The organism is Frateuria sp., assembly GCF_035943815.1.
In the GTDB taxonomy this organism is placed as follows: domain Bacteria; phylum Pseudomonadota; class Gammaproteobacteria; order Xanthomonadales; family Rhodanobacteraceae; genus Frateuria_A.
Window position 1 is genome coordinate 167,454 of the sequence record NZ_DASZBU010000015.1, and the last position, 56,707, is coordinate 224,160.

A 56,707-nucleotide genomic window follows, 5' to 3' on the forward strand; every position below is an offset into this window, starting at 1 on the left:
GCTGGGCGACGATCGAGCGCCATGCCGAGCGCATCCGCGTGAAGGGCGCGCCCGACCGCGTGCTGGAGGTGGAGGACACGCTCTGGGGTCCGATCCTGGCCAGGGACACCGACGGCACGCCGCTGGCACTGGCCTGGATCGCCCACTACCCGCGCGCCTACAACCTGGGCCTGATGCAGCTCGAGCGCGCACCCAGCGTGGCCGCCGCGCTGGACCTGGCGCCGACCATGGGCATGCCTCCGCAGAACCTGCTGGTGGCAGACCGCGAGGGCCACATCGGCTGGACGCTCGCCGGCAACGCCATTCCGCTGCGCGCGCCCGACAGCGAACCGCAGCGGCCGGCGGACTGGTCGCAACCGGGCAGCGGCTGGCAGGGCTGGGCCGCGCCCGCGCACTACCCGCGCGTGGTCGACCCGCCCAACGGCCGGCTGTGGACGGCCAACAACCGGATCGTCGACGGTTCGGCCCGGGAGCTGCTCGGCGACGGCGGCCACGATCTGGGCGCACGCGCGCAGCAGATCCGCGACGACCTGGCTGCGTACGGCATATTCACCACCGGCAACCTGCTCGACATCCAGCTGGACGACCGCGCGGTGTTCCTGACGACGTGGCAGCGCCTGCTGCAGGACACCCTGGCCGGCTCGCGCGATCCTGCGCTCGAGCCGCTGCGCAAGCTCACCGCCACCTGGCGCAACCACGCGTCGCCGGACAGCGTGGACTACCGGCTGGTGCGCGCCTTCCGCGAGCAGGTGCACGCCCTGGCGCTGGCGCCGTTCGTGGCGCGCGTGCAGGCACGCTACCCGGATTTCTCCTGGCCCCTGGGCGGCGGCAACGGCGAGGCGGCAGTGTGGTCGCTGCTGCGCAACCAGCCCGCGTGGCTGCTCGACCCGCGCTACGGTAGCTGGAAGGCGCTGCTGCTGGATGCCGCGCACCGCGTGGTGATCGAACTGGGCGCGCAACCCGGCGGGCTGGCCGCACGCCGCTGGGGCGAGGTCAACCGCGCCGGCATCCGCCACACGCTGTCGCCCGCGCTGCCGGCCTTCCTCGCGCACTTCCTGGACATGCCCGACGACCCGCTACCCGGCGACGCCAACATGCCGCGCGTGGCCACGCCGGATTTCGGCGCTTCCGAGCGGCTGGCGGTTTCGCCCGGGCACGAGGCGCAAGGCATACTGGAAATGCCCGGTGGGCAGGCGGACAACCCGCTGTCGCCCTACTACGGCGCAGGGCATGCCGATTGGGTCAAGGGGCGCGCCACGCCACTGCTGCCGGGGCCGGTGAAATGGACGCTGGTGCTTGGGCCGGGCGAGTAGGCGCTTCCGGCGCAAGGATCTGCGGACTTGGCGCGTCATTGAGGCTTCCCCGGTTTAGGAGAAGGCTCCGACGGGCGGATGGCGCCGCTGCTCAAGCCAGGCTGTAATCGAACGTGTACTCGTGCCGCCCCTGCTCCATGCGGATCACCAGCTCGCCGCGGATCCCGGCCAGCTCGCCCGTGCCCGAATCGGGCACCACCGTCACGCGCAGGCTCGGCGCGCCGCGCTCCATAAGCCCGCAATGCATCAACACGAAGCTGCCCTGCCGGCCGTGCAACGCGCCGCTCACCCGCTCGATAGCCACGTAGCCGGCCGATCCGGGCACCTCGGTGCCGGCCGACAGCATCTCGCCCAGACTGCTCGCCTGCAGGTCGCCATGGAACTGCTTGTCGAGGGTCATGCGCCCGAGCCGGGCGGCCTCGATGCCGGGCGCGGCCGGCTGTGGGGCGAGTTTCACGTCGAAGGTTCCGAGGGCTTGCATGGGTTCTCCTGGCATGGTCGATGGCCGCGATGATGGCGCAGCTTGCCCTACCATCGCGTGCCTCACATTGCAGCTCAGGAGCGCGTCCGGTGATTGGAAAAAGGCGACAGCCGTGACGGCGGACCTGGGCAAGCCCCGCGGTGTGCTGCATCCGCGCCTGGAAGGTGACCTCGAACACCGGCGCCAGGCCCCGGGTCCCGCGCTCGCGCCCTTCGTCGAGCACTACTGGCGCGTGCGCTGGGACCTGCGAGGGCGGCCGCCACAGACCCAGGAAACCCTGCCGCATCCGAACGTGCAACTGGTGCTCGAGCGGGGGCGGTCGGGCATCCATGGCGTGCACGAAGGGCGTTTCGAGCGGGTCCTGGAAGAGCGCGGCTGCGTATTCGGCATCAAGTTCCGCGCGGGCGGGTTCTACCCTTTCCTGCGCCGTCCGGTGGCCACATTGGCCAATCGCTCGCTGCCGATAGTCGCCGTGCTGCCAGGCGCCGCCACGCTGGAAGCGGACGTGCTCGCCTGCGATGGGATGGAAGCGATGGCGGCCGCCGCCGAGCGCCAACTGCTAGCCCACCTGCCGCCGCCGGATCCGCAGGCGGCGCGGCTGGCGGCGCTGGTGGCCGAGGTCGCCGCCGATCCGGCGCTGCGCTCGGTGCAGGCCTTGGCGAGCCGGGCGGAGCTGGGCGTGCGCAGCCTGCAGCGCCTGTTCGGCCGCTACGTGGGCGTGGCGCCCAAGTGGGTGATCAGCCGCTACCGCCTGCACGAGGCGATCGCGCAGGTGCAGGATGGGCGCGCCGTCGACTGGGTCGGGCTCGCGCTCTCGCTGGGCTATTTCGACCAGGCGCATTTCATCCGCGACTTCACGCGTCTGGTCGGCCGCCCCCCGGGCGAGTATGCCCGGCGCGAAGGGCCGCGCTGAGGACATGTCGAATTCCCGCCCGGTGGAGCGTCGTATCAACGCAAGCCGGCCCTTGCCGGCATGGGAGCGGGAGAAACGTATGCGATGCATGGTGATGGTCCGCGCGACGGCCGAATCGGAGGCTGGCGTGATGCCCAGCCAGAAGCTGCTGGCGCAGATGACGGCGTTCAACGAGGAACTGGTGAAGGCCGGCGTGATGCTGGCCGGCGAAGGGCTCAAGCCCAGCTCGCAGGGCAAGCGGATGGTCTTCGCCGGCGGCCGCCGCAGCGTGGTCGACGGGCCCTTCGCCGAGGCCAAGGAACTCATCGCCGGCTTCTGGCTGTGGCAGGTGCGCTCGATGGACGAGGCGCTGGAATGGGCGCGCCGCTGCCCGGCACCGTTCGAGGGCGATTGCGCCATCGAGATCCGCCCGCTGCTGGAGGCCGACGACTTCGGCGAGGCCTTGACCCCGGAGCTGCGCGCAGCGGAAGAACGCATGCGCGGAGAGCTGGCCGGAAAGATCTGATGCCTGCCTAGAATCCACGGCGGGCGAGGCCGGGTTCGCGCCATCGACACGCACACCGCCGGCGGGCGTCCACTTGCCGCCTCCCGCCGGCGATGGTCTGATCGTGGGATGAGCCAAGCCGACACCCACCGTGCCATCGAAACCGTCTGGCGCCTCGAGGCGCCCAAGCTGGTCGCCGCGCTGATCCGCGTGGTGCGCGACATCGACCTCGCCGAGGAGCTGGCACAGGACGCGCTGGTCGCCGCACTGGAGCGCTGGCCGACCGCCGGTGTGCCGGACAACCCCGGCGCCTGGCTGATGACCGCGGCCAAGCGGCGCGGCATCGACGTGCTGCGGCACCGCCAGCTGGTCGAGCGCAAGCACGCGGCACTGGACGGCGATCCGGAGCACGAGGCGTTCACCATGCCCAACCTGGAAGCGCTCGACGACGACATCGGCGACGACCTGCTCAGGCTGATCTTCACCGCCTGCCATCCGGCGCTGTCGACCGAGGCCCAGGTCGCGCTCACCCTGCGCCTGCTCGGCGGCCTCACCACCGAGGAGATCGCGCGCGCCTTCCTCGCTGCCGAACCGACCATCGCCCAGCGCATCGTGCGCGCCAAGCGCACGCTGGCCGACAAGCGCGTGCCCTTCGAGGTGCCGCGCGGCGAGGAGCTTTCCGGTCGGCTGGCCGCTGTGCTGGGCGTGATCTACCTGATCTTCAACGAGGGCTATACCGCCACCACGGGCGAGGACTGGATGCGCCCGGCATTGTGCGAGGAGGCGCTGCGACTGGGCCGCACGCTGGCCGGGCTGATGCCACGCGAGAGCGAGGTGCTGGGCCTGCTGGCGCTGATGGAGATCCAGGCCTCGCGCGCGCGCGCGCGCACCGATGCGCAGGGCCGCCCGGTGCTGCTGATGGACCAGAACCGCGCGCTGTGGGACCAGTTGCTGATCCACCGCGGCCTGGATGCGCTCGAGCGTTCGCGCAGGCTCGGCGGCGCCGATGGTCCCTACGCGCTGCAAGCCGCGATCGCCGCCTGCCACGCCCGCGCCGCCACCGCCGATGCCACCGACTGGCCGCGCATCGCCGCGCTCTACGCCCGGCTCGCGCAGGTGGCGCCTTCGCCGGTGGTGGAACTCAACCGCGCCGTCGCCGTGGCGATGGCCGAGGGGCCGGCCGCGGGGCTGGCGCTGGTCGATGCGCTGCGCGCGGAGCCTTCGCTCGCCAGCTACCACCTGCTTCCGGCCGTGCGCGGCGATCTGCTCGCCAGGCTCGATCGGCCGAGCGAGGCTCGCGCCGAATTCGAGCGCGCCGCCGGGCTCACCCGCAATGCGCAGGAACGCAGCGTAATGCTGGCGCGCGCGGCGGCTTGCGGATGAAAGGGGGCGGCTGAGCGGCCTCTCGCTAAGAGCCCCCATCCACCCTTTCGGGCACCTTCCGCGTAAACGGGGGAAGGATCGGTGGAATGCTCGAAGACGCACCTTCCCCCGTAAACGGGGGAAGGTGCCGACAGGCGGATGGGGGCGCCTTTGGGCGCGACCCCAAGCTACCCGAGCAACCGCTCGCAGATCGCCTGGTAAAGCCCCGGCAACCGCTCCAGTTCCTCCACTGCCACGCACTCGTCCACCTTGTGGATGGTCGCGTTGACCGGCCCCAGCTCCACCACCTCGGCGCCCAGCGGCGCGATGAAGCGCCCGTCCGAGGTGCCGCCGCCGGTGCTCTGCTCCGGCTCCACGCCGCACAGGTCCAGGCACAGGGCGCGCACGGTTTCGCGCAGGCGTCCGCCGGCGCGGCTCAGGAACGGCTCGCCGGAAAGGTTCCAATCCAACTGCCAGTCCAGGCCATGGCGATCCAGGATCGCCTCGGCGCGCGCGCGCAGGTCGGCGGCCGTGCTGGCGGTCGAGTAGCGGAAGTTGATCTGCGCCGCCAGCGTGCCGGGGATCACGTTGGTGGCGCCTGTGCCGGCGTTGAGGTTGGACACCTGGAACGAGGTCGGCGGGAAATCGGCATTGCCCTCGTCCCAGCGCGTGGCGGCCAACTCGGCCAGCGCGGGCGCGAAGGCGTGGATCGGGTTGCTGGCCTTTTCCGGATAGGCCACGTGGCCCTGCACGCCACGCACGACGAGCGTGCCCGAGAGCGAACCGCGCCGGCCCACGCGGACGAGGTCGCCCAGCCGCTCCTTGGACGAGGGTTCGCCCACCACGCACCAGTCCAGCCGCTCGCCGCGCGCACGGAAGGCCTCGGCCACGCGGCGCACGCCGTCGAGGTTGGCCGGGCCCTCCTCGTCGCTGGTCAGCAGCAGCGCGACCCGTCCCCGATGCCGGGGGTGCGCGGCGACGAAGCGCTCCAGCGCCACCACCATGGCGGCGACCGAGCCCTTCATGTCCGCCGCGCCGCGGCCGTACAGGCGCCCGCCACGCAGCGTCGGATCGAAAGGAGGCGAACTCCAGGCCTCTTCCGGTCCGCTGGGTACCACATCGGTATGGCCGAGGAAGACCAGCGTTGGGCCATCGCCGCCATGCGTGGCCCAGAGGTTGTCCACTTCGCCGTAGCGCAGTTGCTCGATGGCGAAGCCGGCGGCGACGAGGCGTCCGGCGACCAGCGCCTGGCAGCCGGCATCCTCGGGGGTGACCGAGCGGCGGGCGATCAGGTCGCAGGCAAGGTCGAGCACGTCGCTCATCGGCGCCTCATCGGTGGCTTGGGCGCTCACCGGCCGAACAGCTTCTTGAAGCCGTTGTCGGTGAAGCCCACGCTCACCGCACCGTCTTCCTGCACCACGACCGGCCGGCGCACCAGCGCGGGATATTCCTTCAACAGCAGGGTCCATTCCGGATCGCTGCCCGGGTTCTTGCGCTGCGGCAGCAGGTTGCGCCAGGTGGTGCCGGCCTTGTTGACCAGCTTCTCCCAGCCGCCCAGCTGCTGCGCCCAGGCCTTGAGCGTGGCCGCCGGCACGGGGTTGGCGCGGTAGTCGACAAACGCGTGCGGCACCTCGAAGCGCGCCAGCCAGTTGCGCGCCTTCTTGCAGGTGTCGCAGTTGGGCAGGCCGTATAGCGTGACGCTCATTGAGCGCTCCTCAGCAGTTCGTTGATGCCGGTCTTCGCCCGCGTCTTCTCGTCCACCCGCTTGACGATGATCGCCGCGTACAGGCTGTGGCTGCCGTCCTTGGCCGGCAGGCTGCCGGCCACCACCACGCTGCCGGCCGGCACGCGGCCGTAGCTGACCTCGCCGGTGGCGCGATCGTAGATGCGGGTGGACTGGCCCAGGAAAACGCCCATGCCGATCACGCTGCCCTTCTCCACCACCACGCCCTCGACCACCTCCGAGCGCGCGCCGATGAAGCAGTCGTCCTCGATGATCGTGGGGTTGGCCTGCAGCGGCTCCAGCACGCCGCCGATGCCTACGCCGCCGGACAGGTGCACGCGCGCGCCGATCTGCGCGCAGGAGCCGACCGTGGCCCAGGTGTCGACCATCGTGCCCGCCCCCACGTAGGCGCCGATGTTCACGTAGCTCGGCATCAGCACCGCGTCCCTGGCGATGTGCGCGCCGCGGCGCACCAGCGCGCCGGGCACCACGCGGGCACCGAGGCTTTCCAGCTCCATGTCGTTGCCGTGGCCGAAGCGCAGCGGGACCTTGTCGAAGGCCAGCGCCGGGCCGCCGTCGACCACGCGGTTGCCGTTGATGCGGAAATACAGGAGTACGGCTTTCTTCAGCCACTGGTTGACCTTCCAGCCGCCCTGCCCGTCCGGCTCGGCCACGCGCTGTTCGCCCGATTCGAGCAGGTCCATCACTTGGGCGAGCGCCGGGCGCAGGTGGGTTTCGATCTCGCTCTGGCTGAGCTCGTTGCGGCGTTCGAAGGCGTGGTCGATCAGGGTGTCGATGGCTGGCATGAAAGGCTCGCGGGTGGGGATGGCGCCGAAAGGCAAGTATACGAAGCGCCGTCCGACCGTGACCGGGTGCTCAAGTTCGCCACGCGGTGGCCGATCTTTCAATCGCTCCCACCGCCCTTGCGGCGCGCGGGTCCAGGAGATTCCCATGCCACGGCGTCCGATCGACCCGGCCGAACTGACCGTCGGCCAGCCACTGCGCTTCAACGCCTACGACGCCAGAGGCAAGCTGCTGCTGCCCCTGGGCCAGGTGATCGGCAGCCAGGCGCAGATGGAGAAGCTGCTGCAGCACGGCCTGTTCTATGGCTCCGAAGAAGAATGCCGTGGGCCGTTCCTGCCGCCGGCACCCTCGCCGCTGGCGCTGGTGCACGAAGCGCGCGAGCGGCTGCAGGCGCTGTTGTCCTATCCGGCCCCCACGGATTTTCCCGGCACGCTGGCCGACATCGCCGAGCAAGTGCGCGAGGCCTGCCGGCGCAACCCCGACGTGGCGCTGGCCAGCATTCTGCTGCAGGCCGATGGCCCCTACGGCGCCCGCCACGCGGTCAACACCGCCATCGCCTGCCAGCTCACCGGCAGCGCGCTGGAACTGGACGCCACCGAGCTGGCGGCCACCGTCTGTGCCGCCCTGACCATGAACATCGGCATGTTCGGCCTGCACGACGAGCTGGTCGCGCTCGAAGGCCCGCTCTCCGACGAACAGCAGGCAGCGGTGCGCGCGCACTGCCAGCTCGGCGTGGTGCGCCTGCGCGACCACGGCATCACCAGCGCCGCCTGGCTCAATGCCGTGCGCGACCACCACGAACGCGCCGACGGCAGCGGCTACCCGGGCGGCAAGCGCGGCGAGGAGATCGGCCGACCGGCGCGCCTGCTGGCGCTGGCGGACGTCTACTGCGCGCGCGTGTCCGCCCGCGACTACCGTCCGCCGCTGCAGTCCACGCTGGCGCTGCGCCGGCTGTTCCTCAACGAAGGCCAGGCGCTGGACGAGCGCCTGGCCAGGGCGTTCATCAAGACACTGGGGATCTACCCGCCCGGCACCGGCGTTCGCCTGCGCAACGGTTCGGTGGCGGTGGTGGTGCAGCGCGGCCCGGCCGGACACCAGCCGGTAGTGGCCTCGCTCACCACGCACGACGGCCTGCGCATGGGCAGACCGATCCGCCGCCGCGGCGACGTGGAAGCGCACGCCATCGCCGAAGTGGTAAACCTGGCCGCGCTGGACATCGAGGTCGGCATGGAAGCGTTGTGGGGCGAAGAGGCTCGCGTCTGAACGCATCGCACCGCCAGGCGGGCACTGCCGCCGAACCGCAGTCCGGGCTCAGCGTTGCCCCAGCCGGGCCAGCAAGGCTTGGCGCAGTCGTTCCTGCTGGGCCTCGTCCAGCGGCGCGTCGCTGCGGTCGGTGAGCTGGAAGAAATCCTCCACCCGTTCGCCGAAGGTGGCGATGCGTGCGTCGTGCACGCGCACCTGCGCCTCGACCATCGCCTGCGCCACGGCGGCGAGCAGGCCGGGCCGGTCGGTGCAGACCAGCGCCAGCTGGGTGCGCCCGCCGGCGGCGTGAAAGCCGATCCGCGGCGTCATCTGGAAATGCCTCAGCTGCCGCGAAGCGCTGCGGCGGGCCGGATGCACCGGCACCGTCTGCGCCAGCGCGCGGGCCAGGCGCTGCTGCAGTTCCTCCGCGCGCGCCGGCGTGGCCGGCTGTTGGGTTTCGGTGTCCAGCAGCAGGAAGGTGTCCTGCGCCATGCCGTGTGGCGAGACCAGCACGCGTGCCTCCACCACCGACAGGCGCAGGCGGTCGAGCATCGCCGTGACGGTGGCGAACAGGCCGTCGCGGTCGGGCGTGTAGACGAACAGCTCGGTGGTACCGCGCACCGAGAGCGGATGCACCGCGATCAGCGGCAAGGCGCCTTCCGCGCGCAGGACCGCCGCGGTCTGCCAGGCGATCTGCTCGGGCCGGTGGCGCAGGAAGCTCGCCTGCGGGAAGCCGGCCCATACCCCCCTCACCGTGGCCGCGTCGAAACCGTCCGCCTCGAGCAGCGGCAGCGCGTAGTCCTGGCATTCGCGCACCCGGGTGGCAGCGTCGCGCGGCAGCTCCACGTCGCTGCGCAGCGCGTAGCGGGTGGCGCTGTAGAGATCGGCCAGCAGGCGGTCCTTCCAGCCGTTCCACAGCTTGGGGCTGGTGCCGATGATGTCGGCGATGGTGAGCAGATAGAGCTGGCCCAGCTGTTCGCGGTTCTCCACCACCTCGGCGAAGCGCGCCACCACGTCCGGGTCGGTGATGTCCTGGCGCTGCGCAGTCACGCTCATCACCAGGTGGTGGCGCACCAGCCAGGCGACGCGTTCGACGTCGTTGGGCGGCAGGCCGAGCTTCGCACAGAACGCGCGCGCCTCTTCCTCGCCCAGCACCGAGTGGTCGCCGCCGCGACCCTTGGCGATATCGTGGAACAGCGCCGCCAGCAGCAGCACCTCGGGCGTGGGCAGCGTGGGCCAGATCTCGCAGGCCAGCGGGAACTGCGCCTGCGCGTGCGGATCGGCGAAGCGCGCCACGTTGTCCAGCACGCGCAAGGTGTGCTCGTCGACCGTGTAGACGTGGAACAGGTCGTATTGCATGCGGCCGAACACGCGGCCGAAGGCAGGCAGGATCGCCGCCAGCAGGCCGTGGCGGTTCATCCGCCACAGTGCATCCACGGCGCGTGCGCCGCGCCGCAGAAGGCGCAGGAAGGCCGCCAGCACTTCGCGGTCGGTGGCCAGCGCGCCGTCGTGCAGCGCGGTCGCCTGGTGGATGCGGCGCATGGTCTGCGCGGTAAAGCCGACGATGCCCGGTTCGCCCAGGCGCGCGATGAAGGCCTCCACCAGCGCGGCCGGCTCTCGTACGAACAGCTCCGGATCGCGCGCCGCCAGCCGCCTGCCATAGCGCAGGAAATGCTCGCCGACCGCCACCGGCGCCTGCGGCGGCTCGAGCATTTCCTCGAAGCGCTCGACGATCTGCACGCCCAGGCGCTCGACCTGGCTGGCCGCGCGGTAATAGCCCTGCATGAACTGCTCCACGCCAAGGTTGGTGGCGTGCTCGTCGACGAAGCCCAGTCGCGCGGCCAGTGCACGCTGATAGTCGAACAGCAGCCGCTCCTCGGCGCGGCCGGCCTCCAGGTGCAGTGCGTAGCGGTAGCGGCGCAGGGTGGCCTCGGACTGCTCCAGCGTGGCGCGCTCGGCCGGATCGAGCAGGCCCTCGCCGGCCATCGCCTCGAAGCCGTCGGCGTGCGCCAGGCGCTGGCCGAGCCAACGCAGCGCATCGAGCGTGCGCAGGCCGCCTGGGCCTTCCTTGAGGTTGGGCTCGAGGTTGTAGGCAGTGTCGTCGTAGCGCGCGTGGCGCGCATCGCGCTCGGCCAGGCGCACGGCCAGGTAGGCGGCCGGTGGCCACAATGCCGGATCGTCCACGATCGCGTGCAGCTCCGCGTCCATCGCGGGGTCGCCGGCCAGCCGGCGCGCGTCGAGCAGGCTGGTGAACACACTGGCCTCCCGCGTGGCGAGGGCGCGGCACTGCGCCGGATCGCGCACCGCGTGGCCGACCTTCAGGCCCACGTCCCACAGCGTGGCAAAGCACTGCTCCAGCGCGCGCAGGCGCGGCGGCTGCGCTTCGCGCACCAACGCCAGCAGGTCGACGTCCGAATGGGGGAACAAGAGGCCGCGGCCGAAGCCGCCGACGGCAAACAACGCCGCGCCGTCGGCTTCGCCCAGGCAGGCGGTCCATACATGGGCGACGACGCGCCCGACCGCTTCGCCCCGGCGCCTGGCCAGCGCGCCGGCATCGGCGCCGTGGCGGAAGGCGGTGGCGAGCGCGCGGTCGATGTCCTCCAGTAGCTGACGCAGCGCATGGCGCGCCTCCACCGACACGCCCGAGCGAGGGACCGCAGGCGGCAGGCGGGGCAGTGCGGGGATGGAAGGCGCGGTGCTCACGCAGGAAGCTTAAACGGCCTGCGCTGGAAGCGGCGTGGTCGCGGGCCCTGCCTCAGGCGTCCGGCCAGGGCGTCAGGATCTCGAAGCCGTCGTCGGTCACCGCCACCGTGTGCTCCCACTGCGCCGAGAGCGAGTGGTCCTTGGTGACCACCGTCCAGCCGTCCGGCAGCTGCCGGGTATGCGGCTTGCCGGCGTTGATCATCGGCTCGACGGTGAAAGTCATGCCCTTCTTGAGTTCCACGCCGGTGTCGGGCTTGCCGTAGTGCAGCACCTGCGGCTCGTCGTGATAGACCTTGCCGATGCCGTGGCCGCAGTACTCGCGCACCACCGAGAAGCCGGCCGCCTCGGCATGCTTCTGGATCGCGTGGCCGATGTCGCCCAGGTGGGCGCCCGGGCGGACCTGCTCGATACCGCGCATCATCGCCTCGTAGGTGGTGTCCACCAGGCGCCTGGCCAGCACCGAGGGCGCGCCCACGAAATACATGCGGCTGGTGTCGCCGTGCCAGCCGTCCTTGATGACGGTGACGTCCAGATTGACGATGTCGCCGTCCTTGAGCACCTTGCCCGGCGTAGGAATGCCATGGCAGATCACGTGGTTGACCGAGGTGCACAGCGTCTTGGGAAAGCCGTTGTAGCCCACGTTGGCGGGCACCGCCTTCTGCACCTTGACGATGTGCTCGTAGGCGATCCGATCGAGATCCTCGGTGGTGACACCGGGCTTGACGTGCTCCTTGAGCAGCGCCAGCACTTCAGCCGCCAGCTTGCCGGCGACGCGCATGCCTTCGAGGTCCTGGGAAGATTTGAGGGTGATGGCCATGGAATCCGCTTCGGAGGGCGCGGCGGTGCCGTAAGGCCGGCAGCTTGCCGCGAAGCCGGCGCGCCGGCTACAATTACACGGTTTTGCAAGCCGTTGAAGACCTTCGAGAAGGTCCGCGGGCGCAAGACGAAACGGGATTGTAGCGCCCATGCGCTGCCAAGCCCAACCAACGCCACACACGCATCGGCACCGCCTTCGGGGTGCCGCGGGCCGTCTTCAACGGGCCGCGGTCGAAGCCGGGGATGCGTGGAGGTCCCAACCCCCTGGGCCGTTCCTTGTATGGCCCAACAATCAGGAATACCACCATGGCTCAAGTCACCATGCGCCAGATGCTCGAAGCTGGCGTGCATTTCGGTCACCAGACCCGTTACTGGAACCCGAAGATGGCCCCGTACATCTTCGGCGCTCGCGGCAAGATCCACATCATCAACCTCGAAAAGACCCTGCCGCTGTTCACCGACGCGATGAACTTCCTGTCGGGCCTGGCGCAGAAGCGCGGCACCATCCTGTTCGTCGGCACCAAGCGCTCGGCCCGCGAGCCGCTGGCCGAAGAGGCCGCCCGCGCCGGCATGCCGTTCGTCACCGCCCGCTGGCTGGGCGGCATGCTGACCAACTTCCGCACCGTCAAGCAGTCGGTCGCGCGCCTGAAGGAACTGGAAGCGGCCGAGACCGACGGCTCGTTCGAGAAGCTGGTCAAGCACGAAGTGCTGGCCCGTCGCCGCGAGCGCGAGAAGCTGGAGAACTCGCTGGGCGGCATCAAGAACATGAACCGCCTGCCCGACGCGCTGTTCGTGATCGACATCGGCCATGAAGACATCGCGGTGCAGGAAGCGAAGAAGCTCGGCATCCCGGTTATCGCCGTCGTTGACACCAACTACAACCCCGAACTGGTGGACTACGCCATCCCGGGCAACGATGACGCGATCCGCGCGATCCAGCTGTACGCCCGCGCCGCCGCCGACTCGATCCTGGAAGGTAAGGCCGCCGCTCCGGACGCCGCCCATGGCGACGCCAACGAGTTCGTCGAGCTGGACGAGGAAGGCAACCCGGTCGCCAAGGACGAGCGCAAGGCCGCCCCGGCGCGTCGCGAGCGCGACAACCGTGGTCCGGCCAAGAAGGGCGCCGGCGCGCCGCGTCGTGACGGCGGCCGCGGCCGTGGCGGTCGCGAGCAGTCCGAAACCGCCGAGTAAGCCTTTCACCCTGCGCCGTGGCGGCTTTCCCCACGGCGCGCCAAGATTCGAGGATTTGAGATGAGCAATATCTCCGCACAACTGGTCAAGGAGCTGCGCGAGCGCTCCGGCGCCGGCATGATGGAATGCAAGAAGGCGCTGGTCGAGAACAACGGCGACATCGAAGTGGCGATGGAATGGCTGCGCAAGTCGGGCCTGGCCAAGGCCGACAAGAAAGCCAGCCGCGTCGCCGCCGAAGGCCGCATCGTCTCGGCCCACAAGGACGGCGCCGCCGTGCTGGTCGAGGTCAACTGCGAGACCGACTTCGTCACCAAGAATCCCGACTTCGTCAAGTTCAGCGACACCGTCGCCGACGTCGCGCTGAAGTCCGGCGCCACTGACGTGGCCGCGCTGAACGCCGCCGCCTACCCGGGCGCGACCAGCGTGGAAGAGGCCGCCAAGGGCCTGGTCGCCACCATCGGCGAGAAGATCGAAGTGCGCCGCATGGCACGCGTGCAGACCGACGGCAAGATCGGCAGCTACATCCACGGCGGCCGCATCGGCGTGCTGGTGGCGCTCAAGGGCGGCTCCGAGGAGCTGGCCAAGGGCGTGGCGATGCACGTGGCGGCGATGAACCCGCCGTACGTGCGTGCCGAGGACGTCCCGGCCGACTTCATCGCCAAGGAAAAGGAAATCGCGCTGAGCCAGATGTCCGACAAGGACAAGGCCAAGCCGGCCGAGATCCTGGAGAAGATCATCTCCGGCAAGATCAACAAGATCGTCTCCGAAGTCACCCTGCTCGGCCAGGCCTACGTGCTGGACACCAACACGACCGTGGGCGAGGCGCTGAAGAAGGAAGGCGCCGACGTGCAGCAGGTCGTACGCCTGGCCGTCGGCGAGGGCATCGAGAAGGTGGAAGAGGATTTCCACGCCGAAGTGATGAAGCAGGCCGGTCTGGCGTAACTGCCACCCGCATCGCACGAAAAAAGGCCGCGGGCAACCGCGGCCTTTTTTTGTGCCGGCAGCCTGATTGCGCCCCCCTCCGACTCGGCTAGCGCCGGGGCTGCAACAGGTCCCAGCGATTGCCGTACAGATCCTCGAACACGGCGACGGTGCCGTACGCCTCCTCGCGCGGCGCCTCGCAGAACCGCACTCCCATGGCCCGCATCGCCTCGTAACTGGCCCGGAAGTCCTCCGTCTCCAGGAACAGCAAGACACGCCCGCCCGACTGGTTGCCCACCGCGTGCAACTGCCGCGGGTCGGCCGCCTTGGCCAGCAGCAGGCACGCCTCATGCGATCCGGGTGGCGCCACGACGACCCAGCGTTTGTCCGGCCCCTGCGGCGCATCCTCGATCAGCGTGAAGCCGAGGCATCCGGTGAAGTACGCGATGGCCTCGTCGTAGTCGCGCACCAACAGGGCGATCGCGCCGATATGCATTGGGAACTCCGGTCGTTGGCAGCAGGGCGTGCAGCATGAACGATTCTTCCCGACCGCGCCGTCACGCGCCTGACGGGGCATCGCCGCGCGGCTACAATGTGGCGGTTTACCTTCCAATCCGGAGACCTCATGAGCGACCAGCCCAAGTACCGCCGCATCCTGCTCAAGCTCTCCGGTGAAGCGCTGATGGGCGAGGCGGACTACGGCATCGACCCCAAGGTGATCGGCCGCCTGGCCAACGAGATCATCGAGGTGCGCAAGGCCGGTGTGGAAGTGGGCGTGGTGATCGGCGGCGGCAACATCTTTCGCGGCGCGGGCCTGGCCGCGGCCGGCATGGACCGGGTGACCGGCGACCACATGGGCATGCTTGCCACCGTGATGAACGCGCTGGCGATGGCCGACGCGATCGAGAAGCGCGGTGGCTACGCGCGTGTGATGAGCGCAATCCAGATCCATGACGTTTCCGAGGATTTCATCCGCCGCCGCGCGATCCGCCACATCGAGAAGGGCCGCATCGCGCTGTTCGCCGCCGGCACCGGCAACCCGTTCTTCACCACCGACTCGGCCGCCGCCCTGCGCGCGGTGGAGATCGGCGCGGACCTCCTGCTGAAGGCGACCAAGGTCGACGGCGTCTACACCGCCGACCCGGCGCGGGATGCCAGCGCCACCCGCTACGAGCAGCTCACCTACGACGAGGTGATCCAGCGCAACCTGCAGGTGATGGACACCGCCGCGATCGCCCTGTGCCGCGACCACGGCATGCCGCTGCGCATCTACGACATGACCGTGCCGGGCAACCTCATGCGGATCATGCAGGGCGAGTCGGTCGGCACGCTGGTCACGGCCAGCTGACAGGCCGGCCGCGCGATCGCGCTGCTATACTCGCCAGCTTCACGCAACGCCGGGTGACCCCCATGCTCAACGACATCAAGACCGATGCCCAGACCCGCATGGGCAAGAGCATCGACGCGCTCAAGCACGACCTGACCCGCCTGCGCACCGGCCGCGCCAGCACCGCGCTGGTCGACCACATCAAGGTGCCCTACTACGGCTCGGACATGCCGCTGAACCAGGTCGCCTCGGTGTCGCTGGCCGACGCGCGTTCGATCCAGATCTCGCCGTTCGAGAAGAGCATGGTCGGGCCGATCGAGAAGGCGATCATGGCCTCCGACGTCGGCGTGACGCCGACCACCGCCGGCACCGTGATCCGCCTGAACATGCCGCCGCTGACCGAGGAGCGCCGCAAGGAGCTGGCCAAGCACGTGGCGCACGAGGGCGAAAACGCCAAGGTCGCCATCCGCAACATCCGCCGCGACGCCATGCAGAAGGTCAAGGACCTGCTCAAGGACAAGCAGATCAGCGAGGACGAAGAGCGCCGCGCCGACGACGAGATCCAGAAGCTGACCGACCGCTTCGTCAAGGAAGTCGATGCCGTGGTCAAGGCCAAGGAAGATGAGCTGATGGCGATTTGAGCGGCGTCCCGCTCATTGCCATGAACGCTACGAGGCTCCTTTGCTTTGCTCCCTCCCCCCCGTCTTTTATGAGTGGGGGGGGAGAGGGCCGGGGTAAGGGGCTGCTATTGCGGGAAGCCCTTATCAGGGCTCGCGTAGACGAGCTTCCCGGCGAGCCCGGCCCCCTCATCCGACCCTTCGGGGCACCTTCGCCCCCGTTGCTGATGAGGGACGGGGGAGAAGGAAGAAAGCGCGCACAGCCATGAGCATCCCCCGCCACATCGCCATCGTGATGGACGGCAACGGCCGCTGGGCGAAGGCGCGCCTGCGCCCGCGCAGCTTCGGCCACAACGCCGGCCGCAAGGCGGTGCGGGAAGTCGTGGAAGGCTGCCTGCGCCAGGGCGTGGAGGCGCTCACGCTGTTCGCCTTCTCCAGCGAGAACTGGCGCCGCCCGGACGAGGAAGTCGGCGCCCTGATGGAATTGTTCCTGCGTGCGCTGGACAAGGAGGTCGACGAACTGCACGAGCAGGGCGTGCGGTTGCGCTTCATCGGCGACCTCAACGCGTTCAACGCCGAACTGCGCAAGCGCATGGAGCTGGCGATGGCGCGCACCGCCGACAACCTCAAGCTTGCGCTGAACGTGGCCGTCAACTACGGCGGGCGCTGGGACATCGTGCATGCCGCGCGCCAGGCGGCCATTGCCGTGACGCAGGGCCAGTTGGGCATCGAGGACATCGACGAGGCGCGTTTCGGCGGCTGGACCAGCCTGGCCGAACTGCCGCCGCTGGACCTGTTCATCCGCACCGGCGGCGAGGTACGCGTCAGCAACTTCCTGCTCTGGCAGATCGCTTACGCGGAGCTGTATTTCACCGATACCTTGTGGCCGGATTTCGACCAGGCATGCCTGGCACGCGCCATCGAGGACTTTGCCCGCCGCGAACGCCGCTACGGGCGCACCGGCGAGCAGATCGCCTGAATCCGTATGATCGGGCGATAACCGAAGGACCCTCGATGCTGCTCCAACGCACCCTCACTGCCCTGCTGCTTGCGCCCCTGGTGATTCTGGTCATCCTGCTGCCGCCCAGCTGGACCTGGCTGTTCGCGCTCGTGGTGGCGCTGGCGTTGCTCGCCGGGCTGTGGGAATGGACGCGTCTGTCCGGCCTGCGGCACCGGCCCGTGCGCGGCGCGCTGCTCGGCGTGGCGCTGGCCCTGTTCGCCGTGCTCTGGTGGCTGCGCGCGACGCTGCTGTGGCCCGCGCTGCTGGTCGTCGGCGTCGCCTGGTGGGCGCTCGCCTGCCTGTGGCTCAAGCATTTCGCCTTCGCCGCCGCGCCCACGCCGGAGAACCGCAACATCAAGCTGGCGGCCGGTGTGCTGGTGACCGTTCCCGCCTTCGTCGGCCTGTTGACCATCCACGCAGGCGAACCCAACGGCCAGTGGTGGACCCTGCTGACCCTGCTTGTGGTTTGGGCGGCGGACATCGGCGCGTACTTCAGCGGGCGCTTCCTGGGCAAGCGCAAGCTCGCGCCCAACATCAGTCCCGGCAAGACCTGGGCAGGCGTGTACGGGGCATTCGCCGCGGGCGCGCTGGTCATGCTGGTCGGCGGCTGGCTGCTCGGTACCGACGGGGTGCGCCTGCTCGGCCTGGCGCTGCTGGCGGTCGTCACGGTGGCCGCATCGATCGTCGGCGACCTGGTCGAGAGCCTGATGAAGCGCCACGCCAAGGTGAAGGATTCGGGCCGCATGTTCCCCGGCCACGGCGGCCTGCTCGACCGCATGGACAGCGTGTTCGCCGCGGTGCCGGTATTCGCGCTGGGCAAGCTGCTGCTGGGCCTATGAGTACGGTACCTGCAGCTGTCGCCATGCCCCGCCGCGTCGCCGTGCTGGGCGCCACCGGTTCGATCGGCGGCAGCACGTTGGACGTGATCGCCCGCCACCCGCAGCGTTTCCGCGCCAGCGTGCTGGTCGCCCACCGCAATGTCGAGGCGCTGGTCGCGCTGTGCACGGTGCACCGGCCGGAGCTGGCGATCATCGCCGACCCCGCGCTGGAAGCCGCCCTCGCCCGCGGGCTCGCCGCCGCCGGCGTGCGCTGCGAGGTGGCCAGCGGCACCGAGGCGATCACCGCCGCGGCGGCCGGCCCGCTGTGCGACACGGTGGTGGCCGCCATCGTCGGCGCCGCCGGGCTGGAATCGACGCTGGCCGCCGCCCGCGCGGGCAAACGCCTGCTGCTGGCCAACAAGGAATCGATCGTGATGGCCGGCGAGCTGCTGCTGGCCGCGCTGCGCGAGGGCGGCGGCGTGCTGGTGCCGATCGACTCCGAACACAACGCGATCTTCCAGTGCCTGCCCGGCGGCCGGCCCGAGCTCGATGCCAAGGGCGTGCGCCGGCTGATCCTCACCGCCTCCGGCGGCCCGTTCCGCGGCAGGAGCCGCGCCGAGCTCGCCGGGGTCACCCCCGAGCAGGCCTGCAAGCATCCGAACTGGGTGATGGGCCGCAAGATCTCGGTCGATTCGGCCACGCTGATGAACAAGGGCCTGGAAGTGATCGAGGCGCACCACCTGTTCGGCGCCGCACCCGAGCGGATCGAGGTGGTGGTGCACCCGCAGAGCATGATCCACTCGATGGTCGAGTACGTCGACGGCTCGGTGCTGGCCCAGCTGGGCAACCCCGACATGCGCACGGCGATCGCCCACGCGCTGGCCTGGCCGGAGCGCATCGAGGCCGGTGTGGCCCCGCTGGACCTCACCGCCTGCGCACCGCTGGCCTTCGAGCAGCCGGACCTTCAGACCTTCCGGTGCCTGGCGCTTGCCTTCGCAGCATTGCGCGAGGGCGGCGACGCCCCAGCCATGCTCAACGCGGCCAACGAAGTGGCAGTGGAAGCCTTCCTGGCCGGCGCGCTGCCGTTCCTCTCGATTGCCGACCTGGTCGAGGGCGTGCTTGCGGAACTGCCGCCCCAGCCCGTGGTCGATGTCCCGACCTTGCGTGAACGCGATGCGCGGGCGCGTGCCGCCGCGCGACGCAAGTTGCGCACGGCTTGCTGATAAGCTCGCACCATCAAAGAAGTTTTGCCCCAGGTTTTCGATGAATCTCTTCTTCGGCTCGGTGTTCTGGTTGCTGGTCACGCTGGGCGTGTTGGTGACCTTTCACGAATTCGGCCACTACTGGGTCGCGCGCCGCTGCGGCGTCAAGGTGCTGCGCTTCTCGGTCGGCTTCGGCCGGGCGCTCTGGAGGCGGATCGGCCGCGACGGCACCGAATACCAGGTCGCGATGATCCCGCTGGGCGGCTACGTGAAGATGCTCGACGCGCGCGAGGGCGAGGTCGACCCCGCCCTGCGCGAGGTGGAATTCACCAGCAAGAGCGTGTGGAAACGCATCGCCATCGTGGCCGCCGGCCCGGGCTTCAACCTCGTCTTCGCGGTGGCCGCGCTGTGGCTGATGTTCATGCTGGGGCGCCCGGACGCCGCGCCCGTGGTGACCGCCGCGCCCGGCAGCATGGCCGCGAAGGCTGGCATCCAGGCCGGCGACCGCCTGCTGCGCGTGGATGGCGAGCCGGTAACCACCATGAGCGATGCGATGGACGACGTCGCCACCGCCCTGCTCGGCCGCGAACCGCTGCCATTGGTCGTTCGTGGACGCGACGGCAGGCAACGCGACGTGGTGCTGCCGCTGCAGGAACTGCCGGCCGGACGCAGCATCGACCAGTACTTCGACACATTGGGCCTGAAGCTCGCGCCGCTCCCTGCGATCGCCGGCCAGGTGATGCCCGACCAGCCGGCCGCGCGCGCCGGCATGCGGGTCGGTGACGTCCTGGTAGCCGTCAACGGCACGCCGCTGGCCGACTTCGAGGCCTTCGCCAAGGCGGTGAAGGAGGCGGCGCCCAAGTCGCCGCAATTGGACATCACCGTGCAGCGTAACGGGCAGTTGCTGCACCTGCCCGTGCTGGCGCGGTGGGAGTCCCTGGAGGGAAGCCCGAAACAGTGGTCGGTGGGCGTGGGCGCCGAGAGGGCGGTGCGCCGCTACGGCCCGGCCAGGGCGCTGCGTGCCGCGCTGCAGGCCACCTGGGACAGCACCCGCCAGACTTTCACCATGATCGGCAAGATGGTCAGCGGGCAGGCCTCCACCCGCAACCTCTCCGGCGTGATCGGCATAGCCCAGGTCGCCAACCAGTCGGCACAGATGGGCCTGCCCTGGTTCCTCAACTTCCTGGCTCTGGTGTCGCTGAGCCTGGCGATCCTCAACCTGCTGCCGATCCCCGTCTTGGACGGCGGACACCTGCTGTATTACCTTATCGAGTTGGTCAAAGGCAGCCCGGTAAGCGAGCGGACCCAGATGATCGGCCAGTACATCGGCCTGGTCCTTTTGTTCACGCTGATGGGACTGGCGTTCTACAACGACATACACCGCACCCTGCTTTCGTGACGTGCGCGCCCTTCCCCGCGGCTATCGGCCTACCGGCGGCAGCGACGCCCCGGGCGGGTGCGGATGCGTTCCGGGACGGGGCTCGCCTCCTCCCTCACAAGGCCCATGCTCGGAACGGCTCGCAAGGCCGCCCGTCGGAATAACCCACCGGAATCGACGATGAAGCGTATCGCCGCCCTGCTCCTGCTCGCCTCACTCTCCGCGAACGCCCTGGCGTTCGAGCCGTTCGTCGTCTCCGACATCCGTATCGATGGCCTCAACCGCATCTCGGCCGGCACGGTGTACAACTACCTGCCGATCAACAAGGGCGACCGCCTCACCGACGACGAGGCCGAGCGTGCGATCCGTGCCCTCTACCAGACCAAGTTCTTCAGCGACGTGGAACTCTCGCGCGAGGGCAACATCCTGGTGATCAAGGTGGTCGAGCGCCCCTCCATCGCCAAGCTTTCGCTGCGCGGCAACAAGGACATCAAGGAAGAGGACCTGCGCAAGGGCCTCAAGGAGATCGGCCTGTCCGAGGGCGAGACCTTCGACCGCCTCTCGCTGGACCGCGTGCGGCAGGAGCTGATCCGCCAGTACTACAACCGCGGCAAGTACAACGTTTCGGTCGATCCGCACGTCACGCGCCTGGACCGCAACCGGGTGGCGATCGACATCGAGATCCGCGAGGGCAAGGCGGCGAAGATCAAGCAGCTCAACATCGTCGGCAACACCGCCTTCACCGACAAGCAGATCCGCGCGGACTTCGAATCGGACACCACCAACTGGATGTCGTGGTACTCCAAGGACGACCAGTACTCGCGCGAAAAGCTTTCCGGCGACCTGCAGAAGCTGCAGTCCTACTACATGGACCGCGGCTACGCCGACTTCGGCGTTGATTCCACCCAGGTCACCATCGCCCCTGACAAGCGCGCCATGTACATCGCCGCGAGCGTCAAGGAAGGCGAGATCTACACCGTTTCGGACGTCCACCTGCTGGGCGAGCTGATCCTGCCCGAAGACATGCTGCGCCAGCTGGTGTTCATCAAGAAGGGCCAGACCTTCAACCGCAAGGCGGTGGAAGCCAGTTCCGACGCGATCAAGGCGATCCTGGCCAATATCGGCTACGCGTACGCCAAGGTCACCCCGGTGCCGAAGCTGGACAAGGAAAAGCGCACCGTCGACCTGACCCTCTACATCGAGCCAGGCCAGCGCGTGTACGTGCGCCGCGTGGTGTTCCAGGGCAACACCCGCACCGAGGACGACGTGCTGCGCCGCGAGATGCGCCAGCTCGAAGGCACCTTCTACTCGCAGGCCGCGCTCGACCGCTCCAAGATCCGCCTGCAGCGCCTTGGCTACTTCAAGAAGGTCGACATCGACAAGCAGCGCGTTCCCGGCACCGAGGACCAGGTCGACGTGACGGTGAAGGTGGAGGAGCAGTCCGCCGGCAGCCTGATGTTCGGCGTGGGCTACTCGCAGTACTCGGGCATGATCCTCAACGCCTCGGTGTCTCAGAACAACTTTCTGGGCACCGGCGACAGCTTCAGCGTGGGCGCGGAGCATTCGAGCTACTACTCTCGCGTCACCGCCAGCTACTACAACCCGTACCTGACCGACAACGGCATCGGCATCGGCTACACGGCCACCTACTCGAAGACCGACTACGGCAATACCGATTTCGCCAACTACCAGAACAGCACCAAGTCGTTCTCCAGCTACCTGGGTATCCCGATCAGCGAGACCGACGGCCTGCGCGTGGGCATGGGCCTGTCGAGCAACAAGATCAACACCTACCCGGGAGTCACCCCGCAGGTGCTGGTGGACTACCAGAACGCGGTCGGCAACCGGACCATCCATACCTGGACCGGCACGCTGGGCTGGAACCACGACACCCGCAACGGCTACTGGGCGCCCACCCGCGGCGGCCTGCTCTCGGCCAGCACCGAGGTGGCGCTGCCCGGCTCGACCGTGCAGTACTGGAAGTTCATGGGCGAGGCCAACCACTACTGGCCGATCGGCGGCGGCTTCGTGCTTTATTTGGACGGCCAGGTCGGCTATGGCGAAAGCTACGGCAGCCAGACCTACAGCCGCACCTTCGGCGATTTCGTGGCGGGCCAGAAGTACGACTTCCCGTTCTGGGAGAACTTCTATTCGGGCGGCGTGCGCGACGTGCGCGGCTTCCAGGACAACACCCTGGGCCCGCGCGTGTGCATCGGCGCATCCGGCGCCACCAGCGTGCCCGGCGCCAACGGCACCTGCTCCAACGGCTACTACCAGTACGCCCAGCCGATCGGCGGCGCTTTCAAGGTGCTGGGCACGGCGCAGGTGTTCATCCCGCTGCCCTTCCTCAAGGACATCAACACCGCGCGCGTGTCCGCCTTCGTCGACGTCGGCAACGCCTTCCGCAACTATCAGAGCTTCAACGCGAGCGAGCTGCGCGCTTCGGCGGGTATCGCCCTGCAGTGGCAGGCACCGATCGGCCCGCTGATCATCAACTTCGCCACGCCGATCCGCTCCAAGCCGGAAGACCGCCATTACGAGGAGCGCATCCAGTTCACCTTCGGCAGCCAGTTCTGATCCGGCCGCCGGCATGAAGACCGAGGCGCGGCCTGCGGGCCGCGCCTTTCGTTTGGGGCGGGGCGGATCTCGGCGGCGTCGTGCGGCCGCGCGCCCTCGCCTACAATGGCCGCCTCAACCGGAGCGCCCATGAGCGAGCACAACTACACAGTGGCCGAGTTGGCCGGGAAGCTCGGCCTCGCCTTCCATGGCGACGGCACGCGGCGGATCACCGGCGTGGGCACGCTGGCCTCGGCGCAGCCTGACCAGTTGAGCTTTCTTTCCAACGGCAAGTACGCCGCGCAGATGAAGGCGACCCGTGCCGGCGTGGTCGTGCTGCGCGAAGACTGCCTGGCCGACTGCCCCACGGCCGCCCTGGTGGCCGCCGACCCTTACGTCGCCTACGCCCGGCTCGCCGCGCTGTTCGAACGCCTGCCCGCCGCGCCGCGCGGCATCCATCCGAGCGCGGTGGTCGCCACGAGCGCCAGGGTCAGTGCGAGCGCCAGCGTCGGCCCGCATTGCGTGATCGAGGACGGCGCCGTCGTGGAGGATGGCGCCATCCTCGGCCCGCACTGCATCGTCGGCCCCGATTGCGTGGTGGGCGCGCAGTCTAGGCTGGTCGCGCGGGTGACCCTGGTGATCCGCGTCACGCTGGGCAGGCGCGTGCTGGTGCATCCCGGCGCGGTGATCGGATCGGATGGCTTCGGCCTGGCCTTCGAGCGTGCCGCTCCTGATGGGGGTGGTTGGGTGAAAATCCCCCAGCTGGGCGGCGTGCGCATCGGCGACGACTGCGAGATCGGCGCCAACACCACCATCGACCGCGGCGCCCTGGGAGACACCGTGCTCGAAGAAGACGTGCGCCTGGACAACCAGATCCAGATCGCCCACAACGTGCTGATCGGCGCGCACACCGCCATGGCCGGCTGCGCGGCGGTCGCCGGCAGCGCGAAGATCGGCCGCTATTGCCAGATCGGCGGCAATGCCGGCGTGCTCGGGCATCTGGAACTGGCCGACCGGGTTACCATTACCGCCAAGAGCCTGGTAACGCATTCGATCCGCGAGCCAGGCGAGTATTCCTCGGGCGTGCCGCTGCAGGACAACCGGCAATGGCGCAAGAACGCCGCCCGCTTCAAGCACCTGGATGAGTACGCGCGCCGCCTGGCCGCGCTGGAGAAGGACAGTAACGATGAGTGATACCCCCGCGACGTGGGACATGCCGGTGAACGTGGAGCAGATCCAGCATCTGCTGCCCCACCGTTACCCGTTCCTGCTGGTCGACCGCGTGATCGAACTGGTGCCGGACAAGAGCGTGGTGGCGCTCAAGAACGTCACGATCAACGAGCACTTCTTCCTGGGCCACTTCCCGGGCCACCCGGTGATGCCTGGCGTGCTCATCGTCGAGGCGATGGCGCAGGCGGCGGGCCTGCTGACTCAGATCTCCAGCCGCATGAGGGGCGACCAGGGCAGCCCGCTGTTCTACCTGGCCAAGGTCGACAACGCGCGCTTCAACGCGCCGGTGGTGCCCGGCGACCAACTGCGACTGGAGGTCTCGCTCAAGCGCCTGATGCGCGGCATGGGCCTGTTCGTAGCCCGCTCGCTGGTCGATGGCAAGGAAGTGGCGAGCTGCGAGCTGATGTGCGCGGCGAGGTCCGACAAATGATCCATCCCACCGCGCAGATCGATCCGGGCGCCGTCATCGGGCGCAACGTCGCCGTCGGTGCCTACAGCGTGATCGGTGCGGAGGTGGAAATCGGCGAAGGCACGACGATCGGTCCGCACGTGGTGATCGAGGGCCCCACCAGGATCGGCCGCGACAACCGCATCTGCCAGTTCGCCTCGATCGGTGGCGCGCCGCAGGACAAGAAATTCGCCGGCGAGCGCACCGAGCTGGTGATCGGCCATCGCAACCTGATCCGCGAATTCGTGACGATCAACCGCGGCACCGGCGAAGGCGGCGGCTGCACGCGCATCGGCGACGACAACTGGCTGCTCGCCTACGTGCATATCGCGCACGACTGCCAGGTCGGCAGCCACGTGGTGTTCTCCAACTACTCGGCGCTGGCCGGACACGTGGAGATCGGTGACTGGGTGATCATCTCCGGCTACGCCGGCGTGCACCAGTTCTGCAAGGTCGGCGCACACGCGTTCATCGGCATGGGCTGCCTGGTTGGCTCGGACGTGCCACCGTTCGTGATGATGGCCAACGAGCAGCAGGGCCGCCCGCGCGGGATCAACAGCGAGGGCCTGAAGCGCCGCGGCTTCGATGCCACGCGCATCTCGGCGATCAAGCGGGCGTACCGCACGCTGTACATGGCCGGGCTCTCCCTGCCTGAAGCCCGCCAGCAGCTGACCACGCAGTCCGGTGACAACGACGACGTCCGCGAAATGCTGGAGTTCCTCGATCGCAGCGAGCGTTCGCTGGCACGCTGAGCAGTCTGCGAGAGGCGGCATCGGCCTGGCCCCCTGGCCACCCTGCGCCGTTACACTTCCGCCATGAGCCCTTCTCCCCTCATCGCCCTCATCGCCGGCGAAGATTCCGGCGACCAGCTCGGCGCCGAGCTCGTGGCGGCCTTGCGCAGGCGCTACCCGGATGCCCGCTTCGTCGGCATCGGCGGGGCGCGCATGCAGCGTGAGGGGTTCGAATCCTGGTACGACATCCGCGAGCTGTCGGTGATGGGCTTCGCCGAAGTGATCCGTCACTTGCCGCGTTTGCTGCGCCTGCGCAAGGCGTTGCTGCAGCGGCTGCTGCGGGCGCGCCCCGACGTGGTGGTCGGCATCGATGCGCCGGACTTCAACCTGGGCGTCGAGCGCCGCCTGAAGGAAGCAGGCGTGCGCACCGTGCACTACGTCAGCCCTTCGGTATGGGCATGGCGCGAGAAGCGCGCGGAGAAGATCGGCCACAGCGCCGACCGCGTGCTCTGCCTGTTTCCGATGGAGCCGCCGATCTACGCGCGCCACGGCATCGATGCGCGCTTCGTCGGCCATCCCCTGGCCGACCACTTCGCGCTGGTGTCCGATCGCCCGGGTGCGCGCGATGCCCTGCGGCTGCCGCACGATGCGCCCGTACTGGCGGTCCTGCCCGGCAGCCGGCCTTCCGAGATCGAGCGCCTCGGCGCCGTCTTCATCGACGCCGCGCAGCGGGTGGCCGCTGCCCTGCCCGGCCTGCGCGTGGTGGTTCCGGCCGCCAACGCGCAGGTGCATGCGCGGCTGAAGGCCATGCTTCCGCAAGGCGAACAGGCGCCGCTCCTGCTCGATGGTCACGCCCACGAGGCCATGCTGGCCGCCGACGTGGTGCTGCTCGCCTCCGGCACCGCAACGCTGGAAGCGATGCTGGCCAAGCGGCCGATGGTGGTCGGCTACCGCGTGTCCCCCTGGAGCTACCGCATCGCCCGCGCCCTCGACATGCTCAAGACCGACGTCTACGCGCTGCCCAACATCCTGGCGCGCGCCTGCGGGATGGGCGAGGAAATGCTGGTGCCCGAGCTGATGCAGGACGACTGCACCGCGACGAACCTGGCCGAGGCCACGCTGGCGCTGTTCGCCGACAGCGAACGGCGTGGGAAAGTGGTGGCCGCCTTCGAACAGTTGCATCGGACGTTGCGCGGGACGGACGAAGGTGGCGCCGGCGAACGCGCCGCGGCTGCCGTGGCCGAACTATTGGAGGTCCGCCGTGTCGCCTGACGGCCTCGATGAAATTGCCGTACTTCCTCTTCCCGTCGCCGAGCCGGATGAAGCCGGCTCGCCCATGCGCCCGCGCAGGTCCCGCCCAAAGGCCGCCCAGTTCGTTGCCGGAGTCGACGAAGCCGGCCGGGGCCCGCTCGCCGGCCCTCTTGCGGTCGCCGCAGTGATCCTCGATCCGCGCCGCCGGATCCGGGGCCTGGACGATTCCAAGAAGCTCACCGAGGCCCGCCGCGAGGCGCTCTACGCTCAGATCGTCGAGCGAGCGCTGGCCTGGCACGTGGTGCTGGTCGAGGTGGAAGAGATCGATCGCATCAACATCTTCCAGGCCACCATGGTGGGCATGTGCCGTGCCGTGGCGGGCCTGAAACTGGCGGCGCAGGAGGCGCTGGTGGATGGGAACCAGTTGCCAAGGGAGCTGCCCTGCCCGGGCCGCGCCATCGTCGGCGGCGATGCGCTGGTGCCGGCGATCAGCGCCGCATCGATCATCGCCAAGGTCACCCGCGACCGCCTGATGTGCGCGCTCGATGGCCATCATCCCGGCTATGGTTTTGCCAGCCACAAGGGCTACTCCACGCCGGAACACTTCGCCGCGCTGAAGCGGCTGGGCCCGTGCGTGCTGCACCGGCGCAGCTTCGCGCCGGTCAAGCTGCTGCTCGACCAGGGCACGCTGTTCTGACACCGGGCGGATCGCGCCCGTCGGCGCGGTCCGTTCCCACATGCAGGTCGCGCTCCGTCGGCAGGCCGATGTGTCGCTCGACGCACAGGCCGGCGCTGCTTGAAATCCATCGACGCATCGCGCCGCAGGCTTGCGTGCGGTCGCCGGGCGGGACACAAAAATAGGCCGAAGGTTTATGCAACTTTCGCCGCGATGGGCGCATCCTATCCATCGTGGATGTGGGTCATCCCGACCCTCTCCAGTGTACGCACGGACGCTGTTCTCTCCACCGCGGATGCTCCGCAGGAGTCGCGTCATGTTGTCCCGCTTCTTTCACGTACGTTCCAGCCTGAAACCGTTCACCGCGCCCACCGTCGAGCCCCGCCCGGACGACGTGACCGTACCGGCCAGCCCCGCTCCTCCCCACGCCGACTATGACCGCCAGCCGCTGGCGACCAGTGGCTTCGACCACTATGTCGAATGGAACGAGGACGGCGAGCGGTTCTTCGTGCACTGAACGCCGGCGGCAGCAGCCGCCATCGCTGTCAAGCTTGTGGGAAACGGGCGCCGCAGCGTAGCCTTCACGGACTCACCGGGGGATGCTCCCGAGTCCTTGATGTCCGCACGCTTCGTCCATTTCCACCTGCACAGCGAGTATTCGCTGGTCGACTCGACCATCCGCATCAAGGCGCTGGTCGATGCCTGCGTGCGCGAAGGCATGCCTGCGGTGGCGCTCACCGACGACAGCAACATGTTCGCGCTGGTGAAGTTCTACAAGGCGTGCAGCGGCGCAGGCATCAAGCCGATCGGCGGCTGCGACCTGTGGATCGGCTCGCCGGACGATCCGCGCCCGTGGCGCCTGACCCTGGTATGCCAGGACCGCGAGGGCTATCTCAACCTCTCGCGCCTGGTCTCGCGCGCCTGGCGCGAAGGCCAGCACGGCGGCAAGGCGCTGGTCGAGGCCGGCTGGCTGACGCGCGAGGCCACCGGTGGCCTGATCGCGCTGCTCGGCCGCGAGAGCGAGGTCGGCCGCATCGCAGTGAGCCAGGGCGTGGATGCCGGGGCCGCGAAGCTGCAGCCTTTGACGCGCCTGTTCCCCGACCGGCTCTACCTGGAACTCACCCGCTGCGGCCGCGAGGGCGAGGAGGCCTGGAACACCGCCGCCCTGGCGCTGGGCGACGCGCTGGAGCTGCCGCTGCTGGCCAGCAACGACGTGCGCTTCCTCAAGCAGGACGACTTCGAGGCGCACGAGGCGCGCGTGTGCATCAACCAGGGCCGCGTGCTGGCCGATCCCAAGCGCCCGCGCGACTACTCCGACCAGCAATACCTCAAGACCCCGGCCGAGATGGCGAAGCTGTTCGCCGACCTGCCCGAGGCACTGGACAATACGGTCGAGCTGGCCAAGCGCTGCAACCTCGAACTCAAGTTCGGGACCTACTACCTGCCCGACTTCCCGGTGCCGGAGGGCTACGACCTCGACAGCTACATCCGCGAGACCGCGCGCGCCGGCCTGGCCGAACGCCTGGCCACCAACCCGCTGGCGCCCGGCTACACGCTGGCCGACTACGAGGCGCGACTGGAGCGCGAGCTCGACGTCATCATCCGCATGGGCTTCCCCGGCTACTTCCTGATCGTGGCCGACTTCATCAACTGGGGTAAGCAGAACGGCATCCCGGTGGGGCCCGGCCGCGGCTCGGGTGCCGGTTCGCTGGTCGCCTGGGTGCTCAAGATCACCGACCTGGACCCCCTGCAGTTCGACCTGCTGTTCGAGCGCTTCCTCAATCCCGAGCGCGTGTCGATGCCGGACTTCGACATCGACTTCTGCATGGACCGCCGCGACGAGGTGATCGACTACGTGGCGCGCAAGTACGGGCGCGAACACGTCAGCCAGATCATCACCTACGGCTCGATGGCGGCCAAGGCGGTGCTGCGCGACTCCGGCCGCGTGCTGGGCATGGGCTACAACGCGGTCGATAAGATCGCCAAGCTGATTCCGCCACGCCCGCTGGACCTGACGCTCTCCGACGCGCTCGGTCGCTCGGAGAAGTCAAAGAAGGAACCGGACCGTGTCGTGCGCGAGTTCTGCGAACTCTACGAGCAGGACGAAGAGGCGCGCACGCTGGTAGACCTGGCGCTCAAGCTGGAGAACCTCACCCGCAACGTCGGCAAGCACGCCGGCGGCGTGGTGATCGGCCCCAGGCCGCTCACCGAGTTCGCGCCGATGTACTGCGAACCGGGCGGCGGGGGCGTGGTGACGCAGTACGACAAGGACGACGTCGAGGCTGTCGGCCTGGTCAAGTTCGACTTCCTCGGCCTGCGTACGCTCACCATCATCGACTGGGCGGTGAAGGCCATCAACGAACGCCGCGCGAAGGCCGGCGAAGAACCGCTGGACATCGCCGCGCTGCCGCTGGATGACGCGCCGACCTACGAACTGCTCAAGCGCGCGCAGACGGTGGCGGTGTTCCAGCTCGAGTCCTCCGGCATGCAGCGCATGCTCAAGGACGCCAGGCCGGACCGCTTCGGCGACATCGTGGCGCTGGTTGCGCTGTACCGCCCCGGCCCGATGGACCTCATACCCAGCTTCGTCGCGCGCAAGCACGGCCGCGAGGAAGTGGAGTATCCGGACCCGCGCGTCGAGCCGATCCTGAAAGAGACCTACGGCATCATGGTCTACCAGGAGCAGGTGATGCAGATGGCGCAGATCGTGGGCGGCTACTCGCTCGGCGGCGCCGACTTGCTGCGCCGCGCGATGGGCAAGAAGAAGCTCGAGGAAATGGCGAAGGAACGCGCCAAGTTCCGCGAGGGCGCGGCCAAGGACGGGCTTTCCGGCGAAAAGGCCGACCAGATCTTCGACCTGATGGAGAAGTTCGCCGGCTACGGATTCAACAAGTCGCACGCGGCCGCCTACGCGCTGGTGTCCTACCAGACCGCCTGGCTGAAGGCGCACTACCCGGCCGAGTTCATGGCCGCGACGATCTCCTCGGACATGGACAACACCGACAAGGCGGTGACGTTCCTGGACGAATCGCGCGCGATCGGGCTGACCATCCTGCCGCCGGACGTGAACGCGTCGGATTTCATGTTCGTCGCGGTCGAGCCGCGCGTCATCCGCTACGGCCTGGGCGCCATCAAGGGCGTCGGCCAGGGCGCCTGCGAGTCGATCGTCGAGGAGCGCCGGCGCGGCGGCGCGTACAAGGACCTGGCCGATTTCTGCCGCCGCGTCGATCCAACCAAGCTCAACCGCCGCGTGCTCGAGGCGCTGATCCTCTCCGGCAGCCTGGACGCGCTGGCACCCACCCGCGCCAGCCTGATGCTGCAGCTGCCCGACGCGATCAAGGCGGCCGAACAGCACCTGCGCGACAAGCAGTCGGGCCAGAACGACATGTTCGGCGCATCGATGGAGAGTGCAGCGCCGGTGGTGCAGATCGAACTGCCCACCGCGCCGGAGTGGCCGCTGGAGCAGAAGCTGCAGGGCGAGCGCGACACGCTGGGCCATTACCTCTCCGGCCATCCCACCGATCCCTGGCGCGAGGAACTGGCGCAGCTGTCCACCTGCCCGCTGGGCGAGATCGCCGAGCGCTACCAGCCGCCGCGTCCGCGCCGGAGCGAGGGCGAGGAGAACCGTTTCCGCCGCGGTCCCGACACGCCCTGGACCGTCGCCGGCATGGTCACCGCCGTGCGCAAGCGCGGCGACAGCGACGCCTTCGTGCGGCTGGAAGACGGCACCGGCACCATCGAGGTGAGCTTCTTCGGCGAGCTCTACCAGCAGGTGGCGCCGCTGCTCACCCGCGACGAGATGCTGATCGTCGAGGGCGGCCTGCGTATCGACGATTTCTCCGGCGGCGGCTTCCAGCTGCGCGCGCGTGGCGCGATGACCCTGGCCGACGCCTGCCGCCGCCATGCGCGCGCGCTCCGGGTCAAGCTGAACGGCATCGGCCCCGGCTTCGAGCAGGAACTCAGGCAGGCCCTGGCCGGCTACCGCGGCGGCCGCGCCACCGTGCTGCTGCACGGCTACCACAACCGCACCGCGCAGGCCGACCTGGAGCTGGGCGAGGACTGGCGGGTCAACGCCGTTCCCGACCTGCTACGCGCGCTGCGCGGGCTGTCGTGGGTTGAGGCGGCCAAGCTCAGGATCGTCAAGGCCGACGCTTGATCCGAGGCGCCGGGAAGGGGGAAGAGCTTTCCCTTGGGCGCAAGGCCGAGGCCAAAGAGCAGCCTTCCGGCCTCTACTCCCTTTCGCCAGGCTCGAGGCGATCGGCCTGGCGCCCATACGCCCCCGTTCCCGCCGGCCTAGCTACCCCGGCTATACTGGTCCGCTCCGCGTCACGAACCGCCCGCGAATGAACCCCAACTTCCTCGATTTCGAACAGCCGATCGCCGAACTGGAAGCGAAAGTCGAAGAACTGAGGCACGCCAGCCACGGCCAGGCGTTCAACATCGACGACGAAGTCGCGCGCCTGCGCGAGAAGCTCAAGGTCAAGACGGCCGAGATCTTCCGTAACCTCAATTCCTGGCAGGTCACCCAGCTCTCGCGCCACCCGGCGCGTCCCTACACGCTGGACTACATCGGCGTGATCTGTGAGGAGTTCCAGGAACTGGCCGGCGACCGCGCCTACGCCGACGACGCCGCCATCGTCGGTGGCCTGGGCCGTATCAATGGCCGGCCCGTGATGATCATCGGCCACCAGAAGGGCCGCGACACCAAGACCAAGGTGCGCCGCAACTTCGGCATGCCGCGCCCGGAGGGCTACCGCAAGGCGCTGCGCCTGATGAAGATGGCCGAGCGTTTCGGCCTGCCGCTGCTCACCTTCATCGACACCCCGGGCGCCTACCCGGGCGTGGGCGCCGAGGAGCGCGGCCAGAGCGAGGCGATCGCGCGCAACCTGCTGGAGATGGCCGACCTGAAGACCCCGATCGTCTGCACGGTGATCGGCGAGGGCGGCTCCGGCGGCGCGCTGGCGATCGGCGTGGGCGATCGCGTCAACATGCTGCAGTACTCGACCTATTCGGTGATCTCGCCCGAGGGTTGCGCGTCGATCCTGTGGAAGAGCCAGGACAAGGCCCGCGACGCCGCCGAGGCGCTGGGCATGACCGCACCGCGCCTGCTCGAGCTCGGCCTGGTCGACAAGGTCATCCGCGAGCCGCTGGGCGGCGCCCACCGCAGCCCGCGCTCGATGGCGATCCGCCTGAAGGCCGTGCTGCTCAACCAGCTGGACGAACTGCAAGCCGTTCCCGCAGGCGACCTGCTGGAGCAGCGCTACCGGCGTCTGCGTAGCTACGGCGCCTACCAGGGCTAGCGCCGGCATGGGCGGGGTGCGTGGCCTGGCCCATGCGAATCTGCGTGCCCCCGCGGCGATGATCGAGCGCCTGCGCCGCTTCTACACCGATGTCATCGGCTTGCGCGAAGGCCCGCGCCCGGCGTTTCGCTCCGGCTCCCGCGGCTACTGGCTCTACGCAGGCGACGCCGACGTATTGCACCTGACCGTCGCCGGCCCGGGCGATGCCCCGCCCGCACCGACCGGCCACTTCAACCACCTGGCCTTCGCCTGCACCGACCTCGCCGCCGTCCGCGCCCGTCTGGACGCGGCCGGCCTGCCGTACGAGATCGACGAGGTGGATGCACTGGGCCAGGTGCAGCTGTTCCTCACCGATCCCTGCGGTCTGGACGTCGAGCTCAACTTCCAGCGCTAGCCGGCGCGCGTCCTTGCGCTGCCGGCGGCCGTGCCGGGAGCGCCGCGCTAAGATCGGGCCACCTTGTCCTTAAGGGCCGCGCCATGGCCGACCATGCCAAGCTCGCCGTGCTGATCGACGCCGACAACGCCCAGCCCGGGCTGGCCGAGGGCCTGCTGGCGGAGGTCGCCCGCTATGGCACCGCCCACGTCAAGCGCGCCTACGGCGACTGGACCGACAGCCACCTGCGCGGCTGGAAGGACCAGCTGCTCGATTTCTCGATCCAGCCGATCCAGCAGTTCGGCTATACCCGGGGCAAGAACGCCACCGACTCGGCGATGATCATCGACGCGATGGACCTGCTCTACACCGGCCGCTTCGACGGCTTCTGCATCGTCTCCAGCGACAGCGACTTCACCACGCTGGCCCGGCGCATCCGCGAGTCGGGCCTGACCGTCTACGGCTTCGGCGAACGCAAGACGCCCGGGCCGTTCGTCGCCGCCTGCGACCGCTTCATCTACACCGACGTGCTGGGCAAGCCCGACGGCGGCGAGGAAAAGCCGGCCGAACCGGCCCAGCGCAAGAGCGCGCAGGAATTGCGCCAGGACGCACGGCTGGTCAACCTGCTGCGCGACGCCATCGAGGACGCCGCCGACGATTCGGGCTGGGCCGGACTGGGTGCGGTCGGCAGCATCGTCAGCAAGCGCGCGCCGGAGTTCGACTCGCGCAACTGGGGCTATGCCAAACTGAGCGGGCTGATCGGCGCGATCGGGCTGTTCCAGGCCGAGGAGCGCCAGGTCGGCAACGGCAAGCACATCTACGTGCGCAACAAGAAAAAACCGGCCAGCCGTGAGTAGGCCGCTCACGCTGCCCGACGCGTTGCGCCACGCCATGGGCATTCATGTCGATGGCGCGCTGTGCGTGGCCTTCAGCGGCGGCCCCGATTCCACCGCGCTGCTGCACGCGCTGGCGACGCTGCCGCAGGCGCGCGCACGCGGCCTGCGCGCGCTGCACGTGGATCACGGACTGCACGCGGACAGCGGCGGCTGGGCCACACAGGCACAGGCGTTCTGCGCCTCGCTGGGAATCGCCTGCGAGGTGCTGCAAGTCGACGTGCCGCGGGAGTCCGGCGAGGGCCCAGAAGCCGCCGCGCGCCATGCCCGATACGCCGCCTTCGCACAAGCGATCCGGCCCGGTGAATGGCTGCTGCTGGGCCATCACCGCGACGACCAGGTCGAGACCGTGCTGCTCAAGCTGCTGCGCGGCGCAGGACCACGGGGCCTGGGCGGCATGCGGGCGGTCCGTCCGCTCGGTGCCGGCCAGCTCTGGCGGCCGCTGCTCGGACTGCCGCGCGAAGTGCTGGGCGCCTACGTGCAGGAGCATCGGCTGCCCCACATCGACGATCCGTCCAACCGCGACACCACGCTGGCACGCAACCACCTGCGGCACGAGATACTGCCGCGCCTGCACCGCTACTTTCCGCAGGCGGTCGATTCGATCCTGCACAGCGCGAGGCTCTGCCGTGCCGCGGACGAGGCCCTGCGTACCCATTGGCTCGGCGCCTTCCCTGCAGTGCACGACGAGGCGACCGGCAGCCTCGACGCCGAGGCGTGGATGGCGCTCGCCTCCGCCTTGCGCGAACCCCTGCTCGACCATTGGCTGCACGCGCGCGGGCTGGCCGCGCCCACCGCCGCGCAACGCCGGCAGATCGAGCGCCAATGCCAAGCCCGCGCGGGCCGGCAGCCGTGCGTGCGATGGCCCGGGGTCGAGCTGCACATCTGGAAGGGACGCCTGTGGGCAGGCGCCCCACGGCCACCGTTCGACCCGCACTGGGAGGCTTGCTGGCACGGCGAGACGCTGGCCTTGCCAGGAGGCGGCCGGCTCATGCTCGATCCGGCCAGCCGCCTGCCCTCGCCGCTCGTCGTGCGCCTGCGCCGGGGCGGCGAGCGGATCAGGCCTGCCGGCGACCGGCACACCCGGGAACTGCGTGACCTGTTCCAGCAAGCCGCGTTGCCGCCATGGCGCCGCGAAACCTGCCCTTTGCTCTACGCGGGAGAAACGCTGATCGCCGTCGCCGACCTGTGGCAGACGGCGCAGGCCGCCGCGCTGTTCGACACCCTGGGCGCACATCCACGCTGGATGCCGGCCAACTGGAGGGATGCAGGCTCTGCCGTACCGGAGGAAAAGTCCGGTAGCGGAAATTGAAGCAGCAGCTAAGGCCTCGTCGACGCATCGCGCCAAAGGGTCGAATGCGGCGCGAAACATTGATTCCCGCACCCCGCTGCGCTAGCGTTGCGGCCCATGGCCAAACCCGCTTCTGCCCCCGCGGAAACCCCGTCCGTCGCCGACTTCGAGCATTCGCTGGACGAGCTCGAGCAACTGGTGGCGCGCATGGAAGGCGGCGAATTGAGCCTGGACGAATCGCTGGCCTCCTTCGAGCGCGGCATCGGCCTCTACCGCCATTGCCAGCAGGCCCTGGACCAGGCCGAGCTGCGCGTGCGCCTGCTGCTCGATCCCGATGCGCCCGACGACGCCGAACCCTTCGAACCCGAATCCTGACGCGCCGCCCGAACTCGGCCCCCGGCTGCTCGCGCTGACCGCGCGCGCCGATGCTGCGCTCGCGCGCGTGCTGCCCTCCGAGCAACAGCCGCCGCTGGAACTGCATCGCGCCATGCGCTACGCCGTGCTCGGCGGCGGCAAGCGCCTGCGCCCGCTGCTGGTCTACGGCGCCGGTCATGCGCTCGGCACGGACGGCGCCGAGCTGGACGCCTCCGCCTGCGCGGTCGAGCTGATTCATGCCTACTCGCTGGTGCACGACGACCTGCCGGCGATGGATGACGACGCGCTGCGGCGCGGCCGCCCGACCTGCCACGTGGTGTACGGCGAGGCCATGGCGATCCTGGCAGGCGACGCCCTGCAGGCGCTCGCCTTCGAGATCCTCGCGCACGATCCGCACGGCGACACCGACGCCAGGCGCATGCTCCAGATGCTGCGCGTGCTCGGCCGCGCCTGCGGCGCCGAGGGCATGGCCGGTGGGCAGGCGCTGGACCTGGCCGCGGTGGGGCGCAAACTCACGCTGGCCGAGCTGGAGCACATGCATGCCTGCAAGACCGGAGCACTGATCCGTACCGCGGTGCGGCTGGGCGCGCTCGCCGCCGGCGCGGATGCGGCGGCGCTGGAGGCGCTGGACCGCTATGCCGCTGCCGTGGGCCTGGCCTTCCAGGTACGCGACGACATCCTCGACGTGGAAGGCGAGTCGGCGGTGATCGGCAAGACCGCCGGCAAGGACGCGGCAGCGGACAAGCCGACGTTCCCTTCGATCATCGGGTTGGATGCCTCGCGCGCACGCTTGGCCGAACTGACGGGCAGCGCCCTGCAGGCGATCGGTGAATTCGGTGCGCGGGGCGAACTGCTGGAAGAACTGGCGCTCTACGCCGCCAACCGCGCGCACTGAGCGGCGGGCACCCCAGGCTGCGGAAAAAGGCGGGCCCGCCCACAGGCCCGCCCGTCGATGGTCAATGGATGAAGCGCAAGGTGAACGGATAGCGATAGCGCTCGCCTTCGTTCGCCTTGATCGCGGCGATGATCACGAACACCAGCCAGGCCAGGCCCAGCAGTATCACCAGCGGGATGCCGATCAGCACGAAGACGAGAATCCAGCACACCGCGGCCGCGATGGCCACGGTGATGTTGAAGTTGAGGGCTTCCTTGGCCTGGTCGTCGACGAAAGGCATCGTGTCTTTCTTGATCAGCCAGATCACCAGCGGCCCGATCAGGCAGCCCAGGCCGAAGAAATGGCTGGTGACCAGTCCGCCCAGCAGGGCCGACAGATGCGCGAACAGCGCCCACTGGCGCTCCTCGCGGCTGGGCATGCCGACGGCATCCAGCGGTTCGGGCGGCGGTACCGGCTCATGCGGCGGTGGGGGCGGGACGACGGAATCGGGTGGAACGCTCATGCGTGTCTCCTCTTACCTTCGATGACCCCGGCGATCGCGCCGGTGCGGCGATGCTAGCAAAGCCGTACCGCGATGCCATAGGCAGTTCGGGCTACTGGCCGGCAACGGTCATCCGGTCGAGCAGGATCGAGCCGGTGAGGATCTGCGCCCGCCGATCCACGTCGCTGCCCACGGCCACGATGCCCGCGAACATGTCGCGCAGGTTGGCCGCGATGGTGATCTCCTCCACCGGATAGGCGATCTGCCCGCGCTCGACCCAGAAGCCCGCCGCACCGCGTGAATAGTCGCCCGTGAGGGTGTTCACCCCCTGCCCCATCACCTCGGTGACCACCAGCCCGGTGTCCATGCGCCTGAGCAGCCCGGCGAAGTCGTCCTGCCCCGGCTCGACCAGCAGGTTGTGGATGCCACCCGCGTTGCCGGTGGATTCCAGCCCCAGCTTGCGGGCCGAATAGCTGCCCAGGATGTAGCGTGCCAGCACGCCGTGCTCGATCAGCGCACTGTCGGCGGTGGCCACGCCCTCGGCGTCGAACGCACCCGAACCCATGCCGCGCGGCAGCAGCGGGCGCTCGATGATGTTCATCCATTCGGGCATGACGCGCTTGCCGGCATGGTCGACCAGGAAACTCGCGCGGCGATAGAGCGCACCGCCGCTCACCGCGCTCACCAGGTGGCCAATCAGGCCGCGGGCGAGCTCCGGCACGAACAGCACCGGGCACTGGCGCGTGCCCAGGCTGCGCGAGTCCAGGCGCGCGAGCGTGCGCTCGGCCGCCTTGTCGCCCAGCGCCTGCGCGCTCATGAAGTCGCCCGGTGCGCGCACGCTGTCGTACCAGTAGTCGCGCTGCATGCGGTCGCCTTCGCCTGCGATCAGCGACAGCGACAGCGCATGCCGCGTGGCCCGCTCGCGCCCGACGAAGCCGTGCGAGTTGGCGTACACCGACAGTGTCTGGCCGGCCTGCACGGCGGCGCCGTCGGAATTGGTGATGCCTGCGTGCGCGCGGCCGGCGGCTTCGATCTGCTTGCCCAGCTCGATCGCTTCTGGCGTGTCGATGTCCCACGGATGCCACAGGTCCAGATCGGGGAACTGCGTGGCCATGCGCCGCGCGTCGGCCAGGCCCGCCGCCGGATCGGCCTCGGTGTAGCGGGCGATGGCGCAGGCCTGCTCCAGCGTGGCCTGCACGGAGGCCGGGTTGAGATCGGCGGTGCTGGCCGTGCCCTTGTGCTGACCGAAGTAGACGGTCAGCCCGAAGCCGCGGTCGCGCGTGTGCTCGACCGTCTCCACCTCGCCCAGTCGCACGTTGACGTTGAGTCCGGTATCGATGCTCGCGGCGACCTCCGCTGCGCTGGCACCCGCGGCGCGTGCGCGGCGGATCACCTCCTCGGCAAGCTCGGCCAGTCGGGCGAGTTCCTGCTGGCTGGCATCGGCGGGCGACGCGGCTGCACTCACGGGGGCTGCACTCACGGGGCGTTCCTTCGGACAGGTAGAATGGAGGGCGACTTCCGGACATGGGGTCGCCTTCGCGCAATCAAAGGGAGCGCGCCGTGACACCGGTCGCCGGCATCTACCGACACTACAAGGGCCAGCGTTACGAGGTGGTCGGCGTGGCCCGCCACAGCGAGACGCTGGAGGAGCTGGTCGTCTACCGCGCCCTCTATGGCGATCACGGACTGTGGGTGCGCCCTGCAGCCATGTTCGCCCAAACCGTCCTCGTCGGCGGCGTACCCGTCCCCCGCTTCGCGCTGGAATCGCCCGCGCCAGCCCCCGAACCCATGGAACACCCGTGAGCCCCAGCCGCAGCCGAAACCAGACCGAACTCGACGAGCAGGACTACGGCCCCAGCCGCACCCAGCAGCGCAGGGAGGCGCTCGCCGTGCTGGCGCTCGCAACCCAGCTGGTCGAGCTGCCGCCCAGTCGGCTGGCCCGGCTCGAGTTGCCCGAGGACGTGCTCGAGGAAATCGCCAACGTGCGGCGGATCAGCTCGCACATCGCGCGCAAGCGCCAGCTGGGGTTCCTGGCCAAGAAGATGCGTCGCCACGACGAGGCGGTGTTCGACAGCGTGCGTGCGGAACTGGGCGAGAACCGCGAGCGCCAGCGGCAGGAAACCGCGGCCATGCATCGCCTCGAGACGCTGCGCGAGCGCCTGCTCGAAGACGACGAGGCCGCGGCCACGCTGATCGCCGAGCACCCCTCCGTCGATCGCCAGCACCTGCGCTCGCTGGTCCGCCAGGCGCGCAGCGAGCGCGCGGCGAACAAGCCCCCGCGCGCGTACCGGGAGATCTTCCAGCTGCTCAAGGAGCTGCAGCAGGACGAGGGCGAAGGCGACGAGGAAACCGGCGACTGAGGCGAATCCCTGCCGCTGCCCCGCCCGGCTAGAGCGACCGGCGCGGCGACACCAGCAGGTCGCCGAACAGCAGCCCCGCCACCAGCGAGATCAGCAGCGTGATGAGCAGGATGAAGCTGTCCATACCCAGCGTGGTGTCGCGCTCGAACAGGTAGGACACGCTGCGGAAACCCACGCTGCCCGGCACCAGCAGGATGATCCCGGGCTCGCGCACCACCGCGCCGGGCCGGTGCATGTAGCGCGCATAGAGGTTGGCCAGCGCGCCCAGCAACAATCCGCCGAGGAACACGCCGAACGGCGCACCCGGGATCGCGCCCGACAGCAGGCCGCCCCAGCGCGTGGCCAGGTAGCCTACGAAGACCGCGCCGACCACGACCGGCCAGTCCCGCCGCGCGGCGCGGAACAGTATGGCGAAGCCCAGCGCGCCGATCAGCAATGAAGGCCAGTCGGTCCACGGCGGCAACGCCGGCAGGGCGCGCGCGCTAGGGTGGATGCCCAGCGCCGCGCAGACCTGGCTGGCCGCAACGGTTCCGAAGGTGAGCTTGAGCAGCGTGGCGATGGCGCCGCCCATGCGCGCCATGCCCGAGACAAGGTGCTGGCTGGAGATCTCGCGCACCGCCGTGGTTAGCGACATGCCCGGCACCAGCACGATCAGCGCCGCCAGCACCACCGACTTGACCGCCAGCGGCACCACGAAGGCGCTGACCACGATCGCGCCGGCCGTCGCCACCAGCGCGCTGATGGCGTCGCTGGCCACCGCCAGCCGCGGCCGTGTGGCCGAGAGCACGGTTATCAGCCCGATCACCAGGCCGATCGCGCCGGCCACCACCAGGTCGACCCAGGAACTGTGCAGGAACAGCGCCGCGATGCTGGCGGCGGACAGGCCGTAACTGCCCACCACCGCCGCCTGCGCGCGGCGCGTGTCCGGTCGGCCCAGCACGCGCAGCAGGCGGAAACCCTCGCGCAGGTCCAGCTCGCCGGCGATCGCGCGGTCGGCGATCGCGTCGGCCTCGCACAGCCGCGCCAGGTTGACGTCGCCCGGCGAAAGCCGCATCACCTGCGTGACCTGCGCCAGGCCCTCCTCGCCGCGGCTCACCTCGGCGAAGGAAATGATGATCGCGGTGGGGCTGGACCATACGTCCGCGGCCAGGCCCAGCCGCAGCGCCGAACCCGCTATGGCCGTCTCCAGGCGTTGCGCCGAGGTGCCGTACTGGTGCAACCGGCGCGCCAGTTCGACCAGGAAGGCGATCCGTGTGTCCAGCGCCGCCTGCGCCGCACCCGTCGGTGCGTTCATGCGGCCGGCCGCACCTTGAGGGTGTTGCCGTCCACGCCGATCACTTCCACGTTGGCGCCCAGCGGCAGGTCAGGCCCGTTCACCAGCCACTCGCCGTCGCCCACGCGCGCCCGGCCGCGGCCATTGACGATGGGCTCGATCAGCACGTAGCGCTGGCCGACCAGTTGCTCGCCGCGGCGGTTGAGCCGCTCGCCGGCCGCGTCCCCGCGGCGCAGCCGCGGCCGCAGCACGTAGGCGTAGAGCGCGCAGGCGAGCAGTGCGCACACGGTGAAGGCCACCGCCTGCGCCAGCAGCGACATGCCCGGCAGCAGCCAGGCGAGCACGCCGGTGGCGCCCGCGCCGATGCCGATCCAGAGCAGGAAATAGCCCGGCAGGGCCACCTCCAGCGCAATCAGCAGCAGGGCCAGTAGCCACCAGAGGTGATGGACGGCGAGGGAGGCGAACATGCGGGACTCCGGCTGGATGGTGCGATGGTGTCGCCGCCGGGCGACGGCGGCAAGCTCGGGATGGCCGGCACCTCGCCCTTCACCTGTCGGCACTTGGGGGATGGGACCGGAGGTGGCGCTCGAGGCTCGAGCTTCCCCACGGGAAAGCTGCCGACCGATGAGGGCGGTCTGCCTCAGCGCGGCGGCGGTACCGCCTTCGGCGCCCCCTGCTGCGAAAGCGATTCCTTCGCCAGCTCCGCAATGCCCGCCAGCGAGCCGATGATGCCGGTGGCCTCCATCGGCAGCAGCAACATCTTCTGGTTGGGCGAGTGCGCAATCTCCTTCAGCGCCTCGACGTACTTGTTGGCGACGAAGTAGTTGAGCGCGTTGAGATTGCCGTTGGCGATCGCGTCGGAAACCATCTTGGTCGCCTCGGCCTCGGCCTCGGCCAGGCGGATGCGCGCCTCGGCCTCGCGGAAGGCGGCCTCCTTCTTGCCCTCGGCCGCCAGGATGGCGCTCTGCTTCTCGCCGTCGGCCTTGAGAATCGCAGCCTGCTTGAAGCCCTCGGCCTCCAGGATATTGGCGCGCTTCTCGCGCTCGGCCTTCATCTGCCGCGCCATCGAGTCGATCAGGTCGCGCGGCGGCGCGATGTCCTTGATCTCGATGCGGTTGACCTTGACCCCCCACGGGTGGGTGGCCTCGTCGACCACGCGCAGCAGCTGCGCATTGATCGCGTCGCGCTTGCTCAAGGATTCGTCCAGGTCCATCGAGCCCAGCACGGTGCGGATGTTGGTCATCACCAGCGCCAGCGAGGCCTGCTCCAGGTTGGCCACCTCGTAGGCCGCCTTGGCCGCGTCCAGCACCTGGTAGAACACCACGCCGTCCACGCGCACGACGGCGTTGTCCTTGGTGATGACATCCTGCGAAGGCACGTCCAGCACCTGCTCCATCATGTTCATCTTGGCGCCGATCCCCTGGTAGATCGGGATCAGGAAATGCAGGCCGGGATTGAGCGTGCGCGTGTAGCGGCCGAAGGTCTCCACCGTCCACTCGTAGCCCTGCGGCACGATGCGCACCAGCTTGGCGATCACGATCACCACCAGCACGACCAGCACCGCGGCTATCAGCAGATTGCCCATGACTCCCCCCTCCTGTGGTTGAACGGCGAGTATAGGCGAGCCGGCCCGCCGGGCAGGCTATGGCACGCGCTACGCGCCCGATGCGCGCAGCGGCAGCAGCAGGCTCACGCGCAGGCCGCCGCCCTCGCGGTTGGCCAGCGTGATGCGCCCGCCGTGCGCCTCGGTGATCTCGCGCGCCAACGCCAGGCCCAACCCGGTGCCCGAGCGCTTGGTCGAATAGAAAGGCAACAGCGCCTGCGCCAGCACCGTCTCGCTCATGCCCGGGCCGCGGTCGGCCACCTCGATGCGCCAGTCGTGACCGACCTGCGCGAGCGCCAGCGTCACGCCATCCTCGGCTCCGCCGGCTTCGTGCGCGTTCTTGATCAGGTTGATCAGCACCTGCTCGATCTGCGCCGCATCGAACCATCCCGGCTCGGTCGGCACCTGGCCGACCAGCTGATAGCGGCAATGCAGCGCGAGGCTGTCCAGGAACGCCTGCCAGTCGATCGGCTGCGGTTGCGGCGTGGGCAGCTTGGCGAAGCTGGCGTAGCCGGCGATGAAGCCGTGCAGGTGGCGGGCGCGCTCGCCGATCGTGGCGAACACCCCGGGCAGCCGCGCCAGGTCGTTGCGCCGCGCCAGCTCCGCACCCGAGTGTGCGAGGGAGGAAATCGGCGCCAGCGAATTGTTGAGCTCGTGGCTGATCACGCGGATCACCCGCTTCCAGGTCGCCACTTCCTGCCGCGAAAGCTCGCGCGTCATGCGCCGGAACGAGTACAGCTTGTGCGGCCGCCCCTGCAGGCGGAACAGCCGCTGCGAGAGATGGAAGGTCTCCTCGGCGCCGTCCATCGGCACGGTGAGCAACGCGTCCTCGCCGCTTTCCACGGCGTGGCGCAGCGCCTCGGGAACCTTGAGCAGCAACTCGCCGAAATCCAGCCCGTTGAGGCTGCGGCCCTCATTGAACAGGTGCCGCGCGGCGATGTTGGCGTAGGCGACGCGGCCCTGCGCATTGGCCAGCACCAGCGCCACGGGCGTGTGCTGCACCACCGTGTCCAGCAGCAGCTCGCGCTGCACCAGGTGCTGGCGCTGCTCACGCAAGGTCTGGCCCAGCGTGTTGTGCATGCGGATCAGGTCGCCCAGCTCGTCGCGCCGGTCGGCCGAGATGGAAAAGCTGAAGTCGCCGTCGCGGAAGCTGGCCACCGCCCCTTCGAGCGCGCGCAGCAGGCGACGGATCGGCGACATCACCTGCGAGCCGAGCCAGAGCAGCAGCGGCAGCAATACCACCATGCTCGCCAGCAGGGCGCCGGATATGCCCGGCAGGGTCGGCAGATGGGTGCCGAAGCGCGGATCATGGCGCAGCCAGGAGAGCAGCTGCGGCAACGGCCACTGGGTGATGCCGGCATAGACCATCGCCCCGCTGAAGCTGGCCAGCATCAGCAGCCCGGTCAGGCGGATCTGCAGTGACCTCAGTTGCATGCGGGGCTCCGGCTGCGCACTGCCTCGGTCAGTGGCATGCGGGGTCCATCGGCGTCTCGGGGCAGCTCACAGCGGGACGGCCGTTGCGGTCCACCGAGCCCATGCCGCCGACCGCGGCCCGACCCGAACGCTCCTGCGCGGCGTTGCCCGGCAGTTCCATGGGATTGCGCCGCTCCTTGAACTTGAAGTGGGAGCTGGGCTCGCGCTGCGCGGCCGGGTCCACGCCGCCCGAGCGGTAGCTCGCCGTGGACGCCGGGACCGGGGTGCTCCAGCTGTCGCTGGCCTGCGGGACGCTCTGGGCCTGTACCGCCCCCGCGGCAAGCAGGGCGGCGAACATGAAGGCGAGAGTGCGCATGGTCGGGGTTCCTTGGGTGAGGGTGCCGATAATCCCGCGGCCCTCCGATGGCGGCAACCGCCGGAAGGCCTGGTTCGCGTGCGGGCATCTGCTCACCGAGTTCTTCCCCCGCGAAGGCGGGGGAAGGGCCAGGCTCCTTCAACTGGTCGCCAGGCCGTAGCGCTCCATGCGCCGGTAAAGCGCCTGGCGCGAGAGGCCCAGCGACTGCGCGGCGCGGCTCACCACGCCGTCCGCTCGCTGCAGCGCGCTCTCCACCGCCTCGCGGCTGGGCTCGTCCAGGTTGCGGGCGACCGCGGGCGTGTGCTGCGGCAGGTTCAGCAGCTGCGGCGTGACCACCCCATCGGTGGCCAGCAGCGCGGCGCGCTCGATCGCATTCTTGAGCTCGCGCACGTTGCCCGGCCAGGGATAGCTCACCAGCGCCTCGCGCGCCGCATCGCCCAATTCCGCGCGGCCATCGAGGAAATGCTCGGCCAGCGGCACGATGTCGTCGGTGCGCTCGGCCAGCGGCGGCAGGTTCACCTCGATCACGTTGAGGCGGTAGTAGAGGTCCTCGCGGAAGGTGCCGGCCCGCACCATCGCCTTGAGGTCGGCGTTGGTCGCCGAAAGCACGCGCACCTTGACCTGCCGCGTGCGGCCCGAACCCAGCCGCTCGAACTGGCCGGTCTCCAGCACGCGCAGCAGCTTGACCTGGCCGGGCAGCGGCAGGTTGCCGATCTCGTCCAGGAACAGCGTGCCTCCGTCGGCCAGCTCGAAGCGCCCCTCGCGCGCCTTGTTGGCGCCGGTATAGGCGCCGGCGTCGGCGCCGAACAGCTCCGCCTCGATCAGCTCGCCCGGCAGCGCGCCGCAGTTGACCGCAACGAACGGCCCGCTGCGCACCGGCGAGTTCGCGTGCACGATGCAGGCGATGCGCTCCTTGCCTGCGCCGTTGGGCCCGGTGATCAGCACCGGCACGTGCGAGCGGGCCACCTGGCAGGCGAGCTCCAGCGTCTGCGCCATCGCGTCGGAGGCGAACACCAGGCTGTCCAGCTCGTAGGTCTGGCGCAGCACCTCGCGGCGGCGGCGACGCTCGCGGCGGGTACGGTTGACCTCGCGGGTGGACTCCGACAGCTCCAGCAGGTTCTCGACCGTCGCCAGCAGCTTGGTGTCGTCCCAGGGCTTGGCCACGTAGTCGGCCGCGCCGGCCTTGACCAGCTCCACCGCGGTTTCCAGGTGGGTCCATGCGGTCAGCAGGATCACCGGCAGGTCGGTGTGCCGCTGGCGGATGGCGCGGAACAGCGCCACCCCCTCCTCGCCCGAGGTGGTGTCGGCGGTGAAGTTCATGTCCTGGATCACCACGTCGACCAGCTCGCGGTCGAGCATGGCCAGCCCCTCCTGGGGCGTGAGCGCGGTCAGCGGGCGGATGTCGTGCAGCGAGAGCAGCAGCGACAGGGCTTCGCCCACCGCGGGGTTGTCGTCGATGATGAGGACGGTTCGCATCTTTTTCCTGCACATGCCGGCATGGATGCATCTCCACGCCAAAAGGTTGCTTTTTGCTCCCTCTCCCCCGGCCTCTGCCGGGGGAGAGGGGGGGGAGGCTCCTGGCTCTTACAAGCATGCCTCAATGAAAAGGCAAAGGCCTCCCCCTCTCCCAACCCTCTCCCCCGGCAGGGCCGGGGGAGGGGGCTCGATCCGGCAGCCAGGGCTTCGTGGCCTCAGGCCTTGGCCTTCTGCGCCGCGATCCAGCCATCCACGCGCTGCTCGAGCACGTCCAGCGGCAGCGCGCCGCCGCCCAGCACCTCGTCGTGGAAGGCGCGGATGTCGAACTTCGCGCCCAGCGCCTGCCTGGCCCGCGAACGCAACTCCAGGATCTTCAGCTGGCCCATCTTGTAGGCCAGCGCCTGGCTGGGCCAGGTGACGTAGCGGTCGGTCTCGGCCTGGATGCTGGGCTCGTCCTCGCTGGAATGCGCGTGGAAGAAATCCACCATCTGCGCCCGGGTCCAGTGCTTGTAGTGCACGCCGGTGTCCAGCACCAGGCGATCGGCGCGCAGCAGTTCGTCGGACAGGTGGCCGTAGTAGGACAGCGGGTCCTGGTAGAAGCCGACCTCCTTGCCCAGCTGCTCGGCGTACAGTGCCCAGCCTTCGACATAGGCGGTGTAGCCGGCCTGCTGGCGGAACGGCGGCAGCGCCGGCAGCGTCTGCGCGATGGAGATCTGCATGTGATGCCCGGGGATACCCTCGTGGTAGGCGGTCGACTCGATCGACAGCACGCTGCGGTGGGCGTAGTCGCTGGTGTTGACGAAGATCTGCCCCGGCCGCGAGCCGTCCGGCGCGCCCTGGTGGTACTCGGCGCCCGGCGCTTCCTTTTCGCGGAACGGTTCGACCGGCATCACCACCACGTCGGTCTTGGGCAGCAGCCCGAACAGCTTGGGCAACTGCGGCTTCATCTGCGCGAGGTATCCGCGGTAGCGCTCGAGGATGTCTTCGCGCGATTTCGCATGCACCTTGGGATTGGTCTGGAGCGCCGCGCGGAAGCTGGCCAGGTCCTTGTAGCCCTGTGCCTTGGCGATGGCGGTCATCTCGCCCTCGATGCGCTTGACCTCGGCCAGGCCGATCGCATGGATCTCGGCCGGGCTCTTGTCGGTGGTCGTGGTCTGGCGCACCAGGAAGCGGTAGATCGCATCGCCCTGGGGCAACTGCCACACGCCCGGCTGGCTGCGCCCGTGCGGGGCATAGTCCTTCGCCACGAAGTCGCCCAGCCTGGCGTAAGCCGGGCGCACCTGGCCGTCGATCGCCGCCAGGATCGCCTGCTTCAGCCGCGCCTGGTCGGCGGCGGACACGCTCTTGGGGAAGTGCTTCAGCGGCTCGGCGAACACGCTGTCCATGCCGGCCGGCCGCTGGATGCTGGCGATCTGCTGCACCACCTTCTCCAGCAGGTACTTCGGCGGCATCATGCCGTCGCGCAGGCCCTGGCGCGCCACCTCCACGGTCTGGTCGAACAGCCTGGGCACCGCCTTCAGGCGCGCCAGGTAATCCTCGTATTCCCTGATGTTGTCGAACGGAATCGAGCTGACGAAGCCGGCCAGCTGCAGATGGATGCCGCTCATCTGCTCCAGCGGCATCTCGTTGAGTTTGAAGTCCAGGCTGGTGAGGCTGTCCTCGAGCTGGCGCACCATCAGCCGCTGGTTGAGCGCGTCCTCGTCGGGAAAGCCGCGGGTGTCGATCGCCTCGAAGCGCCGCAGGAAGTCTTCGGTCACCTTGCGCTCGGCCGCGGTGTGCGCCAGCGACACGTCGCTCCAGCGGTCGTTGTAGCGCAGGTCGCCCAGGATGGTGGCGAATTCGGGCGAGTTCTCCAGCGTGTGCTGCCACTGCTCGGCCAGCAGTGCATCGAGCGCCTTGACGCGCGCGGCCACGTCCGCCGGCGCGACTTGCGTGGAAGCCGTGTCGCGTGCGCTGGCGGCCAGCGGCATCGCCGTCAGCAGGGCCGTACACAGCATCAAGGGTCGCAGTTTCATCGTCCGTCCTTTCTCCTGGAAAAGCAGATTGTGACCGCGGTGAACCGGCCGGCTCCCGTGCCGGAATGCATGCAGGCGCGACGGCCTCACACCGACCGCGTCGCCACCACCGGCGGCACCGCCGCGGCGCGCAGCGCCGGCGCCAGCACCGCCAGCTGCCCGAGCGCCCACAGCACCAGCGCGCCGACCGGCAGGTACAGCAGCGGCAGGCGCGGCAGCTCGTACTGGGTCATCAGCAGGAGGTTGATGCCGAACGCGAGCACCATGCCCAGGCCGATGCCGAAGCCGACGATCAGGAAGTTCTCGGTCTGGAAATAGCCCAGGATGTCGCCCCGGGTGGCGCCCAGCGCGCGGCGCACGCCGATCTGCTTGCGCCGCTGCGCCACCCAGAAGCTGGTCAGGCCGACGATGCCCAGCGCGGTAACCAGCAGCAGCGCCACGATCACGCCCACCAGCATGCCGGCCATGGCGCGGTCGTCGCGGAAGTAGCGGTCGCGCAACTGCGGCAGGGTCTGGCTGCCCAGGCTGTCGACGACCACTTCCGGAGCGATCTTGGCGATGCGCTCGCGTGCATCGCGCAGCACGCGGTCCAGCTGGTCCGGCGCAGCGCGCAACAGGTAGACGCCGGCCAGGTTCTCCCCGGGCAAGGCGGGCACGAACACCGACCACTCCCGCGTGTCCGGGCCGCCCTCGCCACCCGCCGGCCGCGCCAGGTGGTCGACCACGCCCATCACGCGGTACGGCCGGTCGGCGCACCAGATCACCTGCCCGAGCGGGTCGGCGCCCGGCCACAGGTGCGCGGCGAGCGCGCGGCTCACCAGCACCGGCGCGCTCTTGGGCAGGAAGTCGGCCACCGCACTCATGTCGGTCGCCTGCGGCCCGCGGCCCGACACCACGCGCAGGCCCAGCGCCTCGAAGCTGCCCGGTCCGCCTACGTAGAAGTCGACCACGCCAGCCGACTTTTGCGCGTCCCGGCTCAGCTTGATGCCGGCGGTGCCGGCGTGCTGGCCGAACGGCACCGCGTTGATCACGCTGACCGACTGCATGCCGGAAATCGTGCGCAGCCCGTCGAGCACGCGTGCGTTGAGATCGGTGGCCTGGGCCGGGTCGTAGCCGGTAAGCGTCAGCTCCGCCAGCGAGCTCTCGTCGACGCCGCTCTGCAGGCCGGTCTGCTGCACCCGGTTGGCGATCAGGAAGCAGGCGTTGCAGAGCACCGCGCAGGCGAGCGCGATCTCCATGACGATCAGCAGCGTGGCCAGGCGGTGGCGGCGCAGTGCCGCGAGAACGGGTTGTACTTGCATGAGCTCTTGGCTCCCTCGAAGGAGTGCGGTCACGACTGGCCGCTTTCTGGATTTTTTGCGCCTCACCGCCGGGCGCACCGGCTTTCGTCATGCGGCCGTGGGCGGCCGCTTCCGCGTGCGGCGACGTGCCTCAAAGCGTCTTCAGTTGCAGGCCGGGAGTGACGCGACTGGCCCTCAGGGCAGGCACCAGGCCGGCGACCAGGCTGGCCAGCACGGCGAGCGCGAAGGTGGCCAGGAACATCCCGCCGTCCAGGTGCGCCAGGTCCGCGTACTCCACCGGCTGGCGGCGCACCAGCCACAGGCCCAGCAGGGTCAGCAGCCAGCCGCCGATGCCGCCGAGCAGGCCGATCATGCCGGCCTCCACCAGGCATTGCGCGAACACCGCGCCGCGGCTGGCGCCGAGCGCACGGCGCACGCCGATCTCGCCGCTGCGGCGCAGGAACTTGGCCAGCAGCAGGCCCACCGTGTTGCACAGGCAGATCAGCAGGAAGGCGAAGGCCAGCGCTACCTGCAGCCGCACGTCGCTGGGCACGACGTGGTTGAAATCCAGCCACTGCATGAGGTCCATCATCCTCGTGTTGTCCGCATGCACGAAGCGGCCGAGCGCCTTCTGCTGGACCGCGTAGTCGGCGACGAAGCGCCGGTAAGCGGCGACCTTTGCCGCATCGTTCAATTGCACCCACAGCGCCACCCACACGCACGGCGCGGTCTGCAGGTGCTTCATCGCCTGCGGATCGCCCCAGCAGGTGAACACGCCGAAGTCGTTCCCGGCGACGTCCTGTGCCGTGCTGAAGGGCATGAAGACGTCCTCGGGCTTGGCGTAGAACGAAGCCGTCTTGCCATCGGAGAACCTCCCACCAGCCACGTCGTAGAACTGCGGCGACGGGCGCCAGGACGCGAGCACCCCGATGATGCGTACGTCCGCATCCTTCAGCCGCACGGTGCGGCCCACGGAGTTGGCGCCACCGAACAACCGGTTGTTGAGATCGGCTGAGATCACCGCCACACGCGCGCGCTGCGCATCGTCGGCCGGCGTCCAGGCGCTGCCGTAGCGCAGCGGCACGGCAAACATGGGAAAGAAGTCGCTGGTGGTGGTGAGCACCCTCGCCATCTGCGGCGGCAGGTTCACGCCCGGCGTGCGCAGCTTCAGCTCGGCGTTGGCGATCAGCGTCTGGCGGTCGGCACGATGCGCGTCCCACAGGTCCATTGCGGAGCGGTAGTCCATCACGTCGCGCGGCTGGCTTTCCGGAGCCGGATTGTCGGTCGGGTCGACCTGTGGATAGAACAGCGTGGCGCTGCGCCCCGGCAGCGGGTCGCCGGAAAGCAGGTGCATCACCGTCAGCGTGGTCATGCTCGCGCCGATGCCCACGGCGATGGCCAACACCATCAGCGTGGTCAGCGCCTTGTTGCGCTTGAGACTGCGCAGGGCGAGGTCGAGGTAGTAGCTGAACATTCCGGTTCCTTCAATGCGAAATTGGCGCTGTGTCGAAACTCATACCGATCGTGTCGCCACCACCGGCGGCACCGCCGCGGCGCGCAGCGCGGGGCCGAGCACGGCGAGCTGGCCGATGATCCACAGCGTCAGCGCGCCGACCGGGAAGTAGATGGCCGGCAATCGCGGCAATTCGTAATGCAGCATCAGGAACAGGTTGATGCCGTAGGCCAGCACCATGCCCAGCACGATGCCGAAGCTCGCCAACAGGAAGTTCTCGGTCTGGAAGTAGCGCAGGATGTCGCTGCGGGTGGCGCCCAATGCGCGGCGCACGCCGATGGTGCGGCGGCGCTGCCCCACCCAGAAGCTGGCCAGGCCCACGATGCCCAGCGCGGTCACCGTGAGCAGCGCCACGATCACGCCCGCCAGGATGCCGGCCATGGCACGGTCGTTGGCGAAGAACTTCTCGCGCAGCTCGTCGTAGGTGCGCTGCTGAGTCACCATCCGTTCCGGGTCGGCTTTCTTCAGCGCGGCCACGGCAGCCTTGAGCACGGCTTCGCGGTCCTGCGGGCGGGTGCGGATGACGTAGCTCTGGTCCTTGCCTGCGCCCATGAACAGCGGCAGGACGACCGAGTAATGCGCGGTGGTGTCGTTGTAGGCATTGGCGCGCGCCAGGTTGGCCAGCACGCCGACCACCCGCACGCCCACCTGGTCGGTGAGGTAGATCATCTTGCCCAGCGGATTCTGGTGTGGCCACAGGCGATCGGCCATCGCCTGCGTGATCACCGCGACCGCGGGTATGCCCTTCGTGTCGCCGGTGGCCAGCGCCTTGACCACAATGTCCGCGTTAGTGGTCTCGTCCGGCTGCAGGTTGCGCCCCGCCACCAGTCGCGCGCCCATGGCCTGCGGAATGCCCTCGCCGAAATAGGTGCCGGCGCTGAGCGTGGGCTCCCGCTGCGCGGGATCCAGCTTGATGCTGGCGTTCGACGAGGAACTTCCCAGCGGCAGCTGGTTGGTCAACGCCACCGCCTGCACGCCCGGCACCTGGCGCAGCACAGCGAGGTCCTCGCGGGCCCGGGCGAAGATGTCGGGCGTGGGCGCGATCTCGGCCAGCTGGATCTGCACCAGCGAATGCTCGTCGACGCCGGTGGCCATGTGCATGTGCTGCAGGCGGTGGCCGATCATGAACACCGCGTTGCACACGATGGCGCAGGTCAGCGCGATCTCCAGGATCAGCAGCCACGCTGTGATCTTGTGGCGTCGCAGCGTGGAAAGTATCGGTCGCAGTTCCATGGTCGTGCCCTCAGTTGCTTTTCAGCTGCAGGGCGGGCGCTACCTGGCAGGCGCGCCAGGCCGGCAGCATGCCGGCGAGCAGGCTCGCGACCAGCGCCAGCAGGAAGGTGGTCAGCAGCATCGCGGGATCGAGATGCGCCAGTGGGGCGTGGTCGGAAGGCTGGTGCCGCACCACCCACAGGCCGAACATGGCCAGCAGCAGGCCACCCACGCCACCCACCAGACCCACCACGCCCGACTCGATCAACAACTGCGCGAACAACGCGCGCCGCGAGGCGCCCAGCGCTCGACGCACGCTCAGCTCCCCGGCGCGGCGCAGGAACTTCGCCAGCATCAGGCCCACTGTGTTGACCAGGCACACCAGCAGGAAGCCAAAAGCCAGCCCGGCCTGCAGGCGCACGTCGTCGGGCACCACCTGCCAGTAGGCCAGCCACTGCATCACGTTGCGCAGGCGCACGTTCGGCGCCTTCATGAAACGGCCCAGCGCCTTCTGCTGTTCCGAATACTGGATCAGGAACTGCTTGTAGTCCGCGGCCTTGGCCGGGGTATCCAGTTGCACCCAGAACTGCATCCACACGCAAGTCGCCGACGGGTAGATGCTACCCACGCCACCGGTGCCGTTGCCCCAACAGTCCGAAGAGCCGTTGTGGGCCACATGCAGGTCCAGCGCCGTCTGCAGCGGAATGAACACCTGCTCGGCGTAACCGTAGGAACCGGTATTGAGGTCATAGAAGTGCGGGCTGGGCGCCCAGTCGCCGAGTACGCCCATGATGCGGAACAGGCCGCCGGCTATGCGCAGCGTGCGCCCCACGCTGTTGGCGCCGCCGAACAGCCGCTCGTTCAGCTCGCTGCCGATCACCACGGTGCGCGCCTTCGCCTCGTCGTCGGCCGCGTCCCAGCCGCGGCCGTAACGGAACGGCGCGCCGAACATCGCGAAGAAATCCGCCGTGGTGTAGCGCGCCTCCACGTAGAACGGATCGATCGCGGCAGAATCTGGCTGGATCGGCACCGAGCCGCCCGTCATCAACGCCTGACGATCCGCCTTCTTCGCACGCAGCAGGTTGAAACCGTCGATCTCGGTGAGCTGCATGGGCGGCTCCTTGCCCGGCATGAGGCCGCTGTTGTCACGTGGATCGACCTGCGGGTAATACAGCGTGCCGCTACGTCCTGGCAGCGGATCGCCGGACAGCACATGCAGCACGGTGAGCGTGGTCATCGACGCACCGATGCCCAGTGCGATGGCGACCACCATCAGCACGGTGAGCGCCTTGTTGCGCCGAAAGCTGCGCACGGCGAGGTCGAGGTAGTAGCCGAACATGTGTGCTCCTTCAACGTGGGGCGTCTTGCCACAAGCGCCCCATCCATCCTGCGGCACCTTCCCCGGGGACCGGGGCAAAGGACCAATCCAACCTCACACCGACCGCGTCGCCACCACCGGCGGCACGTTGGACGCGCGCCGCGCCGGCGCGAACACCGCCGCCTGCCCCAGCAGCAGCACGGCCGCCACGCCGGCGATCACGTAAAGCACCGGCAGGCGATCCATCTCGTAGCGGTGCATCAGCCAAAGGTTGAGCCCCACCGCCAGCAGCACGCCGATGACCGCGCCGATGCCGGCGATCAGCAGGTTCTCCGCCTGGAAGTAATGCAGGATGTCGACCTTGCGCGCGCCCAGCGCACGGCGCACGCCGATCTGGCGGTGGCGCTGTCCGACCCAGAAGCTGGTCAGGCCGACGATGCCCGCGGCGGTGACGCCGATCAGGATCAGGCAGACCACACCCATCAGCACGGCCATGCCCACGTCGGCGCGATAGGCCTCGGCGCGGATGTCGGCGAAGGACTTGACACTGTCGTCGTCGAGCACGCGCAACGGGTTGACGCCATAGAGCACGGGAGTGACCGCCTTCATCACCGCCTGCAATCGGCCCGGCTTGGTGCGGATCGCATAGCGGGAGAAATTGGCGTTCAGCCGGATCGGCTCCAGCGTCGAATTCCACACGAAGCCGTTGGTCCAGCTGCCGGTACCTGGCACCTGCAGGCGTTCGACGACGCCGATGATGGTGGTCGGCGTGCTGGAGCCGTCCAGGTACATCACCTTGCCCACCGCGCCCTGCGGGAACAGCTTTTCGGCCAGCGCCTTGGTGACGATCACCATCGGCGGCTCGCCCTGGTCGCGGAAGCCGCGGTGCTGCACGTCTGCGGCGGTGAACGCGCGTCCGGCCACCAGCTTCAGGCCCAGCGTGCCGAGCATGCTCTCGTCGCCGGTGTAGTAGGTGCTGCGGGCGTTGCCGCCGCGCAGGTCGGTGCCGGGCTTGAGCGCGGCCGAGCCGTTCCAGGAGGAGTTGAGCAGCGGCAGCGAGTTGATCGGCGTCACCGAGACCACGTCCGGCATGGCGCGCAGCGCGGCGAGGTCGGCCTGCAGCATGCTGTCGAGCTTGTCGTTGTCGCCCGGCTGGTCGCCGCCGGGCGCGCCCACCCACTGCTGGGTGACCAGCATCAGGTTGGCCTCTTGCAGCCCGGTGGGACGGTTCACCCGCTGCACGCGCTGGCCGATGATGAAGATGGCGTTGCAGACGATCGCGAGAGTCAGCGCGATCTGCAGGGAAATCAGCACCACGCCCGCCTTGTGCTTGCGCAATGCCGCGATCATGGGATGCAGGGTCATGGCCTTGTTCCTTGCGAAATTCGATGGATGAGCCGGCTTGGTTCGAGGAGTGCGGCCATGGATGGCCGCTTTCTCGCGCAGGGACAGCGCACTAGTTGCTCTTCAGCTGCCAGGCGGGCTGCACCCGCGAGGCGCGGAACGTGGGATAAAGCCCGGCCAGCAGCGTGGCGATGGTGGCCACCAGCAGCGTCAGCAGCAGCAGCGGCACGTCCAGCCGGGCCAGCGCGGCGATGTCCTTGGGCAGCACCCAGCTCACGCTGGCCACGCCCACGCCGGTGAGCAGCAGCCCCAACAGGCCGCCCGCCAGGCCGATGATCCCGGCCTCGGTCAGGAACTGCGCGTAGATGGCCGCGCGCTGCGCGCCCAGCGCGCGGCGCACGCCGATCTCGCTGCTGCGGCGCAGGAACTTCGCCAGCAGCAGGCCGGCGGTGTTGACCAGGCACACCACCAGCAGGCCCAGCGCGACCAGCAGCGACACCCTGGTGTCGCTGGGCACCACCTTCTGGGCATCGAGCCACTCGGGCAGGCTGCGCAGGCGGTTGTTCGGCGCCCAGCCGAAGCGCCCGGCCTGTTGCTGGTCGCGTGCGTAGCCGTCGAGGTACTCCTTGTAGGCGCTCACCGCGGCCGCGTCATCCAGCTGCGCCATGTACGCGATCCAAACACAGCTGGAACGCTGCAACCCGACGAAGCCCGACTGGGCCGGTATCTCGCTGCAGTTGGTGTTGCCGTCGTTGGGCATGCCCACCTCGATGGCACGCTCGAACGGCAGGAACACGTCCTCGTTGCTGCTGTTGAAGCCGCCGGTGTTGACCACGTCGTAAAAGCGCGGCTGCGGGTTCCAGTCGCCCAGTACGCCCACCACGCGGTAATCCCTGCCCTCGATGCTGACCGAGCGGCCGACGCTATTGGCGCCGCCGAACAGTTTCTCGTTGAGCTTGCGGCTGATCACCACCACCGCCGCGCGCTGGTTGTCGGCACCGGCGTCCCAGGCGCCGCCGTAGCGGAAGGGCGCATCCACCATCGGGAAGAACTCGCTGAAGACGGCGTGGCCGCTGACATTGATGGGGTGCTTGCCGGCGCCGGTGGGCACCACCGAGGGCGAGACCTGGTACATCGCCGACTGCAGCTTGGCGCGGTGCGCGCGCTGCAGCGCCATGGCGTCGGTGTAGTCCATCGCGTCCGGTGGCTCGCCGTTGTCGTTGCGGCCCTTCGGACCCCACATGTCGATCTGCGGCACGAACAACTTGGACGACTTCCACGGGATCGGATCGCCCGACACCGCGCGGAACACCGAATAGGTGGTCATCGACGCGGCCACGCCGAAGCCGATCGCCAGCACCATCAGCAGTGTCAGCCCGCGGCTCCGCCTGAGGCTGCGCAACGCCAGTTCGAGGTAATAGGTGAACATCGGGACGTCTCTCCAAGGATTGCGCTAGGGCTATACCGACCGCGTCGCTTCCACCGGGGGCACGCGCGAGGCCTTCATCGCGGGGGCCAGCACGGCGCCCTGCCCCAGCAGGAGCAGCAGCACCACGCCGCCGGCCAGGTAGACCGGCGACAGCGGCTGGGCGCCCAGGCGCAGCACCAGCCACAGGTTCATCGACAGCGCCAGGACGATGCCCAGCAGCACGCCGCCGCAGGTGATCAGCAGGTTCTCGGTGAGGAAGTAGCTGAGGATGTCGCGCCGACGCGCCCCCAGCGCGCGGCGTACGCCGATCTGCTTGCGCCGCTGGCCGACCCAGAAGCTGGTCAGGCCGACGATGCCCGCGGCGGTGATCACCAGCAGCACCGCACTGATGATGCCCATCAGGATGGCCATGCCGCGGTCGCTGTCGTAGGCACGCGCGCGGATCTGCGCGAAGCTGCCGCCGTCGGAGGGATCGATGATGCGCTGGCGGTCCAGCGCGAACAGTGCCTTGGGCGCCTCCCGCATCGCCGCTTCGAGCTGGCCAGGCCGGGCGCGCACGATGTAGTAGACGCCCGAAGGCCAGTCAAGGCGCATCGGCCAGATCATCGACTGATAGGCATAGGCGGACTGCCAGTCCTCCACCGCCTGCGTCTGCAGGCGATCGACGATGCCGATGATGATGCTGGGGGTGGTACTCATCGAATACAGCGGCTTGCCCAGCGCCGAGCCGTCGGGATAGAGACGATCGGCCAGCGCACGGGTGACGATCACCTGCGACGGATGCAGTTCCTCGCGCAACCCGAGGGTGCCGATCTCGTCGGCGCGGAAGTTGCGGCCCGCCACCAGTTTCACGCCCAGCGCATGCAGCAGGTGCTCGTCGCCCAGGTACACCGCGGCGTCGGAGGTCGGCCGCACCTGGTCCGGGGTCAGGCCGACGAAGTTGTCCCAACCGCCGCCCCGCAACGGGTAGGAATTGCTCGGTGCGGCATCCAGCACGCCCGGCAGCTGCCTTAGCGCGTCCAGGTCGGTGCGCACCTGCGCGTCGATCTCCTGCTTGGACTTCTGTTCGCCGGCCCATTGGTTGTAGATCACGAACAGATCGGCCTCGTCGACGCCGGTGGGTGCCGACAGGTGCTGCAGGCGCTGGTGGATGATGAACAGCGCGTTGCAGACGATCGCCAGGGTCAGCGCGATCTGCAGCACGATCAGCACGGTGCCGGCCTTGTGGCGACGCAGGGCGGTCAGGACGGGTTTGATCTGCATGGTCGCCGCCTCAGTGTGACTTCAGCTGCCAGGCCGG

53 protein-coding genes (2 of these 53 only partly in view) are annotated in these 56,707 nt (G+C 69.2%); 29 read left to right on the forward strand and 24 right to left on the reverse strand.

The window, feature by feature from the left end:
- Positions 1–1,313: the 3' portion of a penicillin acylase family protein gene (locus VGU65_RS11405; RefSeq protein WP_327475798.1), read on the forward strand. The gene continues 1,105 nt to the left of window position 1, outside the view; the window shows 1,313 of its 2,418 coding nt (coding positions 1,106–2,418); the start codon falls outside the window, past its left edge; it ends in the stop codon at positions 1,311–1,313.
- A gap of 91 nt (positions 1,314–1,404) precedes the next feature.
- Here the strand turns inward: VGU65_RS11405 and VGU65_RS11410 are convergent, their stop codons facing one another.
- On the reverse strand, positions 1,405–1,794 hold the full coding sequence (locus VGU65_RS11410) for a DUF3224 domain-containing protein (RefSeq protein WP_327475800.1): 390 nt from the start codon (positions 1,792–1,794) through the stop codon (positions 1,405–1,407).
- 112 nt (positions 1,795–1,906) lie between these two features.
- Between VGU65_RS11410 and VGU65_RS11415 the strand changes: the two genes are divergently transcribed.
- From VGU65_RS11415 to VGU65_RS11425, 3 genes are all read left to right on the forward strand, one after another.
- Positions 1,907–2,707 carry a DUF6597 domain-containing transcriptional factor gene (locus tag VGU65_RS11415; protein ID WP_327475802.1) on the forward strand — a complete coding sequence of 267 codons (801 nt, stop codon included), beginning with the start codon at positions 1,907–1,909 and terminating at the stop codon, positions 2,705–2,707.
- 79 nt (positions 2,708–2,786) lie between these two features.
- Entirely contained in the window at positions 2,787–3,212 is a 426-nt protein-coding gene (locus VGU65_RS11420; protein ID WP_327475804.1) for a YciI family protein, read from the forward strand.
- A 108-nt stretch (positions 3,213–3,320) separates the two neighbouring features.
- Entirely contained in the window at positions 3,321–4,574 is a 1,254-nt protein-coding gene (locus VGU65_RS11425) for an RNA polymerase sigma factor (protein ID WP_327475806.1), read from the forward strand.
- Between the two features lie 167 nt (positions 4,575–4,741).
- Here VGU65_RS11425 and dapE read toward each other — a convergent pair whose 3' ends face one another.
- Genes dapE through dapD form a run of 3 tightly spaced genes read right to left on the reverse strand, consistent with a single transcriptional unit; the run spans position 4,742 to position 7,082 of the window.
- Entirely contained in the window at positions 4,742–5,875 is a 1,134-nt protein-coding gene (gene dapE, locus VGU65_RS11430) for a succinyl-diaminopimelate desuccinylase (RefSeq protein WP_327476330.1), read from the reverse strand.
- Between the two features lie 26 nt (positions 5,876–5,901).
- Positions 5,902–6,258 carry a Spx/MgsR family RNA polymerase-binding regulatory protein gene (locus VGU65_RS11435; protein WP_327475808.1) on the reverse strand — a complete coding sequence of 119 codons (357 nt, stop codon included), beginning with the start codon at positions 6,256–6,258 and terminating at the stop codon, positions 5,902–5,904.
- A complete protein-coding gene (gene dapD, locus VGU65_RS11440) occupies positions 6,255–7,082 on the reverse strand; it encodes a 2,3,4,5-tetrahydropyridine-2,6-dicarboxylate N-succinyltransferase (RefSeq protein ID WP_327475810.1) in 828 nt (275 codons plus the stop codon). The genes VGU65_RS11435 and dapD overlap by 4 nt, the downstream gene beginning before the upstream one ends.
- A 145-nt stretch (positions 7,083–7,227) precedes the next feature.
- On the opposite strand from dapD, the gene VGU65_RS11445 reads away from it, so the two are divergent.
- Complete coding sequence (locus VGU65_RS11445) at positions 7,228–8,343, forward strand: HD-GYP domain-containing protein (RefSeq protein WP_327475812.1); 1,116 nt, start codon at positions 7,228–7,230, stop codon at positions 8,341–8,343.
- Between the two features lie 48 nt (positions 8,344–8,391).
- Here VGU65_RS11445 and glnD read toward each other — a convergent pair whose 3' ends face one another.
- Positions 8,392–11,025, reverse strand: coding sequence for a [protein-PII] uridylyltransferase (glnD, locus tag VGU65_RS11450; protein WP_327475814.1), 2,634 nt, complete (start codon positions 11,023–11,025; stop codon positions 8,392–8,394).
- Between the two features lie 52 nt (positions 11,026–11,077).
- Complete coding sequence (map, locus tag VGU65_RS11455) at positions 11,078–11,842, reverse strand: type I methionyl aminopeptidase (protein ID WP_327475816.1); 765 nt, start codon at positions 11,840–11,842, stop codon at positions 11,078–11,080.
- Positions 11,843–12,147: 305 nt separating this feature from the next.
- Here map and rpsB point away from each other — a divergent pair, with 305 nt between their 5' ends.
- Both rpsB and tsf read left to right on the forward strand, forming a co-directional pair.
- Positions 12,148–13,032 carry a 30S ribosomal protein S2 gene (gene rpsB / locus VGU65_RS11460; protein WP_327475818.1) on the forward strand — a complete coding sequence of 295 codons (885 nt, stop codon included), beginning with the start codon at positions 12,148–12,150 and terminating at the stop codon, positions 13,030–13,032.
- Positions 13,033–13,092: 60 nt separating this feature from the next.
- Positions 13,093–13,974: a translation elongation factor Ts gene (tsf, locus tag VGU65_RS11465; RefSeq protein WP_327475820.1), complete on the forward strand. Its 882-nt coding sequence runs from the start codon at positions 13,093–13,095 to the stop codon at positions 13,972–13,974.
- 88 nt (positions 13,975–14,062) lie between these two features.
- Here the strand turns inward: tsf and VGU65_RS11470 are convergent, their stop codons facing one another.
- Positions 14,063–14,449 (reverse strand): VOC family protein, encoded by a 387-nt coding sequence (locus VGU65_RS11470; RefSeq protein ID WP_327475821.1) that lies wholly within the window; start codon positions 14,447–14,449, stop codon positions 14,063–14,065.
- A gap of 129 nt (positions 14,450–14,578) precedes the next feature.
- On the opposite strand from VGU65_RS11470, the gene pyrH reads away from it, so the two are divergent.
- From pyrH to VGU65_RS11570, 20 genes are all read left to right on the forward strand, one after another.
- Positions 14,579–15,301, forward strand: a complete 723-nt coding sequence (gene pyrH / locus VGU65_RS11475; protein WP_327475823.1) for a UMP kinase — start codon at positions 14,579–14,581, stop codon at positions 15,299–15,301.
- Positions 15,302–15,363: 62 nt separating this feature from the next.
- Entirely contained in the window at positions 15,364–15,921 is a 558-nt protein-coding gene (frr, locus tag VGU65_RS11480) for a ribosome recycling factor (RefSeq protein WP_327475825.1), read from the forward strand.
- Positions 15,922–16,162: 241 nt separating this feature from the next.
- Positions 16,163–16,876, forward strand: coding sequence for a polyprenyl diphosphate synthase (uppS, locus tag VGU65_RS11485; protein WP_327475827.1), 714 nt, complete (start codon positions 16,163–16,165; stop codon positions 16,874–16,876).
- 35 nt (positions 16,877–16,911) lie between these two features.
- On the forward strand, positions 16,912–17,736 hold the full coding sequence (locus VGU65_RS11490) for a phosphatidate cytidylyltransferase (RefSeq protein ID WP_327475829.1): 825 nt from the start codon (positions 16,912–16,914) through the stop codon (positions 17,734–17,736).
- 23 nt (positions 17,737–17,759) lie between these two features.
- Entirely contained in the window at positions 17,760–18,938 is a 1,179-nt protein-coding gene (locus VGU65_RS11495; RefSeq protein WP_327475831.1) for a 1-deoxy-D-xylulose-5-phosphate reductoisomerase, read from the forward strand.
- 40 nt (positions 18,939–18,978) lie between these two features.
- Positions 18,979–20,316, forward strand: a complete 1,338-nt coding sequence (gene rseP / locus VGU65_RS11500; RefSeq protein ID WP_327475833.1) for an RIP metalloprotease RseP — start codon at positions 18,979–18,981, stop codon at positions 20,314–20,316.
- Positions 20,317–20,475: 159 nt separating this feature from the next.
- A complete protein-coding gene (gene bamA / locus VGU65_RS11505; RefSeq protein WP_327475835.1) occupies positions 20,476–22,872 on the forward strand; it encodes an outer membrane protein assembly factor BamA in 2,397 nt (798 codons plus the stop codon).
- A 129-nt stretch (positions 22,873–23,001) separates the two neighbouring features.
- Positions 23,002–24,045, forward strand: coding sequence for a UDP-3-O-(3-hydroxymyristoyl)glucosamine N-acyltransferase (lpxD, locus tag VGU65_RS11510; RefSeq protein ID WP_327475837.1), 1,044 nt, complete (start codon positions 23,002–23,004; stop codon positions 24,043–24,045).
- Complete coding sequence (gene fabZ, locus VGU65_RS11515) at positions 24,038–24,511, forward strand: 3-hydroxyacyl-ACP dehydratase FabZ (RefSeq protein WP_327475839.1); 474 nt, start codon at positions 24,038–24,040, stop codon at positions 24,509–24,511. Before lpxD ends, fabZ begins: the two co-directional genes overlap by 8 nt.
- Positions 24,508–25,281 carry an acyl-ACP--UDP-N-acetylglucosamine O-acyltransferase gene (lpxA, locus tag VGU65_RS11520; protein ID WP_327475841.1) on the forward strand — a complete coding sequence of 258 codons (774 nt, stop codon included), beginning with the start codon at positions 24,508–24,510 and terminating at the stop codon, positions 25,279–25,281. The genes fabZ and lpxA overlap by 4 nt, the downstream gene beginning before the upstream one ends.
- A gap of 63 nt (positions 25,282–25,344) precedes the next feature.
- A complete protein-coding gene (gene lpxB, locus VGU65_RS11525; RefSeq protein WP_327475843.1) occupies positions 25,345–26,532 on the forward strand; it encodes a lipid-A-disaccharide synthase in 1,188 nt (395 codons plus the stop codon).
- Positions 26,533–26,596: 64 nt separating this feature from the next.
- Positions 26,597–27,208, forward strand: a complete 612-nt coding sequence (gene rnhB / locus VGU65_RS11530; protein WP_327475845.1) for a ribonuclease HII — start codon at positions 26,597–26,599, stop codon at positions 27,206–27,208.
- Between the two features lie 295 nt (positions 27,209–27,503).
- Entirely contained in the window at positions 27,504–27,704 is a 201-nt protein-coding gene (locus tag VGU65_RS11535) for a hypothetical protein (protein WP_327475847.1), read from the forward strand.
- A gap of 96 nt (positions 27,705–27,800) precedes the next feature.
- The gene (gene dnaE, locus VGU65_RS11540) at positions 27,801–31,343 is read left to right on the forward strand and encodes a DNA polymerase III subunit alpha (protein ID WP_327475849.1); all 3,543 of its coding nucleotides are present in this window, start codon (positions 27,801–27,803) and stop codon (positions 31,341–31,343) included.
- Positions 31,344–31,530: 187 nt separating this feature from the next.
- Positions 31,531–32,487: an acetyl-CoA carboxylase carboxyltransferase subunit alpha gene (locus tag VGU65_RS11545; RefSeq protein WP_327475851.1), complete on the forward strand. Its 957-nt coding sequence runs from the start codon at positions 31,531–31,533 to the stop codon at positions 32,485–32,487.
- 7 nt (positions 32,488–32,494) lie between these two features.
- Positions 32,495–32,881, forward strand: a complete 387-nt coding sequence (locus VGU65_RS11550; protein WP_327475853.1) for a VOC family protein — start codon at positions 32,495–32,497, stop codon at positions 32,879–32,881.
- An 83-nt stretch (positions 32,882–32,964) separates the two neighbouring features.
- On the forward strand, positions 32,965–33,717 hold the full coding sequence (locus tag VGU65_RS11555) for an NYN domain-containing protein (RefSeq protein ID WP_327475855.1): 753 nt from the start codon (positions 32,965–32,967) through the stop codon (positions 33,715–33,717).
- On the forward strand, positions 33,710–35,065 hold the full coding sequence (tilS, locus tag VGU65_RS11560) for a tRNA lysidine(34) synthetase TilS (protein ID WP_327475856.1): 1,356 nt from the start codon (positions 33,710–33,712) through the stop codon (positions 35,063–35,065). Before VGU65_RS11555 ends, tilS begins: the two co-directional genes overlap by 8 nt.
- A 96-nt stretch (positions 35,066–35,161) precedes the next feature.
- Positions 35,162–35,419: an exodeoxyribonuclease VII small subunit gene (locus tag VGU65_RS11565; RefSeq protein WP_327475859.1), complete on the forward strand. Its 258-nt coding sequence runs from the start codon at positions 35,162–35,164 to the stop codon at positions 35,417–35,419.
- Positions 35,379–36,314, forward strand: a complete 936-nt coding sequence (locus tag VGU65_RS11570; RefSeq protein WP_327475861.1) for a polyprenyl synthetase family protein — start codon at positions 35,379–35,381, stop codon at positions 36,312–36,314. Before VGU65_RS11565 ends, VGU65_RS11570 begins: the two co-directional genes overlap by 41 nt.
- Before the next feature lie 61 nt (positions 36,315–36,375).
- Here the strand turns inward: VGU65_RS11570 and VGU65_RS11575 are convergent, their stop codons facing one another.
- Both VGU65_RS11575 and pmbA read right to left on the reverse strand, forming a co-directional pair.
- Entirely contained in the window at positions 36,376–36,816 is a 441-nt protein-coding gene (locus VGU65_RS11575; protein WP_414655813.1) for a DUF4870 domain-containing protein, read from the reverse strand.
- 91 nt (positions 36,817–36,907) lie between these two features.
- A complete protein-coding gene (gene pmbA / locus VGU65_RS11580; protein WP_414655814.1) occupies positions 36,908–38,275 on the reverse strand; it encodes a metalloprotease PmbA in 1,368 nt (455 codons plus the stop codon).
- An 80-nt stretch (positions 38,276–38,355) separates the two neighbouring features.
- Here pmbA and VGU65_RS11585 point away from each other — a divergent pair, with 80 nt between their 5' ends.
- Positions 38,356–38,598: a DUF1653 domain-containing protein gene (locus tag VGU65_RS11585; protein WP_327475863.1), complete on the forward strand. Its 243-nt coding sequence runs from the start codon at positions 38,356–38,358 to the stop codon at positions 38,596–38,598.
- Complete coding sequence (gene yjgA, locus VGU65_RS11590) at positions 38,595–39,155, forward strand: ribosome biogenesis factor YjgA (protein ID WP_327475865.1); 561 nt, start codon at positions 38,595–38,597, stop codon at positions 39,153–39,155. The genes VGU65_RS11585 and yjgA overlap by 4 nt, the downstream gene beginning before the upstream one ends.
- A gap of 28 nt (positions 39,156–39,183) precedes the next feature.
- Here the strand turns inward: yjgA and VGU65_RS11595 are convergent, their stop codons facing one another.
- From VGU65_RS11595 to VGU65_RS11665, 15 genes are all read right to left on the reverse strand, one after another.
- Positions 39,184–40,449 carry a threonine/serine exporter family protein gene (locus VGU65_RS11595; RefSeq protein ID WP_327475867.1) on the reverse strand — a complete coding sequence of 422 codons (1,266 nt, stop codon included), beginning with the start codon at positions 40,447–40,449 and terminating at the stop codon, positions 39,184–39,186.
- Positions 40,446–40,895: an NfeD family protein gene (locus VGU65_RS11600; protein ID WP_327475869.1), complete on the reverse strand. Its 450-nt coding sequence runs from the start codon at positions 40,893–40,895 to the stop codon at positions 40,446–40,448. Before VGU65_RS11600 ends, VGU65_RS11595 begins: the two co-directional genes overlap by 4 nt.
- 173 nt (positions 40,896–41,068) lie before the next feature.
- Positions 41,069–42,013 carry an SPFH domain-containing protein gene (locus tag VGU65_RS11605; RefSeq protein WP_327475871.1) on the reverse strand — a complete coding sequence of 315 codons (945 nt, stop codon included), beginning with the start codon at positions 42,011–42,013 and terminating at the stop codon, positions 41,069–41,071.
- Between the two features lie 69 nt (positions 42,014–42,082).
- Positions 42,083–43,465 (reverse strand): sensor histidine kinase, encoded by a 1,383-nt coding sequence (locus VGU65_RS11610; protein ID WP_327475873.1) that lies wholly within the window; start codon positions 43,463–43,465, stop codon positions 42,083–42,085.
- A 28-nt stretch (positions 43,466–43,493) separates the two neighbouring features.
- On the reverse strand, positions 43,494–43,820 hold the full coding sequence (locus tag VGU65_RS11615) for a hypothetical protein (protein WP_327475875.1): 327 nt from the start codon (positions 43,818–43,820) through the stop codon (positions 43,494–43,496).
- A 138-nt stretch (positions 43,821–43,958) separates the two neighbouring features.
- Entirely contained in the window at positions 43,959–45,296 is a 1,338-nt protein-coding gene (locus tag VGU65_RS11620; RefSeq protein WP_327475877.1) for a sigma-54-dependent transcriptional regulator, read from the reverse strand.
- 215 nt (positions 45,297–45,511) lie between these two features.
- Positions 45,512–47,311, reverse strand: coding sequence for a DUF885 domain-containing protein (locus VGU65_RS11625; RefSeq protein ID WP_327475878.1), 1,800 nt, complete (start codon positions 47,309–47,311; stop codon positions 45,512–45,514).
- Positions 47,312–47,397: 86 nt separating this feature from the next.
- Positions 47,398–48,612 (reverse strand): ABC transporter permease, encoded by a 1,215-nt coding sequence (locus tag VGU65_RS11630; protein ID WP_327475880.1) that lies wholly within the window; start codon positions 48,610–48,612, stop codon positions 47,398–47,400.
- 130 nt (positions 48,613–48,742) lie between these two features.
- A complete protein-coding gene (locus VGU65_RS11635; RefSeq protein WP_327475882.1) occupies positions 48,743–50,065 on the reverse strand; it encodes an ABC transporter permease in 1,323 nt (440 codons plus the stop codon).
- A gap of 39 nt (positions 50,066–50,104) precedes the next feature.
- Positions 50,105–51,337: an ABC transporter permease gene (locus VGU65_RS11640; protein WP_327475884.1), complete on the reverse strand. Its 1,233-nt coding sequence runs from the start codon at positions 51,335–51,337 to the stop codon at positions 50,105–50,107.
- Between the two features lie 10 nt (positions 51,338–51,347).
- Positions 51,348–52,655 (reverse strand): ABC transporter permease, encoded by a 1,308-nt coding sequence (locus VGU65_RS11645; RefSeq protein WP_327475886.1) that lies wholly within the window; start codon positions 52,653–52,655, stop codon positions 51,348–51,350.
- Between the two features lie 93 nt (positions 52,656–52,748).
- Positions 52,749–53,999 (reverse strand): ABC transporter permease, encoded by a 1,251-nt coding sequence (locus tag VGU65_RS11650; protein WP_327475888.1) that lies wholly within the window; start codon positions 53,997–53,999, stop codon positions 52,749–52,751.
- Positions 54,000–54,090: 91 nt separating this feature from the next.
- Complete coding sequence (locus VGU65_RS11655; RefSeq protein ID WP_327475889.1) at positions 54,091–55,407, reverse strand: ABC transporter permease; 1,317 nt, start codon at positions 55,405–55,407, stop codon at positions 54,091–54,093.
- A gap of 30 nt (positions 55,408–55,437) precedes the next feature.
- On the reverse strand, positions 55,438–56,670 hold the full coding sequence (locus VGU65_RS11660; protein ID WP_327475891.1) for an ABC transporter permease: 1,233 nt from the start codon (positions 56,668–56,670) through the stop codon (positions 55,438–55,440).
- Positions 56,671–56,680: 10 nt separating this feature from the next.
- Positions 56,681–56,707, reverse strand: partial view of an ABC transporter permease gene (locus VGU65_RS11665; protein ID WP_327476336.1) — the end only. It continues 1,287 nt past the right edge of the window; only the last 27 of its 1,314 coding nucleotides appear in the window; its start codon lies beyond the right edge, outside the window; its stop codon occupies positions 56,681–56,683.

Excerpts from the sequence above, each read along its gene's own strand:
- VGU65_RS11570 (WP_327475861.1), top strand. The coding sequence starts at position 35,379 with ATGCGCCCGACGACGCCGAACCCTTCGAACCCGAATCCTGACGCGCCG.
- rnhB (WP_327475845.1), top strand. The coding sequence starts at position 26,597 with ATGCGCCCGCGCAGGTCCCGCCCAAAGGCCGCCCAGTTCGTTGCCGGA.
- VGU65_RS11605 (WP_327475871.1), bottom strand. The coding sequence starts at position 42,013 with ATGGGCAATCTGCTGATAGCCGCGGTGCTGGTCGTGCTGGTGGTGATC.
- dapE (WP_327476330.1), bottom strand. The coding sequence starts at position 5,875 with ATGAGCGACGTGCTCGACCTTGCCTGCGACCTGATCGCCCGCCGCTCG.
- VGU65_RS11425 (WP_327475806.1), top strand. The coding sequence starts at position 3,321 with ATGAGCCAAGCCGACACCCACCGTGCCATCGAAACCGTCTGGCGCCTC.
- lpxD (WP_327475837.1), top strand. The coding sequence starts at position 23,002 with ATGAGCGAGCACAACTACACAGTGGCCGAGTTGGCCGGGAAGCTCGGC.
- VGU65_RS11575 (WP_414655813.1), bottom strand. The coding sequence starts at position 36,816 with ATGAGCGTTCCACCCGATTCCGTCGTCCCGCCCCCACCGCCGCATGAG.
- VGU65_RS11640 (WP_327475884.1), bottom strand. The coding sequence starts at position 51,337 with ATGGAACTGCGACCGATACTTTCCACGCTGCGACGCCACAAGATCACA.
- lpxB (WP_327475843.1), top strand. The coding sequence starts at position 25,345 with ATGAGCCCTTCTCCCCTCATCGCCCTCATCGCCGGCGAAGATTCCGGC.
- fabZ (WP_327475839.1), top strand. The coding sequence starts at position 24,038 with ATGAGTGATACCCCCGCGACGTGGGACATGCCGGTGAACGTGGAGCAG.
- VGU65_RS11645 (WP_327475886.1), bottom strand. The coding sequence starts at position 52,655 with ATGTTCGGCTACTACCTCGACCTCGCCGTGCGCAGCTTTCGGCGCAAC.
- uppS (WP_327475827.1), top strand. The coding sequence starts at position 16,163 with ATGAGCATCCCCCGCCACATCGCCATCGTGATGGACGGCAACGGCCGC.
- VGU65_RS11655 (WP_327475889.1), bottom strand. The coding sequence starts at position 55,407 with ATGTTCACCTATTACCTCGAACTGGCGTTGCGCAGCCTCAGGCGGAGC.
- VGU65_RS11615 (WP_327475875.1), bottom strand. The coding sequence starts at position 43,820 with ATGCGCACTCTCGCCTTCATGTTCGCCGCCCTGCTTGCCGCGGGGGCG.
- VGU65_RS11620 (WP_327475877.1), bottom strand. The coding sequence starts at position 45,296 with ATGCGAACCGTCCTCATCATCGACGACAACCCCGCGGTGGGCGAAGCC.
- VGU65_RS11435 (WP_327475808.1), bottom strand. The coding sequence starts at position 6,258 with ATGAGCGTCACGCTATACGGCCTGCCCAACTGCGACACCTGCAAGAAG.
- VGU65_RS11470 (WP_327475821.1), bottom strand. The coding sequence starts at position 14,449 with ATGCATATCGGCGCGATCGCCCTGTTGGTGCGCGACTACGACGAGGCC.
- VGU65_RS11410 (WP_327475800.1), bottom strand. The coding sequence starts at position 1,794 with ATGCAAGCCCTCGGAACCTTCGACGTGAAACTCGCCCCACAGCCGGCC.
- VGU65_RS11600 (WP_327475869.1), bottom strand. The coding sequence starts at position 40,895 with ATGTTCGCCTCCCTCGCCGTCCATCACCTCTGGTGGCTACTGGCCCTG.
- rpsB (WP_327475818.1), top strand. The coding sequence starts at position 12,148 with ATGGCTCAAGTCACCATGCGCCAGATGCTCGAAGCTGGCGTGCATTTC.
- VGU65_RS11625 (WP_327475878.1), bottom strand. The coding sequence starts at position 47,311 with ATGAAACTGCGACCCTTGATGCTGTGTACGGCCCTGCTGACGGCGATG.
- VGU65_RS11545 (WP_327475851.1), top strand. The coding sequence starts at position 31,531 with ATGAACCCCAACTTCCTCGATTTCGAACAGCCGATCGCCGAACTGGAA.
- VGU65_RS11495 (WP_327475831.1), top strand. The coding sequence starts at position 17,760 with ATGCCCCGCCGCGTCGCCGTGCTGGGCGCCACCGGTTCGATCGGCGGC.
- VGU65_RS11445 (WP_327475812.1), top strand. The coding sequence starts at position 7,228 with ATGCCACGGCGTCCGATCGACCCGGCCGAACTGACCGTCGGCCAGCCA.
- VGU65_RS11660 (WP_327475891.1), bottom strand. The coding sequence starts at position 56,670 with ATGCAGATCAAACCCGTCCTGACCGCCCTGCGTCGCCACAAGGCCGGC.
- VGU65_RS11635 (WP_327475882.1), bottom strand. The coding sequence starts at position 50,065 with ATGTTCAGCTACTACCTCGACCTCGCCCTGCGCAGTCTCAAGCGCAAC.
- rseP (WP_327475833.1), top strand. The coding sequence starts at position 18,979 with ATGAATCTCTTCTTCGGCTCGGTGTTCTGGTTGCTGGTCACGCTGGGC.
- frr (WP_327475825.1), top strand. The coding sequence starts at position 15,364 with ATGCTCAACGACATCAAGACCGATGCCCAGACCCGCATGGGCAAGAGC.
- dapD (WP_327475810.1), bottom strand. The coding sequence starts at position 7,082 with ATGCCAGCCATCGACACCCTGATCGACCACGCCTTCGAACGCCGCAAC.
- map (WP_327475816.1), bottom strand. The coding sequence starts at position 11,842 with ATGGCCATCACCCTCAAATCTTCCCAGGACCTCGAAGGCATGCGCGTC.
- VGU65_RS11565 (WP_327475859.1), top strand. The coding sequence starts at position 35,162 with ATGGCCAAACCCGCTTCTGCCCCCGCGGAAACCCCGTCCGTCGCCGAC.
- pyrH (WP_327475823.1), top strand. The coding sequence starts at position 14,579 with ATGAGCGACCAGCCCAAGTACCGCCGCATCCTGCTCAAGCTCTCCGGT.
- VGU65_RS11630 (WP_327475880.1), bottom strand. The coding sequence starts at position 48,612 with ATGCAAGTACAACCCGTTCTCGCGGCACTGCGCCGCCACCGCCTGGCC.
- VGU65_RS11555 (WP_327475855.1), top strand. The coding sequence starts at position 32,965 with ATGGCCGACCATGCCAAGCTCGCCGTGCTGATCGACGCCGACAACGCC.
- VGU65_RS11610 (WP_327475873.1), bottom strand. The coding sequence starts at position 43,465 with ATGCAACTGAGGTCACTGCAGATCCGCCTGACCGGGCTGCTGATGCTG.
- VGU65_RS11595 (WP_327475867.1), bottom strand. The coding sequence starts at position 40,449 with ATGAACGCACCGACGGGTGCGGCGCAGGCGGCGCTGGACACACGGATC.
- VGU65_RS11420 (WP_327475804.1), top strand. The coding sequence starts at position 2,787 with ATGCGATGCATGGTGATGGTCCGCGCGACGGCCGAATCGGAGGCTGGC.
- VGU65_RS11490 (WP_327475829.1), top strand. The coding sequence starts at position 16,912 with ATGCTGCTCCAACGCACCCTCACTGCCCTGCTGCTTGCGCCCCTGGTG.
- lpxA (WP_327475841.1), top strand. The coding sequence starts at position 24,508 with ATGATCCATCCCACCGCGCAGATCGATCCGGGCGCCGTCATCGGGCGC.
- VGU65_RS11650 (WP_327475888.1), bottom strand. The coding sequence starts at position 53,999 with ATGACCCTGCATCCCATGATCGCGGCATTGCGCAAGCACAAGGCGGGC.
- tsf (WP_327475820.1), top strand. The coding sequence starts at position 13,093 with ATGAGCAATATCTCCGCACAACTGGTCAAGGAGCTGCGCGAGCGCTCC.
- bamA (WP_327475835.1), top strand. The coding sequence starts at position 20,476 with ATGAAGCGTATCGCCGCCCTGCTCCTGCTCGCCTCACTCTCCGCGAAC.
- VGU65_RS11550 (WP_327475853.1), top strand. The coding sequence starts at position 32,495 with ATGGGCGGGGTGCGTGGCCTGGCCCATGCGAATCTGCGTGCCCCCGCG.
- VGU65_RS11535 (WP_327475847.1), top strand. The coding sequence starts at position 27,504 with ATGTTGTCCCGCTTCTTTCACGTACGTTCCAGCCTGAAACCGTTCACC.